The organism is Agrobacterium sp. NPDC090273, from assembly GCF_044772305.1.
In the GTDB taxonomy this organism is placed as follows: Bacteria; Pseudomonadota; Alphaproteobacteria; order Rhizobiales; family Rhizobiaceae; genus Agrobacterium.
This window is the reverse complement of sequence record NZ_JBIVYN010000008.1, coordinates 115,344-172,140: the sequence shown is the minus strand read 5'-3', so window position 1 is coordinate 172,140 and position 56,797 is coordinate 115,344. Positions and strand designations below refer to the sequence as shown.

Sequence of the window (56,797 nt, the reverse complement as noted above, 5' to 3'; positions counted from 1 at the left end):
ATCGCGCAATTACACGCCGAAACCTGATCGAGAGACGGGCGATCTTCTCTCGAGCGGATTTGGTGGCGCCGATGATTTCCTGCATTTCCTTGCAGAAGAGCTCAGACCTGCACTTTGCGAGCACTATCCGCTGGATCCAGCGCGGCACACGCTGTTCGGATTTTCCTACGGTGGGCTGTTCACCGTCCATACGCTCCTCCACTGTCCATTCTATTTCCAGCGTTATTGGGCAGCCAGCCCATCGCTCTGGTTCAGCGATGCAATGATGATGCGCCGTTTAAGGCAAGATGCAGGATCGTTGACAGCCGAGCGCGTGGTTCTCACCGTGGGCAAGGACGAGCAATATGCCACACATGCCTTGCCGGCGGGGCGGCAGGATCACCTGTCAAAACGGGCCATGGTCGACAATATTTCTGAGGCTGCCGAGCTGATCCGCAAGGCCAATCCCGCCTTGAAAGTTGAGTTCACCGTTGCTGCTGATCACGACCATTTCGACATGCTCTTGCACGGCGTCAGGCGCGTAAAGGCGATGGCATTCGGCGAAAGCGAGATCGACGGATAAAGTTTGGACATTGCAGCAAACGACCCGAAACCTTGGTTCCGGGTCGCTTTATTTGAGCTTCGCTTCTGATGAAATCAGAAGGTCGTGCCGATCTTGAAGACGAAGCTGCGCGGTTCACCGTAGAAGTTGAACACCGAGGTACCGCCGACGCGTTCGTAGTAGGTCTTGTTGAAGACGTTGTTGACCGTCAAGCTCGCCGTGACATGGTCGTTGAACTTGTATCCGGCCTGCAGATCAACCACGCCATAGCCCGGAGCATTGATGGTGGTTGCGCCACCTGCAGCAGTTCGCGACACGTTTTTGAATGACGAGAAGAGCTTCACACCACCGCCGACAAAGAAACCGTCTGTCCAGTTACCCGTGCCTTCAAATGTGTATTTGGTGAAGAGCTGTACCATGTGCTCAGGTGTATAATATTCAGAACCTGCTGCGCGTGTCGTGTTCTTGTATTCTGTATCCGTATAGGTGTAACCGGCCATCGCTTCCCAATTCGGAAGGATTTCGCCATTGACCTCGAATTCGATACCGCGCATGTGCGCTTTACCGAGGGCGAGGTAATAGTTGGTATTGTTCGGATCGGTGACGGCACGGTTTTCATCCGTCAGATCGAACCAGGCAAGCGAAGCATTCAGACCATCGGTCAGTTCTGCTTTCAAGCCGACTTCATACTGTTCGCCGGTACGGGGATCGATGATCGCACCGGAGGCGTCGACTGCCGACTGCGGCTGGAAGATCTGAGTATAGCTCGCATAGGCCGACAGACGGTCAGTCAGATCGTAGACAATACCGGCATAAGGCGTGAACTCGCCGTTGACCTTGACCTCGCTGCTACCAGACTGCGCGTCATACCAGCTAAAGCGACCGCCACCGATCAAAGTAAGCCTGTCGATTGGCTTGATACGCCATTGGCCGTAAATGCCGTACTGATCGCTCTCGGTTTCCGTCGCACTGCCGAACGTGACCGTCGGCTTGGCCAGATGGGTGTTCCAGTTATAAAGGTTTTGAGCGCCGGCAATCACCCCTGTCGCTGATCGCAGGCTGTCATCGCTGCCGCGATAGTCGACACCGGCAATGATGTTGTTTTCCAGACCAAAGACTTCGAATGGGCGGCTGATATGGGCGTCGAGCGAAACCGAATCCTGCTCATAATCGCGTGCCAGCCAGCGCGTGCCGGTGGTGACGACGCCAGATGAGTTTGCTGCACCGGCCGCATAGGCATAAAGGAAATCGACATCGACGTGGGAATAAAGGGCCGAAACCTTGGCATGGCCGCCATCTTCAAAGCGGTGTTCGATTTCAGCGATATACTGCGTGACGTTGTTTTCGAAGCTGTTCCAATCCGCTCCGGTATAAGTCGAACGCGGCAAATCGAGCAGTGTGCCATTCGCCAGCGTCGGCAATCCGTTAAACGGCGAGATGTCACGCTGCGTATGATTGATACTGAGCGTTGCTGTAGTATTTTCCGTCAGATCGGCCTGGATCGTGCCGTAGAGGACACCAACCTTGTTATCGACGCCATCGACAAAGCTGTCCTTGCCCGAGAGCACGCCGACGAGGCGACCGCGGACACGGCCGGACTTCGTCAGAGGTCCGGTGATGTCACCTTCGACGCGTTTGCCGTCCCATGAACTCATGATCGTATTGATGCTTGCCTTGTACTCGTCCGACGCCTGTTTCAGACGCATATTGACGGCACCGGCCGGTTCGCCTGCACCACCAAACAGACCCGAGGGGCCACGCAGGATCTCGATGTGATCAACAACCGCCATGTCGGGCTGCGTACCGTAGATCGAAGAAACCGGTGTCGACAGGCCGTTCATGTAGAGCGTGTCAAATTCGAAACCTCGCGAATAGAGGCTGGAACGGCCGTCATCGTTGGTCAGAACGACGACGCCGGGCGTTTTGCGCATAACGGTATCGAGCGAAGAGAAGTTTCCGTCATCCAGGCGCTCACGGGTGAGGACCGTTGTTGATTGCGGAACCTCGCGCAGCGTGCGCGTATCCTTGTCGCCGACGCTGATCTGTTTGGTCGTATAGCTGTTCGTGCCTTCAGTCTCGTACGTCGCACCCTCGAGTACAATCGGCGCAAGTTCGGTGGTGTCGCTCTGGCTGCTCGTGGCATCCTGCGCGCTCGCACCTGCCGCCATGCCCGTTAGCACGGTGGTTGCCATGAGAATGTGTGCCAGCCGCTTCATGGTTGGCCGTTGCACGTTGATCTTAGTTCCGTTCATTTCCATACCCCTGGACGACTGGCTATTTCCACACGATTGTCGCGCCTAGCGCGCCAAACAGGACCGGACGTCCCCCGTCGCGGCTATTCTTGAGTGTGTATTTCATGTATTCGTATAGGCGGTTTTGAAAGTGCCCGCTTTCGTTAACCGCGCATAAACTTATGCAGGAGACCTCTGTGAACAGAGCCATTGCCCCTCTTCCGCCCGTAGCAGCAGATCAAAACCCCATCCTGACGCGACGCGAATTGCGCAAAAACGGCGTACGCGTGCTTGATGGCGGCGACCAGGGTGACGCCGTTGTTGCCTGCGGCCTCGTCGGGAAGGTGCGGATGGACGGCATTCATGCCAATTTCGGGCGTCGTATGCAGGTCGATGACCTGGAGATGGAAGTCGCAGTTGATGCGCAGGTTTCGATCAAGATATTCCTCGAAGGCTTTGTCGAGGCATCGTTGAACGGTGTGCCTATGCCAATGCCGCAACGGACCGAACAGGGCCGGTGGCAGTCCTCTGCAATTATCGTTTCCCATGGAAATGGAGCGAGGCTGCGCCGGCGTGCTCGCAAGGGCCAATATCTTGACAAGATGGTCATCGGCATGTCGCGCGAATGGTTGCAGCGGTTTTCCGAAAGTGCTGAAACGCCGGAAAATTTCAGGGCGCTTCTGTGCGGAGAACCTGGCTTCTGGCAGTGGCAGCCGAACCGCAAGGTCGAGTTTCTTGCCCGGCAGATGTTCGATATTGCCGCACGCAAGCCGCCATTTTCATCCGTACTTCTGGAAAGCCATACGCTTGCCATTGTCTACGAGGCCTTGACGACCGCATTTGGCACAAGCCCGGAGGCAGTGATGCCACCGACCAATCTGACTGCTGCAGAGCAACAGCGGATCTATGCACTGGTGCGCTACATTGACCGCCATTTGGCACAGGAGCTTTCTGTAACAGACATGGCAAGCGAACTTGGCGCCAGTCAGGCAACATTGCAGCGGCTGGTGCGCAAAGCGCATAATTGCTCTCTCAACGAGTTCATCCGCAATCGTTGGCTTGATGAAGCGCGTCAGGCCCTACTCTTCAGCAGCCGCAGTATTTCCGACATCGCCTTCGAAGCCGGATATGTCCACCTTTCGAATTTCACCGCAGCCTTTCGCAAGCGCTTCGGCTATCCACCGTCGTCGCTTCGCCGGCACGCGGGTCCAGCCGAAGGCTGAGCCGCGCCATAGGATTTATCCTGCCGGTCGCACTCATATTTTTGTTGGCGAGCCTCTGTCAGCGATGCTAATGCTGCCGCCCGCACGGGCCAGGAGCAGACGGTAAAGCCCCTGCCCCTTTTACGCCGTCAGCGGAGAATTCAGCCATGGGCATTGCGAAATCAGGCCGTCTCGCAGCGAAATTCGTCACCGCGGCGATTGCATGCCTCCTGTTCTGCTCAGTTGCCACCGCCGCCGAAAGCTGGCCGCGCAGCTTTACCAATGTCGATGGCAGCACGACGGAAATTCCCGCAAAACCGCAGAAAATCCTCTCAACGTCTGTATCGCTGACCGGAACGCTTCTCGCGATCCATGCACCCGTCGCTGCCAGTGGTTCGGCAGCAAACGGCAAGTTCTTTGCGCAATGGGCAGACGTGGCCGGCGAACGCAAGGTCGAGAACGCATGGCCGGCCGGCAAGGTCGATCTCGAAGCCGTCTATGCGGCCCAACCCGATCTGATCGTCGTGACGGCAAGTGGTGCCGGTTCGGTCAAGGACCAGCTTGACGCATTCCGTCAGATCGCCCCGACCATACTCGTCGACGACGGTGCACTCTCCTGGCAGGATCTGGCGACCGAGCTCGGGCGCGCGACCGGCCTTGAAGAGGATGCGGCCGCATCAATCGCAGATTTCGACGCTTACGTCGCAGCGGCACGCGCAAAGATCAAAATCCCTGCCGGAAAGGCCAACATCATCAGCTTCAATGGTGCCGGCCAGAGCAACCCTATTGGCCGCGTGACAGGTCCGCACGCAGCCCTTCTTGCCTCGCTCGGCTTTGACATCGAAGACCCAAATCCGGCGTGGCATACGCAGGCAGAAAGCCGCGACGATTTTGTCTGGGCAAATTACGAACATCTGGTCGATCTCAAAGCCGAGACCACCTTCATCCTGCGTGTGGATGACGCCAAGGCCGCCGCCTTCCGCAATGATCCGGTTCTTGCCAACGTCCCCTCGGTAAAAAGCGGCCGCGTCTACGGACTTGGTGCCAATTCCTTCCGCATCGACTACTACAGCGGCAAGGAAATCGTCGATGGCGTTGTTGCCAATTTTGGACACTGACGCCGTTGCAGGACCAGGTGGACGCCAAAGTGACACTGAACCGCACAACCGGGCGTAACCGGTTGATCGGGCTTGGGGCGCTTTTCCTTTTGCTTGGTGCGGCCATCATTCTTGGCATCGCCGCCGGAGCGCGACCGATCCCTCTGCCGACCACATGGGATGCGATCACCAATTTCGATCCGTCAAACAGCGATCATCTCCTGGTGCGCCTGCTGCGCATCCCGCGCACACTGCTCGCCATCGTGGTCGGCGCGGCACTTGGCGTTTCCGGCACCATCATGCAGGCCCTGACGCGCAATCCGCTTTCCGATCCAGGGATCCTCGGCATCAATGCTGGAGCAGCGGTAGCAATCACCTGCTCTATCGCTCTTTTGGGGATTACGTCGGTCACGGCCTATATGGCGCTTGGCATGGCAGGTGCTGCTTTTGCCGGTGCGGCCGTTTACCTGCTTGGCAATCTTTCACGCGGCGGCAATCCGGTCCGCGTCGTGCTTGCCGGTGCAGCCCTTTCCGTCGTGTTGATGTCGCTGACGCAGATCGTGCTGGTGAACAGCGAGGAGCATGTCTTCGACCAGTTTCGCAACTGGTCGGTCGGTTCGCTGCAAGGTCGTGGCTACGGGGTATTGTTCCCGGTCCTTGCGCTCGCATCACTTGGCATTGCCATTGCGTTCACACTCACAAAGGCGCTCGATACGGCAGCCCTTGGAGCCGATCTGGCCAAGGCACTGGGTGGCAATCCACTTCGCATCTGGGGTCTATCGGCGCTCGCAGTGATCATCCTTTCGGGGGCCGCGACGGCAGGGGCTGGGCCGATCGGTTTCGTCGGATTGACAGCACCGCACATTGCCCGCCTGATAACCGGCCCCGGCCATCGCTGGCTGTTACCCTATGCGATGCTGATCGCGGCCCTTCTGACTGTAAGTGCCGATGCACTGGGGCGCATTATAGCACCGCCCGGTGAAGTCAGCGTCGGTATCATGCTGGCACTCATCGGTGGTCCGTTCTTCATAGCACTTGTTCGCCACCACCGGATATCAAAGCTGTGACCCGCCCTGCACGCCTTGCGTCCTCTCGTCCACGGCGCTTTGTCTGGCGCAGCCGGCGCATGTCGTTCGCACTTGAGACGCGTCCCATGGCGGTCTGCCTTCTCCTTCTCGTAGCAACGCTTGTCGCAGCCGTTTACGCGATGACCCTTGGACGTGTTCCAGTCCCCTTCGTGGACGTCATCAGTGCGGTGCTGGGAAATGGAGAAGGTGGTATGCGCCAGCAGATCGTCTTTAACCTGCGTCTGCCACGGGTACTCGTTGCTCTCTTTGCTGGAGCCTCGCTTGGTGTTTCAGGCGCAGTGTTCCAGTCTGTGTCGCGCAATGCGCTTGGTTCCCCCGACGTTATCGGTTTTACCACCGGCGCTGCGACGGGCGCGTTGGCACAGATCGTGATCTTCGGCGGTGGGCCGGTTGCGGTTGCTTTGTCTGCGATGCTCGGCGGACTGATAACGGCAACACTCGTCTACCTCCTTTCGTTCAAGCAGGGCGCCACGGGTGGTTATCGGCTGGTTCTGACCGGTATTGGTGCCGGAGCAACGCTCAACGCGCTCAACGGCCTGATGCTGGTCAAGGGTAGTCTCGACAACGCCATCTCCGCCAATCTCTGGCTTGCCGGTTCACTTGATGCACGCAGCTGGGATCACGCCTTGACCGTCATGGCTGGCGCATCATTCCTGATCCCGATTTCCGCTTTTGCAGCAAACAGACTCAGGATGATCGAGATGGGCGACGATATTGCCCGCCAGCTCGGTGTCCAGGTCGAACGGACGCGATTTGGGATGATTGCCTGTGCGGTGCTGCTTGCTGGTGTCGCGACCGGTGCGGCTGGCCCGATCGCCTTCCTGGCACTCGCCGCTCCGCAACTTGCAAGCCGACTGACATCAACCCGTGGCATACCGGTTTTGAGCTCGGCGATCATGGGCGCCTTCCTGCTGGTTTCAGCAGATCTGCTCACCCAGCTCTTTGCCAATGATCTGGTGCTACCGATTGGCCGGACGACGGGTCTCGTCGGCGGTCTCTATCTTCTCTGGTTATTGACCCGCTCGAAACAAAAATGATGCGGCTTCAAGCGGATGGAGCGGGATCGTCAAGCGGTACGACCATGGGATCGCCGGTCACCGGATCGTCAATCACGACGGCCGCAAGCCCGAAGACTGTCTGCACGAGATCAGCCGTCATCACACTGCGCGGATCTCCCTCGGTGATGATACGTCCATCGCGCATTGCAACGATATGATCGGCGTAGCGGCACGCCTGATTGAGGTCGTGCAGCACGGCAACAACGGTATTGCCCTGGCGCCGGTTGAGGTCTCTGAGCAGGTTAAGCAGCTCAATCTGATGCGCGATATCGAGAAATGTGGTTGGCTCATCGAGAAGGAGAAGCGGCGTTTCCTGTGCCAGGACCATCGCAATCCAGACACGTTGGCGCTGCCCGCCAGAAAGTTCGTCAACCGCCCGCGATGCGAGTTCTTCCACCCGAGCCGTTTTCATAGCCCAGGCGACGGCGTCTTCATCCGCCTGGCTCCAGCGCTGCAGGAACGACTGGTGTGGATAGCGACCGCGAGCAACCAGATCGGCTACGGTAATGCCGTCGGGTGCGACCGAACTTTGCGGAAGAAGGCCAAGTGTGCGCGCAACTTCGCGCGCCGGTACGCGCTCGATCTGCTTGCCATCGAGAACGACATGGCCGTTATCGGGCCGGATGATACGCGCAAGCGCCCTTAAAAGCGTGGATTTTCCGCAGGCATTGGGACCGACGATCACGGTGAAGAGGCCGTCGGGAACCTTGAAGGTCAGATCACGGGAAATCGTCCGTTCGCCGTAGACCAGCGTCACGTCCCGCGCCTCGAGCCGGGATTGCTCGCCTTGCGGCACTGATTTTGAAACAGGCGCGACCATGAAACCTCCAGCTTTGCATCGGCTCCTTTTGGCCGAGTGGCCGAAGCATCGTCAAGTACAAATGCCGGTTTCAGAAAAATCTGCCGGACGCAGCGAACGGCGACAGATGTCAAAAGGGCGAGGCTCTAGCCTCGCCCTTCGATTCAACGGAGACGTTGCGGGAGAGCGTCCGCCGGTATCAGCGGTATGTAACTCTCACCACCGAGCTGCTCCAGGTGTTCTTTCCTCGCGACAGCAATCAGCTCTGGGTCCGTCAGTGCCCTCACCGCGGATGCCGCAAGCACCTTTCCGGCCTGCAGCATGCCCTTGTGGGCATAACCCGATGTGCCCTGAGACACCATCTGCCAGGTGTGCGGCGGCGTTCCATAGGCCTCTGTTGCGACATAGACCTGACCGGTCGGAACGAGCCAGCTCACATCACCGACATCGGTGGATCCGTGCAAGAACGTCGGCACCTCTTCAAACGCATTCAGGTCTTCGGAGAGGATTTTGCCGCGCTTGGCGATCCTCGCCTGCACTTCACTTGAGAACGTTTTCTGAATACTTCCTGCGAAGTCCTTCTCGCTGTTGGAGAAATTGGCAACGCCGAACTTCTCGAACTCCTGGTGCATCATGCGAGCAAGGGTGACATTGGGAACGAGGTCGGCGGAAGCCGCATCGAAAGTAATTTCGAGTTCCGTCCCGGTCATCAGGGCCGCACCTCGGGCAATATCCTTCACCCGCTCGGTAATGTCACGAACCTGATCCATTCTTGGGGCTCGCACCTTGTAGAGCACCTGCGCCTGCGACTGGACGACATTGGGCGCACGACCACCGGTATCGGTGATCGCATAGTGGATGCGGCCATCCTGGATGATGTGCTCACGCAGGTAATTGCAGCCCACATTGGTCAGTTCGACGGCATCGAGTGCCGAGCGTCCAAGGTGCGGTTCAAACCCTGCATGGGCGCTTGTCCCCTTGAAGGTGAAATAGAGCTGGTTGGTAGCCAGCATCCGGGCATTATAGGCGAGGTTCTCATCCCAGGGGTGCCACGTGAAGGCAACGTCGACATCCGAAAACAGTCCTTCGCGGGCCATGTACGCTTTTCCGCCACCACCTTCTTCGGCCGGGCAGCCATAAAAACGGATCGTTCCGGCAAGACCGAGTTCATCCTTGCATGCCTTCAGCGCCAGAATGGCGGCAAGAGCACCTGTCCCAAGGAGGTTGTGGCCACAGCCATGGCCGTTACCACCAGCAACAATTGGATCGTGTTGGGTTACACCACTTTTCTGGCTCAACCCCGTCAGTGCATCGAATTCACCGAGGATTGCAACGACGGGCTGGCCTTCTCCGTAGCTTGCGACGAAGGCGGTTTCGATGTTGCCGGCATTGCGGGTGACATCAAAGCCGGCCTTTTCCAGTTCATCGGCCAGAAGGGCTGCAGACTGCGTTTCTTCATAGCGGATTTCGGCAAACGACCAGATTGCGTCGGAGACCGATTTCAGATTGTCGGATTGGGACGCGACTGTCCGTTCGATAATATCGAGATAGGTCATAATATTCCTTCAGGCGGTCTGTTCGACAGGCTTTTTGCCGTGGACGGCGGGAAAGGTTGTGGCGATGGCGCAGACAATGACAGCGCAGCCGACGATCACGGAAAACGCGATGCCGTAATTCTGGTTGGTTGCCGAAAGGACAGCACCGATCAGCATCGGAGATGCGAAAGAACCGAGCTGTGCAAGCGAGTTGATCAGGCCGGTCGCGGTTCCAACCGTATTTTGCGGGAAATGCTTCATGATGCTGACGAAGACGCTGATCGAGATCGCATTCAGGAAGACGTTTGAGACGGAGAGATAGGCGAAGGCGAGCGGAATGGATTCCTCATTGGCCATGAGGTAGATGAAAACAGCTGAGACAGCCGAGCCAATGCAGATGAGGTATTTTTCCTTCTGGTGGAAAAATCGGTCGAGCAACCAGCCGCAGGTCAGGAACGAAATGAAGCCAAGGGCCGGCGGGATCATCGAATAGGCTCCCATCTGCACCATGCTCATGCCCTTCACCTTCACCCAGTAAGATGGCAGCCAGGACTGAAGACCCCAGAAGACGATATTGGTGAAGAAGTAGACCAGCGTGATTTTCCAGGTCAGCGAATTCTTGAGCAGTGCGCCGATGCGCTTCTTTTCTGAGACCTTTTCGACCTTTTCCTTGACGACAGGCTGATCGTTCGTCGGTTTCATGACGTAGAAGAGAGCGACCGAGAGCAGCAGTCCTACTGCGCCGAGGACATAGAACATCATTTGCCAGCTATGAGCGGCGATCAGCGCGGTTATGACGATCGAGCCGACGGCAAATCCCACGGAGGCACCCGATTGCAGGACTGACTTGGCGCGGGCCATCTGCGATTTTTCGAAGTGCTCGGTAATGGCCACGGATCCACCGGCAGGAAAGACTGCCTCACCTGCACCAGTGACAGCACGTGCGGCTGCCAGCCCAACGGCATTGCTGACGGCGCCCGAGACGGCGGTCCCCAACGACCAGACGGCAACTGCAGAGCTCAGGACGCGCCGGGCACCAAAACGGTCTACCAGATAACCACCGATAAGCTGTGTCATCGAATAGGCGAGAAAGAAGGCGCTGATGATCATGCCCTGATGGTCGGGGCTAAGATCAAACTCTTCACTGATCGGGATGATTGCGATGTTGATTGCCGTCTTGTCGATAAAGCCGACGACCCAGCATATGAACAGCATTCCTATGATGACGTGGCGACGTTGTATGTTTGAAAACATGTCGGAAGTTCCCCTTGTTTAGACTTTCCTCTTTTGTCGCACCGCTTCCGAAGAATGATATGGTGATTGCCACATCTTTGATTGAATTTTTATATGCGTTGCCACATAGTTTCTAACATGAAGATTGATTTCGTTTCGAATCCTGCGTTTCGCGAGTTGGCCCAGTCTGGCATTGTCAGTTGGGAGGACCGGCAGATCGCACCAACGGGATCGACAGGCGAGATTGGCCACACGATCGTAAGCGATGATGACAGCCTGCAGCTTATCGTCGATCATTCGCATTTCACGGCTCACCACAGCGAATTCCGCATTCGGGGCGATGATCGGCAGAGCGTGGCTGATCTGGTGTTGCGATCGGTCGAGGCCTCGATCATCGCACTACAGTCCCGTACCATTACGAAACTTGGATCCGTCAACGCGGCCGTCATCAACTCTCTCGATGACAACGAGATCGTCCATAACGTTTTGCGCGAAGTCATGAACGTCCTACCGCATTCGGACGCTGGCGTGTTCAGACTTTTTGACGAGAAGACTGGCCTTCTGATCCCCGTCTCCTATGACGGACTGCCGGAAGATTATGCGCATTATCGGCTTCAACCGAACGAATCCGTATCAGGCGAGGTGTTTTCGACCGGTCAGCCTGCCATCCATAACGGACGGCAGAACATCATTGATGCTCACAGGGTCATGCGGCCCGAAAGCCAATCCTTTATGGAGCGGTCCAATATTGCCAATGCCCTGCTCTGTGTGCCCGTGATGGCAGAGGGACGGCGTCTTGGAACATTGACCACGCTGTCCTTTTCGCCTGACGGGGCCTTCTCGTTGTTCGATCAGACCATTCTCGAACTTCTGGCGAGCCAGGTGGCCGTCGCATACCAGCGATCACTGACCTATCAGAACACCCTTGCCGCATCCCGCCGGCTCGAGCAGATGCGCAGCGATCTTGCCGCCAAGAATAGAGAGCTAGATCGCGCAGTCGATCTACATGAGAGCCTGTTGCGCATCTTCTCGATCGGCAGCAACCAGAGCGAGCAGCTTGAGGCCGTATCCAGACTTTACCACGCCGAATTTATATTCGAGAACGTGCTCGGCCAGGATCATCGTTCATCCGGCTGGAATGAAGACGGTGATGTCGTGCGACAAGCCGTAGAGGTTGCAGAAGTCAGCGTCGGGCACTTCCGTTATGATGGCTCCGTCGACACCGCCTTCCGGCGCGCACTCTTTGGAACACTTGCCGCCTTTGTCGCCCTCGACTTTGTTCGCGACATGTCCCGGATCGATGCCATGAATGTCCGGAAAAAAGCCTATTTCGACACGCTTTCCTCAGCGGGAGACACCAGAGACCGCCGCGCCAATTATGGCTTCCGACCGGACAGGTTCAACCAGATCTTCGTCGCATTGACGCCTGGGGGTGAAGCAACTGCGAATGCCAGCCTTACCCGCCAGAAGACAATTCTTGATCTGCAGAAGGTGATGACACTCTCCAACGCCCTGATCTTCCACGAAGACGATGAGATCGTTGTCCTTGTTTCCGCTCCGACCTCTGCAGCACTCGAGCGCAATCGTCAGGTTATGGCAGAGGCCATATCGCGACTGGATATCCACGTCGGAGCAAGCAACCACTACGAAGAGGCGGCAAGCCATCAGCGGGCGCGAGCCAATGCAAAACAGGCTGCAGATGCGCTCCAGCGCCGTGGGAAGGCCGGCCTGCTTCAACATGCGCAGATGGGGCTCGACCTGCTTTTAGGCGGACAGGGTCGCGACGAGGTGCTTGATTTCGCGACGCAGGTCCTTCAACCGCTGCTTCAGAACCCGAAACATCTCGTTCTCTTCGAGACGTTCACACACTATATGCTCGCAGGAAAATCACCTGCGAAAACGGCTGACGCACTGAGTATCCACCCGAACACCCTCTATCAGCGTCTCGCAAAGGTGGAAAAGCTGACCGGCCGCGATCTTGACGATGCGGCCGATTACACGTTGCTCTGCGTCGCAAGCCAACTCTACCGTACCTATACGACTGGCAAGCCGGACGGCTAGAGAGGGCACTCACGCGTGGTGCGCGACAAGCGTCTGTTTCACACTCGCAATACCGCGGCGCAGGAACGGGTCTGTGTGAATGTAAAAATACTGCACCCCCTTCTCGAGCCAATAGGGCAGTTCGTCAGCCGTCACCAATGTGCCGGCAATTTTGCCTGCTGCACGTATTTTCTCCACGGCAACGGCCACCTTCTCCATCACTACGGCCGGGCGCGGTTCGCCGAACGGCGGCGCAGGCGGATAGCCCATATCCTGCGAGAGGTCACCAGGCCCGATGAAGAACACATCGATGCCTTCGACTTTCAGCATATCTTCCAGCCGGTCGATGGCATCAGCCGTCTCGATCATTGCAACAACAAGGCGTTTTTCGTAATCGGCCGGCAGCGCGTAACGCACCGCATCTACGACCGCCCGTGCCTGATCGGCATTGTCAATCATCGGCACCATGATGCCGTCGGCACCCGCGTTCAGATAACGAATGATCACCGGCCGTTCGTGAGAATGGGGGCGCACGATTGCAGCGCCGCCGACGGAGCGAACGATCTGACCGGTTTCCCGGACATCTTCAAAACTCCAGGTGCCATGTTCGCAATCGACGAAGACGCAGTCACCGCCAAGCTCGATCAGGCGCCCGGCGAGACCTGATGAAACATGATGCGTGTTGTACATGGTGACAGCCTCGCCAGCCAAAAGCCGAGCGCGTAGCTTCGTTCCGTTCATCACTTCCTCCTATGTTCCGGCAGATCCGGAGTATCAGCAGGCGCTCCCACCCAGCGTGCAATCTCGATGTCAGCGGACGTATCGCGCATGTAGGTCGGGCAGATATGGAGCTCCGGGATAACGGCGCTCTTGTTGAGGCTTGCGCAGAGCGCTATGGCACGTGCGACGTCAATCGGATCCATCATCACCGCACGCTCCTCCTCAAGTGGCGGGCGGGCACGATTATCCATGATGGGCGTGTTGGTTTCGCCAGGCAAAATGGTGGTCGCGCGAATGCCCTGATTGCGATAGGTGTTGTGCAGGAACGTCATGAAGTTCTTCACGCCTGCCTTGGCCGCCCCGTAAGCGGCTCCCCCTAAGAGATTGGGATTAACCGCGGCGAGTGACGACACGGTGATAACGGTGCCATCACCTCTGGCGATCATATCTGGAAGAACCGCCTGGGTCAGGTTGAACACGGCTGTCAGGTTGACATTGAGGGTAGAGTTCCACTCTTCCTCGCTGAGAAAACGGGCATTCAGTACCTTGCTGGCGCTCCCGGCATTGTTGACGAGGATGTCAACAGGACCAATACCGTCCTTGATCCACTTCACCGTTTCGATGATGTCATCGCGCTCTTCGATATTCAGAGCGCGGGCAAATGCCCGCCCTTTTGCCTTTTCGATCAGGCTTGCAACATCACGAAGCGGCTCCAGACGACGACCCGTCAGGACGACGGTCGCGCCGTCCTTGGCCAGAAGCAGTGCGGTCTCGCGGCCAATGCCCGAACCCGCGCCCGTGACCAATGCGATCTTTCCTTCAAGACGTCCCATGTCTCTCCCCTATTCCGCTGCAACTGCCGGTGATCCGGTATAGCCATAGATATCCTTGGCTGCCTTCGCCGTAACCAGATTTTCCGACAGATCGTGCGTTATGAGCTCTTGAGCGCGCTCGGACGCACGGCCCCAGCCGCCGCCGCCGGGCGTTTCGACTTCCAGCTTTTCACCGGTTTTCAGGACAACCTTGCCCTTGGGGAAATGCGGTTTGCCTTCCTTGAGAACCTTGCCGGCCGATCCACTCTGACCTTCGACGACACCGAAGCAGGGATGGCGAACACGTTCGGAGGCAAGGTAGATATTCATTGGGTTCTTGCCGAGATTGCGCAGGATGACCCGCTGGCCGAGGCCACCGCGATATTTGCCCGCACCGCCGGAATCGGCGATCAGTTCCTTGCATTCGGTGAGCGCCGGAACAGCAACTTCGAACATTTCGATCGCAGTAACCTTGCAGTTTGACGGGAAGCTCAACGTGTCGAGCCCGTCGAATTCCGCGCGTGCACCCTGCCCGCCGTGGAAATTCTGCACCGAACCATATTGAGAACCGTCGTTCCTCTGGCCGACGCAGTTTGCGGCCCAGATCGGAGCTCCACCGCTATCCCCCATCACCTTTTCAGGGACAACGCCCTCTAGCGCCTTGAAGATCAATGAGGGAATGACGTGACCGATCAGGTTGCGCGAATTGCCTGCCGTCCATTGTTGCGGATTGAGGATCGAGCCGAGTGGCGCTTCATCGGTAATCGGAATGATGCAGCCTTCATTATTGGGGGTCTCAGGATCAAGGAGGCACTTCAGCGCATAGACAGAATGCGCATAGCGATAGTTGGTGCGGCAATTGATCGAATGCAGAACCTGATCCGATGTCCCGGTATAATCCACATGGACCGAGTCATCCTTGACGATGACAGACGCCTTCAGGGTGACGTCGACATCGTAGCCATCAAGCAGAACCTCGGCGCTATAGGTACCATTTGGCCATTCACGGATCGCATTACGGGTCTGCGCTTCCGAACGAGAATGGATCGCCTCAGCCAGCCCTTCAACATCGTCCAAGCCGTATTCATCGAGGAATTTGACGAGCTCTCGCCCCATGACATTGTTGGCAGCAATCATCGATTCCAGATCGCCGCGAACTTCGGTTGGAAGTCGGACCGATGCTTCGATGATGTCGAAGACGTCTTCGTTCGGCACGCCCGCGTTCAACAATTTGACGATTGGGAAGCGGATACCTTCTGCGAAGATGTCGCTTGCTTCCGAATGCAGCGGCGCACCACCAATATCAGGCAGGTGGGCGATGGAGCCGGCATAGGCAACAACCTTGCCGTTCTTGAAGATCGGGGTGATCATTGTGACGTCTGGCAAGTGACCCGTGCCGATTTCCGGGTCGTTGGTCGCCAGGACATCGCCCTCCACCAGCTTTTCCGCCGGGAATTTCGGCAGAAAATACTTCTGGGCCGCAGCCGGAAGAGAGGTGATGAATACCGGTATGGACCAGGTGCACTGCGCGAGCGCTTGGCCCTTGGCATCCAGAAGCACCGTCACATAGTCGTGGTTTTCCCGAACGATCGGCGAAAAGGCGGTTTTTCCGAGAACGTTATCGGCCTGATCAGCGATGAAAATCAGGCGATTCCACATGACCTGCAGATTGATCGGGTCGTTGAAATCGGTAGCGGGTTTCGACATCGTAGAGCCCTCAGAGAATGTTGATGACGAGATTGCCATGGGCGTCCACATGGAAGACGCCACTTGGGCCGACCACTGCGGTCGATTCGCGCTGTTCGACGATTGCGGGGCCCTTCACAGCCTCGCCGACGGGAAGCTTGTAATGATCGTAGACCGACGTCTCCACGTAGCCACCGGCTTCCTGGAAAAACACCTGCCGGCTTCCTTTACGGGCATCGGCGACCTCGGTTTCATGCGGGCGCGTGACCTGATCCTTGTCGCCACTGGCGCGCAGGCGCCAAGTGATGACTTCAAGGGGCGCCGCAACCGTACGGCCGAAGAGCTCGCGGTAAAGCTTGAAAAAGGCATCACGCAGTTCCTGAAGGAACGTCTCCTTCGGCAAGGAGCGATCCGGCAGGACAACCGTGATTTCGTGGCCTTGACCGACATGGCGCATGTCAACGGTATAACGGTTGGTGATTGTGTCCTTCGGCACGCCTGCAGCAGACACAACCTCCGCACCCTGTGCGGCGAGGTCGTCGAGCAGGCGGTTCATGGCATCGATATCCCAGCTCTCAAGTCCCATCGGATGACTTGCGGAGAGATCGACTGCAACCGGCGCAATCAGCAGACCGATTGCCGAGCTGACGCCTGCGCCTGTCGGGCAGATGATGCGATTGATGCCGAGCTTGCGAGCGATGCCGTAGGCGTGAACCGGACCTGCTCCACCGAAGGCAACCATAGGCAGGGACCGCGGATCGACGCCAAGGTCGGTCGCATGCATGGCCGCAGCCTTGCTCATCGATTCATTGACGAGATCGTGGATACCCCAGGCGCATCGTTCGACAGAAACGTCGAGCGATGTCGCGAGTTTGGCCATGGCATCGCGTGCGGCATCCTTGGAGACCTTGAATGAACCGCCAACGAAGGAGCCCGTTCCCATGTAGCCGAGAAGGATATCCGCGTCGGTCACGGTCGGCTGGGTGCCGCCTCGCTGGTAAGCCGCAGGTCCTGGCATGGCACCGGCAGAATGTGGACCGACGTCCAGCAGACCAAGCGGGTTCTTGGCGGCAATGGAACCGCCGCCAGCACCGATCTCAATCATCTGGATTGACTGAATTTTCAGAGGGAAGCCGGAGCCTTTGCGGAAACGCTGGTAATGGGCGACCTCCAAGTCCGTCCCGACATTCGGCTCACCATTCGGGATCAGGCAAAGCTTGGCGGTTGTTCCACCCATATCGAACGAAAGAACACTGTTTTCACCGGCGGTCCGTCCAAATTCCGCAGCAGCGACCGCGCCGGCCGCAGGACCTGATTCAATCAGGCGCACCGGCAATTCAGCGGCGCGACGGCTAGGCACGAGACCACCCGACGAGGTCATCCACAGGACCTGGCGATCAATGCCCTTGGCCGAGAATTCGCGCTGCAGATGCGCCACGTGACCCGCCATTTGCGGGCGGGTATAGGCGTTTACCACAGTGGTCGACGCACGGTCGAACTCCCGCATTTCCGGGCACACTTCAGAAGACAGCGAAACGAAGACGTCGGGATATTCTTCGCGAAGCAACGCGGCAACGCGCTGTTCGTGCTGTGGGTACTTGTAGGCGTGCAAGAGGCACACGGCCACTGAGCGGATACCTTTTTCCTTCAATCGTCCGGCGATATCGCGAACTGTCTCTTCCTTGAGTTCGGTCATGACCGATCCGTCGGCGGCAATACGCTCTCTCGCACCATAGCTGTTGGCACGCGACACCAGGGGATCGGGGTATTTGATGTTGAGGTCGTAGAGGTCGTAACGGCCTTCGTTACGGATGCGCAGCATGTCCTGAAAGCCATCCGTGGTGACGAAACCGGTTTCCACACCCTTCCGCTCAAGGACTGCGTTGGTGACAACGGTGGTTGCACCAAGCACCTGGAGGTTTTCGATCGAAATGGTGTCCGCAAATTTTTCCAGCAGTTCGGAAACACCCTGTACAACGGCTTCGGCCGGATTTTTCGGGGTGCTCAAGACCTTGTGCAGGTGAAGATCGCCCTTGTCGTCCAGGAGCGCGAAATCGGTAAAGGTACCGCCGGTGTCGAAAGCAAGTTTTGCCATGTTTCCCTCAGTGCGACGTGACCAGCGGCTATCCCGCTGTGAAGGGGCCGATCTGTTGCGACCCTTTGTCTGTCATGAGGTTAGGCGACGGCTGGCTGCATTGGCCAACACAACTACGGTCTGCCGCCATATGGTTTGCTTATGACGAAGTCAGATTGAGCGTATGCCCGGATGATGGCTGCCAAGCAGTTTGCCGACGATTTCGACAAGGATGGAGCGCGCTGCCAGAGCGGGTTCTGAAAGCGGCAGATGATCCGAGACGCAGAGTGAAACAGTCGCGTCGATCACCGGCGTTGTCAGAGGCCGAACCTGCGCACCTGCAAAGCTGGAAGTTTCCGAGACCACAGAGGCCGGCAGGATCGTCGAGCCGAGGCCATCGAGCACCGCAGCACCAAGTGCCGGAATGGATTCGATTTCCGACAACACGTCTGGGACCGAGCGGGCCCGGTTCAGGGCATCGTCAATCAACCGGCGCAGAAAGTGGTTCTTGCTGGGCAGCAACAAGGGGTGGCCATTGAGCGCAGAGAGCGGAAGCGGCTGTCCGGCCTCACCTGGAAGCTCCATGTCGGCTGGAGACACCAGGAACATTTCTTCGCGGAACAGAGGCTGCAGCGTCACGCCCTTGATCGGGTTGGACGTATAGATCAGCGCCATGTCCATCTTGCCGGTCATCACGAGCTCGCTCAGGATATGACCGAAACTGTCGTTGATGTGGACGATGATCTGCGGGTACTTCGCACGGATTTCCTTGAGGATCGGCAGGGACAGAGCACTCGACGACGAATAGGTGGCAAGCCCGATCGATACGCGCCCTGCAACCGATTTGGCCGATTGTTCGATGTCGGTCTGTGCCTGGTCGATCTGACGCAGCATGATCTGTGCGTGACGATAAAGGATCATGCCTGCTTCTGTCGGCGTAATACCGACATTGCTACGGATCAGAAGCTGGTGGCGAAAATGGGCTTCAAGAGAGGCGATCTGTTGCGACAGAGCCGGTTGGGCAATACGCAACAGACTTGCCGCTCTCGATACGCTACCGGTATCGACGATCTTGACGAAGCTTTTCAGTTTTTTGAAATCGACGCTCATGGTTCCCAAGCCTTTGGCCGGAACCTAAGGCCAGCAGGACGCAAATTGCAAGGCCTCCTGCCGGCGTAGCAGCAACTACTGGAGTTGCGTCACAGCCCGCTCGATACGGCTGCAAGCCTCCTGAATAACCTCCATGGAGGTTGCAAATGACAGGCGGAAATGCGGAGAGAGCCCATAGGCTGCCCCTTGCAGTGCGGCAACGCCCACGCCATCGAGAAGGTAGAGGACGAAATCGAGATCGTTCTCGATCACCTTGCCATCCGGTGTCTTTTTCCCGATGACGCCGCTGCAGTTTGGATAGAGATAGAATGCTCCATCTGGCACGGCGCAGGAAAGTCCTGGAGTAGCGTTGAGCTTGGCGCAGGCATAATCGCGCCTTTCCTTGTAGACATCGATGCTGTCAGCAATAAACCGCTGGTCGTCGGACAAGGCATGAGCGGCTGCCGCCTGACTGATGGATGAGGGGCAAGATGACATTTGTGACTGAAGTTTGTTGATGGCAGCAACGAGTGCCGCCGGTCCTGCTGCGTAGCCGATACGCCAGCCCGTCATGGCGTAGGATTTGGAGACACCGTTCGCCAGAAGCACTCGGTCCTTGAGCGCAGGCACGGCCGCCACAAGTGTGGTCATCGGCTCATCCTTGAACCAGACCTGATCGTAGATGTCGTCGCAAAGCACAAAGACGTGGGGGTGGCGCAACAACACGGCACCGAGCGCCTCAAGTTCACGTCTGGTATAGGCAGCCCCCGTCGGATTGGAGGGTGCGTTGAGGATGAGCCAGAGCGTTTTCGGCGTAATTGCCATTTCGAGCGCTTCCGGCGTCAGCTTGAAACCCTTGTCCTGCGGGCACTCGACGATGACAGGCTTACCTTCATTGGCGATGACCATGTCAGGATAAGACACCCAGTAGGGCGCCGGGATGATGACTTCAGCATCGTTTTCGACACTCGCCATCAGGGCTAGAAACAGGATCTGCTTGGCACCTCCACCAACACAAATCTCGTTGTCGGCGTAGGTCACGCCAAGACGGCGCGCAAAATCACCGATGATTGCCTTGCGCAGCGCCGGCGTTCCGTTGACCGCGGTATATTTCGTCTCACCACGATCGATCGCGGCGTGCGCTGCGGCCTTGACGTTTTCCGGGGTGTCGAAGTCCGGCTCTCCAACCGTGAGATCAACGATATCTCGGCCAGCGGCCTTCAATTCCCGCGCGCGTGCTGCAGCCGCCGTACTAGGCGATACTTTGATCCTGGACACGCGTGATGCAGGCACGAATGTGCTCATTGGGACTTCCTCAGTCTTGTTGGTCAGAGATTTACGAAGCGTCAGTGGACAGCTTCGGTTTCACCGCGCATTTTTCCGGTCAGGAACAATTCGCCGAGTTCATCGTGGGTGATGTCTTTGGGAAGGCCATCCCAAATCACCTTGCCGAGGCGCAGAATGACAGCGCGTTCAGCGACTTCCATCGCCTTCTTCGTGTTCTGCTCGACCAAAAGGATCGTCATGCCATCCGCATGCAGCCGCAGCAATTCGTCAAAAACGATCCCGATTGCTGCCGGTGACAGGCCCACCGATGGCTCATCGACGAGCAGGACCTTCGGCCGCTGTAGAACGGCCATCGCCACTTCCAGAAGCTGCTGCTCGCCACCCGACATGTTGCCGGCAAGCGTGGAGCGACGGGTCTTCAGGATCGGGAAAAGATCATAGACGTAGTCACGATCCGCCTTCACCTTGGCATCACGGATCGTATAGGCCGCCATCTGCAGGTTTTCATCGACGGTCATCACCGGGAAATTACAACGTCCCTGGGGAACGAAGGAGATACCCTCCCCCAGGATGGCACGAGACTTTGCACCTGCGATATCCTTGCCGCGCCAGTCAATGCCGCCCCCCTTGACGGTCGTCATTCCATAGAGGGTTTTGAGAAGCGTCGATTTCCCGGCGCCATTCGGGCCCATCAAGGCAACGAACTGGCCTGCCGGAATATCGAGATCGACCCCGTTCAGAATATCGAGGTTGCCGTAGCCTGCACGCAAGTCACGGATGAGGAGATTGGAGTTAGCCACCAAGATAGGCCTCCCTGACACGCTGGTCCTGAATGATGTCGTGTGGTGCCCCCTCTACAAGCTTCGTGCCCTGATCGAGGACAATCACCCGCTGACAAATGCTCGTCACCACATCGATATTGTGTTCGATGACAAGGAAGCTGACGCCCAGCGACTTGTTGGCATAGAGGATCGTGTCGACGACGCGCTCGATAATCTTCGGATTGATGCCTGCCATCGGCTCGTCCAGCAGGATGAGTTTCGGCTCAGGCATCAACATCGACGCAAACTGGATGAGCTTCTGCTGACCGCCCGACAGATTGCCGGCCGGCTGGTGACGGACGTCCCAAAGGCCTGCCATCCTGATTAGTTCTCGTGCACGTTCCCGCAGTCCGTCGATACGGCTTTTCGACAGCTTGCCAAGCCCGAAGGTCGAAGCAAGAGTGGGAAACGTAAACATCTGGCCGGCGATGATCAGATTTTCTTCCACATCGAGCGACTTGAATGTCACAGTCTTCTGGAAGGAGCGCAACATGCGCCCCTCGCGGGCAATCCGGTTGAGCGACCAACCGGTGATATCCTGGCCATCGAGAATGACCGTACCGGAATCAGGCCGGGCAAGGCCCGAGCTGCAGTCGAAGAATGTCGATTTTCCCGAGCCGTTCGGTCCGATCAGACCGGCAATCTCACCCCGGTTGATATGGATAGAGACATCGTTGACCGCGCGGATGGCGCCATAGGATTTGGAGAGATTGCGGATTTCGAGGATCGGCAGGTGACTGGTCATTTTGCACCTCCGATCATGTTCCAGAAGCGGTTGATAAGCGGCGCACAGCCATTCTTGAACCAGAACACGAGAACCAGAAGGCAACCGCCATAGGCAATCATGCGCAACTCAGGGGTAATGCGAAGAGCCTCGGTCAATCCGACGAACAAGAGGCTGCCGAACACCGTACCTGAGATCATTCCGGCACCTCCACCGAGCACGATGATCAGCATGGTTGTGGAGTAGTACATCTGGAAGGTCAGCGGGCTGACGACCGTAAGGTAATAGGCATAGAGGCAACCGCCGACACCGGCAAATACAGCACTGATCATGAAGACGATCAGTTTGTAGCGCCAGGTCGGCACTCCGAGAGACTCGGCAAGCGTTTCGTTTTCACGGATCGCTACCATGTTGCGCCCCGCCGGAGAGCGGACAAGGGCCCAAGCAGCAAGCGTTGCCAGAACTCCGATTGCCAAAGCGAGGTAATAGAAGTTCGTCGTGCCGCTGACGGTGAACGACCATGGGCCGAGCTCAAAGTAGGGCTTCGGAATACCGGACAGACCCATGTCGCCACGCGTGAGCGATACCCAGTTCTTCGAAATTGCCTGACCGATGATGACAAATCCAAGCGTACACATGACGAAAGAGGTCGAGCGGAGGCGCAAAGCCGGGATGCCAAGCGGGAGAGCAAGGGCACCGGAGACGACACCTGCGGCAATCAGATTGACGTAGAACGGTGTTTCGAAATGGACAGCGAGCAAGCCTGCCGTGTAGGCCCCGATGCCGAAGAATGCCGCCTGAGCAAGCGAAAGAAGACCCGTATAGCCAACCAGCAGGTTAAGACCATGCGCGGGAAGCATGAAGATCAACGCGATAATAAGAGCGTGCGTGACGTATCGTGTTCCGATGAAGGGAAACACGAGGGCCAGAACGACCAGGAGAAGGGCAAGCGGGATACGAAGATCGCGCCGGCGCAGCTTGCCTGCTGTGTCTGTGAGTGACATGTCTAGTCCTCAAAGTTCGAGTACATGCGGCGGGCGCGGCTATCAGAAGCGCGCCTGCGTCGAGAAAAGACCGTGCGGACGCCACATCAGCATCAGGATCAGCGTTGCAAAACCAACGGTGTCTCTGAATTGCAGGCCGATATAGGTCGCGACAAGACTTTCGGCGATGCCGAGGATCATGGCGGCAAACAACGTGCCGCGAACGTTTCCAAGACCGCCCATGATGATGATCGGAAGCGTCTTGAAGGTGATGAGTTCGCCCATGCCACCGTAGACACTGACATTGACAGGTGCGGTCAGCACACCGGAAAGTGCTGCCAGTGCGGCACCGAGAATGAAGGTGCGCAAGACGACCTGCGGCACATCGATACCGACAACCCCGCAACATTCAACGTTCTGCGACACGGCCCGCATCGCCATTCCGAGACGGCTATAGGTCACCATGAGTTCGAGGCCGATGAAGACCATGATACAGACGATGAGAATGAGAATGCGTTGCTGGGCGAGGCTGAAACCGAGGATCGAGATTGGCTCGATGTAGCCGCCGGAGAAGAACTTGTAGCCGCCACCGAACACGAAGATGACCGTGTTCTGCAGGATCAGCGCGATGCCGAGGGTGGCAAGCACCCCCGATTCCGGAGGTGCGCCGACCATGCGCCGCATGACCAACTGGCCAACGACATAGGCAACGACGATCGTCGCAAGGACCCCAACGACGATCGACGCTTCGTAGGACAGACCAAGATAGTCGATCGCAAACCAAGCTCCGAACGTGCCGAGCATGTAATATTCGCCATGGGCGAAGTTGATGGCCCTCAGCACGCCAAAGATCATGGTCATGCCAACGGCAACGATCGCATAGACGGAACCGGTGACAATCCCGTTTACGACCTGCTCGAGAATGGTCGAGAGCATAGTTTCATTCCTCCCAGCGACTTAGTTGGCAGGATACTGGATGTCCGCCGAGTATGCGCCTTTGATACTCGGTACGCCATTTTCGATCTGCAGGAGGATCATCGGCAAGCGAGCCTGGTTGTGGTCGTCAAAGGTCACCTCGCCGACAGGGCTTTCGTATTTGATCTTGGAAAGCGCGTCGCGAACTGCAACCTTGTCGGCGCTTCCGGCCTGCTTGATCGCCTGGGACAGCAAATTGACGGTGTCCCAATGCACGTAAGCGTGGTTGTTCGGGGCTTCGCTATAGGTCGTTGTGAACTTTTCGACAAAGGCCTTGCTGGCGGCGGAGTCATATTGCGGAAGCCATGCAGCCGCCTCGACGGCACCTTCCATGGCCTTCGGCGCGGCCTTGATTGTCTTTTCCGTATTGAATTCGCCATTGCCGATCAGTGTGACCTTACCGGCCATCCCAAGCTCAAGCATCTGGCGGGCAATGATTGGCGTGGTGTCTGCAAGGCCGTACATGATGATGGCCTGCGCGCCATTGTCGCGGATCTTTGCGAGGACACTGCGGAAGTCGACTTCGCCTTCCTTGTAATAATCTTCGCTCAGGATCTCGCCCTTGTAGTCGGGCAGATATTTCTTGGTAAAGGTGATCGCGGAGCGACCGTAGTCGCTATCAACAGACAGGACAGCGAACTTGGTGAAACCACGCTGTTCTGCAGCATATTTGGTGATGACGAGGGCTCGGTTCTCATCTGTCGGGTAGTTGCGATAGGTCCATTTGAAGCCACCGACACCCGCCTGATAGGTGATCTTCGGGTTGGAAGAAGCAGCGTTCAGGAGGAGGACTTCCGCATCTTCCGCGACCGGTTGCATCGCAAGGGTAACAGAGCTCGATACGTCGCCGATGACAAAATCAACGCCGTCCTGATCGATCAGGCGACGGATCGCCGAAACGCCTTCTACAGGCGTCCCCTGGCTATCGGCATTGAACAGTTCGATCTGCATGCCATTGACGCCGCCGGCAGCATTGATGTCTTTCACAGCAAATTCGGCACCATGCATGGAAAACGCGCCATAGCGGGCGTTCGGGCCGCTCATCGGCGCAACAATTCCAAGCTTGATGGTGTCTGCAGCCTGAACCGGAGCTGTAAAAGCACCGGCGACAGATAGGATCGCGGTCGAGATGCAGAGCATCCTGCGAGTAAACTTGTATGTCATGTTCCCACTCCGTGTGTTCGGATGACGTCGTCCGGCTCCATGCCGTGCGCGAAATGCCGCTTTTGCGGTTCTTCTTAGCCAGTCTTCATCCCGGCTTATGTCACAGTAGGTTCATGCAGGCTTGCTTGGCCAACACAACTCCTTTCTGCCGCCATAGCGTTTCGTTATAGCGAATTGTCGTATCGGGAGTGTCCATAGGCCGACCTGCGTCAAAAGCATGCCTGCCGTGAAAGCAAATGCATTCATTTTCAGCATCGATAAGACTAAATAATGCGCATCACACAAACACATGGACAAGATGATGCGTATCGGCAGAAAACTGAAGACCTACCTGGAAAATCGTCGCGCTATCCGCGAACTGTCGGAACTTGACGACCGCGCACTGAGCGACCTCGGCGTTTCCCGCCACAACCTTCGCGCAGCCGTCGAAGGCCGCCGCTAAAGGCCAGATGAACGTTGCCGCACAAGACATGACGGCACGCTCACACACTACGGTTCTTAGAGAAATCTTCGAAACGAAAAATGGCAAGCGCCCTTCTGGAACGCTCACCATTAAGAGCCTGACGCAGCCTTACTATGAAACAGGCTGCGCCAATGGCTTCAAGAGATTATTGTCTCTTATCCTTTGACGCCCGAGGAAATCATAACAGCCTCGGTAACCTTCTTCTGAAAGATCAGATAAGCGATCGCGACCGGCATAGCGCCCAGAAGCGCGACCGACATCAGCCGTGCGTAAAAGACGCCGAAGGCATCATTCACCTGGGTAATCCCGACAGGAATGGTCATTTTGCTTTCGCTTGTCACGGCAAGGAAAGGCCAGAAGAACTGGTTCCACGCCATGATGAAGGTGATGATCGCGAGCGCCGTCGTGATACCCCAGTTCAGCGGCAGATAGACCTTGAAGAGCAGCGTGTAGTCGCCGCCACCATCCAGCACCACCGCCTCGCGCATCTCCTTCGGCACAGCATCGAAGAACTGTTTGTAGACGATGATGACGACAGGTACGATCAGCTGCGGCAGGATGATACCGGCCCAGGTGTTGATCAGCCCAAGATCATTGATGAGGATGAACTGCGTCACCACAAGCGCCTGTGACGGAACCATAAAGCTTGCAAGCACGACACCATAAAGAATGCGCCGGCCCGGAAAACGAAGCTGGGAAATTGCGTAGGCGCACATCATTCCTGAGACAATCACCGTGGCGGTGATGATTACGGCCGTACCGATCGAATTGATGTACCAGTTGACGATGTTGGTATTCCAGAGAATATCGACATAGGCCCCGAGATTGAATTCGTCCGGCATGACACCGGCGGCATCCGAGACAACCCGCTCTTCCGAACGGACAGACGTGATGAAAGCCCAGTAGAGCGGGAATATCCAGATCGCCGCGGCCAGGAACGTGCCGAGCGTCAGCACCCAGTTTTCAAAGAACCTTATGGATTTCATCGACGCCCTCCGGCACGCAGAAGCTGGAACTGCAACACTGAAAACACGGCGATCACGACAAACAGCACAAGCGCGATCGCAGAGGCGTATCCGCCGTGATTGAGCTGGAAGGCTTCACGATAGACCATCAGCAGCAGGACATAGGATGAATTGAATGGCCCACCGCTGCTGAGCAGGTAAACCTGGTCGAATATCTTCAGCTGCAGGATCAGTTGCAGTGTCAGAACGAGGCCCGTGACCGGCCATAATAGCGGCCAGGTCACCCTGGTAAATTTCTGTATCCGTGTCGCACCGTCGAGTGCGGCGGCCTCATAATAATCCTTGGAAATGTTTCTGAGCCCGGCAATGAACAGCAGCACATTAAAGCCGTTGGTCCACCAGATTGTCACGGCCGCAACAGTCGGCATTACCCAATAGGGGTTCTTGAAGACCGGGACGGGTTTGCCGTTGAAAAATGCGATGACCGGCTGGAGGACACCGAACTGGAAGTCGAGCATCCACATCCAGATCTGCGTTACGACCGAGACGGGCAGGATGTATGGCAGAAAGAATATCGCCAGTGCCAGTGCCTGCAACGAGCCCCGAAGGCGCGTGATCAGCAAGGCGATGCCGAGCGCAAGCGCCGTCGTCGGCACAACCGTCAAAAGCACGAAATATCCGTTGTTCTTCAAAGACGTCAGAAACAGCTTATCAGATAAAAGCCGCTTGAAATTATCGAGCCCCACCCATTCCCCCGGACCAATCAGGGGTGAGTTTGTCAGGCTCAGTTCAACGAGCCTTATCGTCGGGTAGAGAAACACCAGCGCGAAAGTCACGACGAACGGCGCCACGAGGGTCGCAGCCACGGCAACTTCCTTGCGCCGGTTTGTGAGCATTGCCACGTCACCAACCTCCCAGAAAAAAGACAGGCCGCGCTTAAACGCGCGGCCTTCGCATCGGCTTACTTCAGCTTGTCCTGCAGATCCTGCTTGATCTGTTCTGCTGCAGCCATCGGCTCGGCATAACCGTGAATGGCTGGCGAGATGATGTTGATGGCCGCGTCATAGGCGGGCGATGCCACACCTGCGATCGGTGAGCGAGGATCATAGGAGGCCGTATTGGCGAGCGCCGAATAGGTCGCATTCGGCTCCATCTTCTTGAATGCTTCGCCCTCCGCGACTTCCTTGTAGGCCGGAATATGGCCGGCCTCGGCCCATGAGAGCGAGTTCTTTTCCATCCAGCCGATCACCGTCATGACGGCCTTGCGTTTTTCTGGCGTCATCTTGTTGTTTGCCGGGATCGCAAAGGCATGGGAATCCGCCCATGTGGTTTGTGTTCCCATCAGGTTCGGCACCTGAACAGCGCCCCACTCGTATCCGAGCGATCCTTTTTTCGCGAGGTCGATCATGGTGGGCACTTCCCACACCCCGTTCAGCGAAAAAGCAGACTTGCCAGATGTAAAGAGAGCAACGGACGCTTCGTACTCCGCCTGCTCGGGCTGCCAGCCTTTGTCGGCCCAGGTCGTCATGACTTCAATCGCCTTGGCGGCCTTTTCCAGATTATCGCCTGCAAGGACCTCCTTGCCGGTAATCAACTCACCTCCCTGTTGGCGCAGCAGCGTATAGAACACACGGAAAGTGCCGCCATCGTCGCCGGTCGCATATGACACCGGCGCGGCGGCACCCTTCTCCTTGGCGAGCGCCAGAGCTTCCTCGAAATCCTTGAGATTATTGATGCCGGTCAACTTGCCATTGGCGTCGAGGAACTTCGAACCTTCCAGATAAGACTTGTTGTAATAGAGGACGATGGAGTGAATATCGAAAGGCATGGCGTGCAGTTTGCCATCGTCGGAGCTAGCCGCCTTGACAGACGCCGGGAAGAAACTTTCCTTCGTGACGCCTGCATTTTTCAGATCTTCGTCGGTGATCTCATCAAGCACGCCCTCTTGCAGACCAAGCGGGAGGCGGGAAAGATGATAGGTCATCACATCGGGCCCCTGCCCGACAGCCACGGATGTGCGAACCTTGGTGTAAAAGGGAATGCCCCACTCCAGTGTCGTGCCGGTGATCTTGATGTCTGGATGTTCTTCGTTAAAGCGCGTGATCAGCGCTTTCATCCGCACACCGTCACCACCACTCAGGAAATCCCACCATGTGACATTTTCCTGGGCCATTGCCGGTATCGCCATCAGCGCCATAGCCGTCGCTGCAAGCAGACTTCTGTATCGCATGCCCATTTCCTCCTCCTGAAAGCCACCCTTCTCCCGTCGGTGGCGGTTGAACCAATTCACTGCGACGCTCAGCGAAGCCGTTGCCCGTCCTCTGCGAAAACAAGGATGTCACCGGCTGCCACGCCAAGAGAGATTGTCTGCCCGTCGAGGCTATCGCGGCGCCCGCGCGTCTCGACGACAATTGGCCGTCCGTCTGCAAGCCGCGTATGCAGGTAGGAGACACCACCAAGGTCCTCCTCCATGTCGACGGTGACAGGAATACCGTTTTCCACCGTATGAAGGTGTTCCGGCCTAAGCCCGACCCTGACCCGGGTTCCATCACCGACATCGTTGGCGATCTCAGCTTTAAGCTCCCTGTCTGTTCCATCTATACCAATCCGCAAACTGCCGTTCGCACGGCCGAGCACCCTGCCGGACAGGAAGTTCATCGCGGGCGAGCCGATAAAACCGCCGACGAACTGGTTGTCGGGATTGTCGTAAAGCTGCAAGGGTTTGCCAGCCTGCTGGACCACCCCGCCTTTGAGGACGAATATCCGGTCCGCCAGGGTCATCGCTTCCACCTGGTCGTGCGTGACATAGATCATCGTCGCGCCGATCTGCTTGTGAAGCTTGGCCAATTCGAGCCGCATCTGCACGCGCAGCTCAGCATCAAGATTGGACAGCGGTTCATCGAACAGAAACACCTTCGGCTGGCGAACGATCGCCCGCCCGATCGCGACGCGCTGGCGCTGACCACCCGAAAGTTCGGATGGCCGTTTTTTGAGGTGATCTTCGAGGTGAAGGATGCGCGCTGCCTCGTTCACCATCTCATTCACCTTCGTCTTGGCCGTCTTCTTCAACCTCAGGGAAAAGGCCATGTTTTCGAAGACTGTCAGGTGCGGGTAGAGTGCGTAGGACTGGAACACCATCGCGACCTCGCGCTTGGCTGGCTCCACGTCCGTAACATCCCTGCCCTCGATGGTGATCTTGCCCGCCGTTGTGTCTTCCAGTCCTGCAATCATGCGCAAAAGCGTGGATTTGCCACAGCCGGAAGGTCCGACAAAGACTGCGAAGTCACCGGTGGGTATTTCCATGCTCACGTCATGAATGACATCCACCGCGCCGAAGCTCTTTTTGACATTGCTGAGTGTGATGCCCATACCAGGCCTCAATTCAGCTTAAGACGGAAGACGTGGTAGGAAAGCGGTGCGATTGCGCCCTTGAGCTTGCCGTCTTCCACACCAACACCCGAACCAGCCTTTGGAACCACATGATCCGGCCGGTCAGGACCGTTGGTTTCGTTCAGACCGTAACCTTCCATTGCATGGTGCTCTGCAAGAGAGAGATCGGAAAAGCCGGTCAACCCGACGTCAAGCTCGGCCTTCTCCGTCAGGTGACGGTTGACGACGAACAACGTCAACATGCCCTCGTCCCTGTTGTAGACGGCGGAAACATCGAGGTAGGAGACGTCGTCGGCAACGCTGCAATCGTAGGTCGGTGCATCAACGGCAACGTTCAAAGCCTGACCGCGGCCATAGATCGAAGCAAAGCGATAGGGATGGTAAATCGTCTGGCGCCACGCGGGGCCATTCTTTTCAGCACGGATTGGAGCAATGACGTTCACAAGCTGCGCGATGCAGGCAATACGAACACGGTCCGAGCGACGGATGAATTCATTGAGGAGACCCGCAACAAACAGCGCATCTTCGAAATTGTAGGTTTCCTCGAGAAGTGCCGGGGCTTCCGGCCAGTCCCAGGTGCGCCAGCGATGGCTGTCCTCGTCGCGAATGTGATACCAGACGTTCCACTCGTCAAAGCAGATATAGACGTCGTTCTTGGCGCGTTTCTTCGCCTTCACGTAGTCGATCGCACCGGCAATCGTCTGGATGTATCGGCCGGTTTCCTCGATCTTGCCGAAGTAGTTCAGCGTATCCTTGCTCTTGTTTCCGAAATATTTGTGCAGCGAGATGTAGTCGACGTTCTCGTAGCACTCCTCGAGAACCTCGCGTTCCCACTCGGGATAGGTCGCCATTCCGTCGTTGGAGCTGCCGCAGACGATCGCCTCAATGTCCTTGTCGAAGCCCTTGAAGGCCTTTGCGGTCTCATTGGCCAACCGGCCATATTCGGTTGCGACCTTGTGACCGATCTGCCAGGGACCATCCATCTCATTGCCAAGGCACCACATCTTGACATCATGGCCATTCGGCTTGCCATGCGAGTGACGCAGATCACTCCATGTCGTACCGCCCGGGAAGTTGACATATTCAAGGAAATTGCGGGCGTCTTCCAGTCCGCGCGAACCGAGATTGACCGCAAGCATCATTTCGATGCCTGCCATTTTGGACCAGTCGGCAAACTCGTTGATGCCAATCTGGTTGGTCTCCTTCGAACGCCAGGCAAGATCGAGACGAACAGGACGGTTCTCGCGCGGACCGATACCGTCTTCCCAGCGGTAGGCCGATACGAAATTACCACCGGGATAACGAATGGCGGGGATTTTCAGATCCTGCACGAATTTCAGAACATCCTTGCGGAAACCCTGGGCGTCAGCCTGCGGGTGGCCAGGCTCATAGATACCACCGTAGATCGCCCGTCCCATGTGTTCGATGAAGGCGGAATAGAGCCTTTCATCGATGTCGCTAATCTTGAAGTCGCGATGGACGGCTATACGAGCCTTCATGAATGTCTCCTCCATAACAATCAATTATTACGATATGCATCGTAATTTTCGATATACTTCGACAGAGGCGGACGCGTTGTCAATGGGGATATTGTGCTGCACTGCGAAGCGAGACCTGAAAGAGGGCTCGCTCCCGTTATTCGCTCAGAGTTTTCAGCCGAAGGAGAATGTCCTGATCGTAGTTGCCGAAGCCGCGACCAAAAATGTTGATGCCGCCTGGATGCTTGCTGTCTGCCTTGACTTCCACACGTAAGCGCACGGATCTGTGCTCGTTGAGCCCGAGATCGCTTGCCTTGATATCGGAAATCTTATGCCCATCGACAAAAGTGCCGCCAGGTCCGACGGACCAGGTCTTGAGCATGCCGTATTGGGACCCCTGGAGCTTCCACCATGCCGGGGTGTATGTGCCGCGCCGATCTCCGAAATCGCCCGGAGAGGTCCATACACCGATTTCAACACCGTTGATCGACAAGACGATGTCGGAAGGCCAGTTCGCAAGCGTCCCGGGCACCTCCGAACTGACCTCCATCACGACATCAACGGATTCGATCAACTCCCCGCGAAGCTTGGCATTATTGGGAAACTGGTATTCAACAAATCCGCTGGTGAACCACAACAGGCTGGTTTTCATGCGCTCCGGGTCCATGTAGGTTTCCGGAACGTCGAGGAGGCCGATTATCCCTTCCGTCGAACAAATGCCGCAAGGTGCGGTCACCGCGTTGCTGGTGTAAAGCCCAAGCGGCATTGAAACTTCGATGACATTGTCGCGGATTGCTTCGGGAGCAGGCTGTAGAGTCACGATCAATTCGTCATAGACCGCAAAACAGACCTTCTGATTTCCCTTTTTTGCCCGTCTCGATTCGGTACGAATAAGACCGGCCTCTTCCAGGATCTTGAGGTGGGATGAGACGGATGATTGCGGAAGCTCGGAAACTTCGGCAAGTTCATTGACGTTGATGCCGGGATGATTTGCGATTTCCTGCAAAAGCTGAATGCGTGGAAGAGCAAAAATCCCCTTCAATGCCCCCAGATCCTTGCGAGGATCAATCACCAAGAATTTCGAACTCATTATAGCTCCCAACATCAGAATATGGGATCTATATCAGTTTTCCCGATAAATATGTAGATGTCTTTTGTCGTAGAATTTCGCTGCGTCGGCAGGGAAGGCCGGAGAGACGTGCAGGACAGCCTCTCCGGGTAGGAGAACGTCGGGCGTTTAACCGCGCTGCTCGAAACGTTCCGGCCGGAAGGTGGCCAGCATCGGGTGTTCTTTACCGGTGGCGATTTCATAGGCCAGCAATTCACCAATGATCAGGCCAAGCGTCGCACCGCTGTGACTGAAGGCAACATAATAACCAGGGATACGTTTCAGCGCCCCAACGACCGGCTCACCGTCGCCCGGGATAGGCTTGCCACCAACACCGATGGACGCCACCTCGAGCTCCGGATTGCCTTCCAGCACCTTGGACGCTTCCTTGAGCAAGGCCTCGACGACCGAATGGTCGATCTCGTGACTTCCATCTGCCTTGACCTTCACGCCTTCATCGGCAGCCCAATCCGCATCAATCGAAAACGTCCCGCCTGGCGCTGGCCGCACGGCAACACGCGGCGTGTTCAACACCGCCGCAAGGGGGTGATCGAGCGGCTTTGTCTGTACCAGAAGGGCGACCGGGGTATCATCACCGATTGTCAGACCTGATTCCGCCGCCATTTTTGGCACGTCAGGCCCTGTCGCAAGAACAACCACATCCGCGCTGAACCGGCTGTCCGACGTTGTCACCACGCCAACGGCACGCCCTTCCTCGACTATGACGCTCGCCTTTCCCTGATCAGTGATGAGCACGCCGCCAAGAGCGGAAAATTCCTCCAGAAGATGACCGATCAGTCGCGGCAGATCGACCCAGCCTTCGCCAGGATTAAAGATCGCCCCCGGCGCCGTCACCGCCCGCGTATCAACACCTGGCGTCGAGTTTGCAACAGCCTGGGACGACAGGTGCCTGGCGTCATAGCCGATCGAGGTTTCATATGCGAAGGCGCGTTCTATGCCGTTGCCTTCGCCTTCTGCGTCCCAGGTGAGGCCGCCTTCGAAACGCAACCAGTCCGCATCCTGATGACGGGCAGCAAGCGTGCGATAGCGATCGATCCCTGCCATCCGCAAGAGATGATAGGGTTCGGAGCGCATTCTGGCGGAGTTCAACCAGGAGAGTGAACGGCCAGATGCACCGTTTGCCGGTGGCCCATCATTGACGATGGTGACTTTCACGCCGCGACGGGCGAGCTGCAAACCGGTGGAAACGCCAAAGATGCCGGCGCCGATGATGATGGCTGAAGTGATGATGGTGTCGCTCATTATCGTGTCTTTCGATGGTTGTTCGTCAAGATCGGTAAGAATGATCAGGGGCTTTCCCAGCGTCCGCTCGTCGTCGAACGCATCAGCGCGTCTATCGCCTTCATGTTGGCGACGGCGTCGTCGAGGCCGTCGGAAAGCGGCGTTCCTGTCAAAATGGCAGATGCGAAGGCATCGACCTGTTCGCGATACTGGTCGACGGGATCGATAATGATCTCCTCGCATCCGCCGCCGGAGAGATCACGCCCGTCATCAATCGCGATCACCGTCACCTCATCTGCCGGGGCGTTGAACGGCACCTTTATCTCGATACGGCCCCGGGTTCCGAGGATCGTTACTTTCTGGGTCAGCGCCAGTTGCGTCGCGCAGGTGAAGACAAGCTGGCGCGCTCCTGGAAACTCCATCAGCCCGCTTGTCAGTCTATCTGTGCCGAAGGCCGGATCACGTTCCATCAAGGCGATGGCGCGCAGCGGCTCGGCATCAAACAGAAAACGCGCTGTATTGATGGCGTAACAACCGACGTCGAATAGCCCACCGCCACCAATGGATGCCTGGTTTCGGACATTCGATGGATCATCGAGATAATAGGAAAAGATCGTCTGGATCGCCCTGAACTCTCCGATGCGCCCTTCCGCAATGAGAGCTTTCGCCCGTTTCCACTGCGGATGGTGACGCACCATAAACGCTTCAGCGACAGGAAGCTGCGCCTTAGCCTGCGCTTTTGCCAACACCGCGGCTTCTTCTGCATTGAGTGCAATCGGCTTTTCGCACAGCACTGGTTTGCCATGCTCCAGTGCCTTGAGGGTCATGGGCACGTGAAGGTGATTGGGAAGCGGATTATAAATGGCATCCACCTCTGGATCGGCGAGCAATGCCTCGTAGCTGCCATAGGGCTTGGCAATCCCGAAAGATGCCGCGGTTTCCTCGGCCTTGGTGAGATCACGCGACGCAATCGCTGTGACCCTGCCAAGACGACTGGATTGAATGGCCGGGATAACGGCCTTGACCGCAATCCCTGCACAGCCAAGCACACCCCATCTAATTGTCTTTGTCTTTGTCATTGTCTTCTCCTGCGCGCCGATCTCACAGCACTTCCGCAAGGAAGCGCTGAAGGCGCGGGCTTTGCGGATGATCAAAAATTGCTTCGGGCGTTCCTGCCTCGACAACACGCCCCTCATCCATGAACACAACCTGGTCCGCCACACGCCGGGCGAAGCCCATTTCATGGGTCACGACGATCATCGTCATGCCCTGTTTTCCAAGGTCGGCCATGAGGTTGAGGACACCCTTCACCAGTTCCGGATCGAGAGCACTTGTCACCTCATCGAACAGGATGACTTCCGGCTCCATCGCCAAGGCACGGGCAATTGCCACGCGTTGCTGTTGACCACCAGAAAGACCACCTGGCCGATGGTGCTGACGGCTCGCCAGACCGACATCGGCAAGGCGTGCCTTGGCGATACGCTCGGCCTCTGCCTTGGACATGCCCTTGATCTTCGTGAGCGACAACATGACGTTTTCAAGCGCTGTGTGATCGGGGAAGAGATTGAAATGCTGGAAAACCATACCGACGCGACGGCGCAATCGTTCCGGCTTCATCGCAAGAATGCTCTGCCCGTCAACGAGGATGTCGCCGCTTTTCGGCTCGACCAGCCGGTTAAGGCAGCGCAGCAGCGTCGACTTTCCAGAACCGGACGGTCCAATGATGCATGTGACACTTCCGGCTTTGACCTGTAGATCGACGCCTTTCAGGACATCGAGGTCACCATAGGCCATACCGAGCTGGCGAACATCCACACTACCGCCCGTGAACGACGATTGGGTGGAGCGGGAGGCGCTGTCGAGTTCACTGACCTCTTCAAGACCGCTGGTGATCGCTGTTGGGCGTTGTTTACCGACCCGAAGACGAAAGTCGATCGCGTTGACGACATGTGTCAGCGGAACAGTAACGACGAGATAAAAGATGCCCGCGAGCAAGAGTGGTGACAGGTTGCCGGTTACGACAGCCTGGTCCTGGCCAACACGGAAGATTTCCCGTTCCGACGCCAATAGCCCCAGAAAATAGACAAGGCTGGAATCTTTCACATTGCCGATAAACTGGTTGACCAGTGCCGGCAGCACTCGGCGCACACCCTGCGGCACCACGATCAGCCGCATCCCCTGCCCGTAGCTCATACTGAGCGCCCGGCAAGCCTCCATCTGCCCGCGCTCGACGCTCTGGATGCCAGACCGGAAAATCTCGCCAATGTAGGCGCCAGCAATCAGGCTGAGCGCAAGGATGCCAAGCGGGTAAGGCGATGGACCGAACAATTCACGCCCGAGGCGGGCAAATCCCTGACCGATCAATAGAATGGTAACAATGGCTGGAAGCCCGCGAAAGATATCCGTGTAGATACGGGCAGGTATACGCAGCCACGCAGAGCGCGATATGCCCATGATAGCGAGTATCATGCCGATCACGACACCGAGCACCGTCGATGCGGCAGCCAGGATCAGCGTATTCTTCAATCCAACCGTAATCATGGTCGGCAGGACTTCTGCCATAGCATTCCAGTCAAGGAAGCTGCGACGTAAGTTCTCGAGCCAGTTCATCTGATATTCCCCTGCATGAAGAAAAGCCGGTCCGACCCCGGGGAGCCGGACCGGGAGGTGGCATCACTGCTTGGGAAGATAAGCTTCTGGCATCGGCGTACCCGGGAACCACTTCTCGTGCAGCTTCTTCCAGGTGCCGTCCTGCATTGCGGCATGCAGTTCCTTGTTCAGCGCGTCGCGCAACGCATCGTTGCCCTTTCGAATGACGAAGCCGGCAGGCGCATCGAAGCTTGGAACATTGACAGCAATCTTGAGTGCCGGGTAACGGCCGGAGTAATCCTTCGCTGCCTCGTAATCGAGGAAGTGGGCGTCGATCGTGCCATTGTTGAGGGCCGACACGGCCGTGTTGTTATCGGGGAATTTTACGAGATCAGCATCTGCGAAGTTCTTCTGGGCATAGATTTCCTGCAGGGTCCCCTGCACGACACCAAGGCGCTTACCCTTGAGGCCGGCTGCATCCTTGATGCTTGCCTCCGGTGTCAGCACAGTGAGATAACCGGCGAGGTAACCATCAGAAAAGTCCACAGTCTCCTTGCGCTTGGCGGTCGTTCCGATTGCGGCAGCGGCAACATCAAAGCGGCTGTTTGCGACTGACGGCATGAGAGCGGCAAACTCCTGGCCGGTAAAGATGACCTGATCTTTCTTGAAACCGAGACGCTCGGCGATATTGAGGAAGAGCTCGATATCAAAACCGGTAAAACTGCCGTCTGCGGTGGTGAAGGCATAAGGCTTGGCGTCGCCCATCGTGCCAACGCTGATTGTACCTGCGTCGATCAGGCCATAGGGATTTTCTGCAGCATAGGCCGGGATGGCACTGACCGAGGCCGAAAGACCAACGGCAAGTCCCAGAATGGCTGCACGTACTCTGGTGAAAGGTGACGTTATTGCTTGTGAAAATGTCATTGGTTCATTCTCCTCTGGTGGTAACGTTTTGCGATTTTTGAAGCCACACGGGTCCCACCCGGACGAAGACATTGCAGCTCGCGTCCGGACCATGTGATCACATGCCGATTAATTAGAAACTTCATTATGAGACCGGTCTCTTTATTGATTGAGACCGGTCTCTTTGATTTAAGTCAATTGTTATCTTCGCATTTGCTACTCGTCAATATCTCTTGTAAGGCTTGTTTCATGGAACCGAATTTGACCCAAAACAGCTCCGTGACCGTCGCCGATGTCGCCCGCAAGGCAGGCGTCTCGAAAGCGACGGCGGCGCGCGTCCTGGGCGGATACGGAACCGTCAGCGAACGTGTTCGCGAGATCGTCACGGAAGCCGCCCGCGCGCTGGACTACCGTCCGAATGAACTTGCCCGCAGCATGACGACAGGACGCTCGGGCACGATCGGTGTTGTCGTCGGGGATATCGAGAACCCGTTCTTCAGCCTCGCCATGCGCGGCATCGCAGATGTCGCCCGCCAAGCCGGCTTCACGGTTATTCTCATCAATTCAGGAGAGGACGTCAGCGCGGAAAAGGAGGCGATCCGCACACTGCTCGCAAAGCGCGTCGATGGCCTGATTGTTTCACCCGCTAAGGAAAGCGACGTCGAGCACTTGCGGGAGGTTGCCCGTTCAGGACGCCCTCTCGCCTTGCTTGATCGGGGAATAGAGGCCTTCGAGGTCGATACTGTGATCGCCGATGATCGGCATGCTGCAGAAGGCGTCACACGCCAGCTGATCGCCCTTGGCCATCGGCGCATAGCCTATCTGACCGCCTGTGACACGCCTGACCATATATTCCGCTCCCCAGGCGACATCAACACCGGATCGGTCCGTCGCCGCGTTGAGGGTTACCTCGACATCTGTCACGAGGCAGGCTTCAGCAAAAGCGAAATGACTGTTCAGATGGGCGCATCGACGCCTGAACTTGCCAGCGAGATTGCAAGGGCGATGCTTGAAGCGAAGGATCGTCCGACTGCGATCATTGCATCGGACAGTGTTATTGGACTTGAAGTGTTCAAGACGGCAAGAGCAATAGGCCTTTCGATCCCCGACGATCTTTCTCTCATTTCCTTTCATGACGCCGATTGGACAGCGGTCACCTCTCCGCCTGTCACAGTGGTACGCCAACCCGTCTACCGGCTTGGCGAGATGGCGGCAAAGCTGCTCGTCGAACGCCTTAGCGGATTTGATGCCGCAGCCCGACGCGTGGTGCTGGAAACAGAGGTGATCCAGCGTGCCTCGATTGCGAGCCCCTTGGGAACATCCGTTTCTTCGTGAAGCCGCCCCGGCGATCGTGCCGGGGCCTGCTTCTTTGAGCAATCAGTTGAAAGGCGACAGGCATTGTGCGCGCACACCGGCATGCGGCACGTAGGAATTGTCCGCAGCGCGGTAACTCCTGTATCTTTTCGCGCACCATGCATAATGATCCGGGGAAAGCGCCCGCTCGTGCATATGCCTTGCTCCCGGCGGCGGCGGTGGAGGCGGATTTCCATTGTCTGGGGGCGGCGGCATTTCCTGCGCGTTACCGGCGACGGCTCCACCGACGATCGCGCCGGCCGCAAAGGCAGCCAAAGGATACCACCATCCGTCGGGCCCACGTCTGTAACCGTCACGTCCCTCACGGAGGCCGTGGTAACCGTTCCACTCCCCGGGCGCGTTTTGCGCGACCAGGATGTCAGTCCCATGCAGCAGGTCAAAAGGCGCAGCCATCGCAGGCGGCGTCATCACAAATGTCACGGTGACCATGGCGGCCAACGCAAGGCTGGCTTTCCTGCCAAATTGTTTCATTCCATTCTCCTTTTTTTCGGTCGGCTAAGAAGCGGAAGAAAACGAGGGCATTCGTGGCGGGAGAGTGGCGATTTCGGGCGGGAAACAACTTATAAAAAACCGGCAAGTTTCAGATACGGAAACTGCCGCCACGCAATTTTTGATATACAATACATTACCAAATCATCGTTGCCGTACTCGATTTCCGAAGCCTAGCGTGACGTCTTGATCTGTTAAATCGAGAATGCAATGTCGACCTTTGGTAGCCTTATAATCCTCGTTTTTCTGGCAATTGGTATTTTCGCCTTCTATCGGTGGGCATCATGCGACACCGGGAGGCAAGATTAGAACTGAGGTGACGATAATGAATGTTCCGAACCAAATTGAACCTGCAGACTACGACGTTGCGGCCCGCGTGACGCAGATCATCGTAGAGCAACTCGGGGTGGACGCCGACAAAGTCACCAACGAGGCGAGTTTTTCCGACGATCTGAATGCAGATTCCCTCGAAGTCGTACAGATCGTCATGGAAATCGAAGAGGCGTTCAATCTCGAAATCCCGGACAAGGCGGCAGACAAGATCATCACAGTCGGAGATGCCATCCGTTTCATAGAGACGGCCAAAGGCTGAACGGTAGACTGAAACTCACGATTTACGGCGTCAGATTGGCTCTAAAGCCGTGGCCGAGACCGCCATTTTCTGCTGCTCGGCCAGGCGCCAGGCTTGAGGCGACATACCAGTCTCGCGCCTGAAGAACCGATTGAAGTAGGCCGGATCGGCAAAACCCAGGCCCTCGCCAATCATCCGTACTGTCGAGGCTGTAAATATCAGTTCCTGCTTGGCGACTTCGAGTTGTCGCCTGGCGACAAGCCGTTGCAGGCTCAAGCCGCAGGCGTTTCTGACAAGCCGGTTGAGATACGTTTGAGAAAGGCCAAGCCTTTCCGCATAAAAGGCAGCCTGACGAGGCTCGCGTACATGCCGAGCGATCAATGAAAGCAGAAGGTCGAAGCGTTTTTCCGTGACACCGTCTCCCCTCTCCAGGCTGATAGGACGGGCAATCCTGGCAAGCCAGGTCGCAACGACAGCGAGCTGCCCTTCGATCATCGCGTCCCACCCCACCTCATGCGCGATGTACTCTCGTGAAATGGTTTGGAAGGCTGACTGAAGCAAATCAAGCTCCGGGATGTCTTTCAAAGCCATGAGCTTGGGGTTTGCGAAATTTCGGCGCAGCACGGCTTGCGTAGAGGTTGAAAGCGCTCCCGGTAAAACCGTAACGATCACGCCTTCGATCGTTCGCGAAAATCTGAAACCGTGCTCGAACCCCGGTGGGACAACAATCGCGACCGGCGGATTGATCGGCTCGACCCGCCCCTCGAATACGGCGTCGCCTTCACCGCCGGAAATAAAGAGTACCTGCAGAAACCCTGCATGCCGGTGCGAACCGATCTCGAACCGGTGCAGGCTGCTTCTCGAATAAAGCGTTTCGCAATGAAACCGAAACTCGCTGTCTGGTACCGGCTCCTCCCCGTAAAGTCGATCTCCCATCGCAGCACGCATTCAATTCGGCCTCCCCTCCGATGGTCGGATTGTGCAATTATTGCGCGGAAAAGTCCATTGAGAACCTGCTTTGGCAACGGCAATTTCTTGACCGGAGATAATTTCGGGAGGAAAGAATGCGCACGCAGGTCGTCATTATCGGCTCTGGCCCGTCGGGCCTTTTGCTCGGCCAGTTGCTGGCGAAGTCCGGCATCGACAACATTATTCTGGATCGCGTCAGCAAGGACTATATTCTTGGCCGCGTTCGCGCCGGCGTCCTGGAAGAGGGCACAGTCCACCTCCTCGAAAAGGTCGAGGCCGCGGGACGACTGCACCGGGAGGGCTTGCCGCATGACGGATTTTCTCTGGCTTTCGACGGCCGTGACCACCGCATCGACCTCTTCGATCTGACGGGCGGCAAACGCGTCATGGTCTATGGCCAGACAGAGGTCACACATGATCTCATGGATGCGCGCGAGAACGCCGGCGCGACCACAATCTACGATGCATCAAACGTCATCCCCCACGATTTCGATGGCGAAAGTCCCTATGTTACCTATGAAAAGGATGGCTTAACGCACCGCATTGATTGCGATTTCATCGCGGGTTGCGATGGCTTTCACGGTGTCAGCCGCAAGTCTGTTCCGCAAAAGGCCATCCAGGAATTCGAGCGTGTTTACCCGTTTGGCTGGCTCGGCATTCTAGCCGATGTGCCGCCAGTCAGTCATGAACTGATCTATGCCAACCATCCGCGCGGCTTTGCACTCTGTTCCATGCGCTCGCAAACACGCAGCCGATATTACATTCAGTGCTCGCTGGACGACAAGGTTGAGGACTGGAGCGATCAACGCTTCTGGGACGAGATACGCACCCGGCTTCCCGAGGAACATGCGCAAGGCATGACGACTGGCGCCTCCTTCGAAAAGTCGATCGCTCCTTTGCGATCCTTCGTTTCGGAGCCGATGCGCTTTGGCCGTCTCTTCATGGCAGGAGATGCCGCGCACATCGTGCCACCAACCGGGGCCAAGGGACTGAACCTCGCGGCAAGCGATGTTCACTACTTGAGTGAGGCATTGATCGAATTTTACAATGAACAGTCAGAAGCAGGCATCGACGCCTATTCGCAAAACGCACTCGCCCGCGTCTGGAAAGCGGTCCGCTTCTCCTGGTGGATGACAACAATGATGCACCGGTTCCCTGAAACCGGAGATTTCGGGCAACGCATTCAGGAAGCCGAACTCGACTATCTGACGCATTCGCGTGCTGCTTCCACGTCGCTCGCGGAGAATTACGTCGGCCTGCCGTTCTGACCGGTGGCTTCGGAAAGTAGGTCATTCGCCGTCTCGCGAATGGCCTGCATGAGCAATGCCAGCGGCAATGACGGTTGCGTATCTGCACGCACAGTCAGTCCAACGGGGCCGCTGGTATCGCCGGTATCCACGGGCAGGATCGCCAAAATCCCATCGGCGATATCCGCTGCGACAACGCCTTCGGAAATGATCCAGACGGCATCACTGGTTCTCAGATAGGCGCGTCCAAATGCATCGGAAACCGTTTCGATGCGGATGGGCAAGGCCGAAACGCCATTGGCGATCAGGAATTGCTCGACAACAGGACCAATCACCGATTGCCGCGTCGGCATGAGCACCGGAAACTCGTGCAGGCGCTCGAAAACGGAGACGCCTTCACCAAGAAGAGGATGGTCTGCACGGACGACGAAACGGACCTTTTCGGAGTAAAGGTGTTCGAAGGAAAAACCGGCCATTTTTTCCGGCGCAGCCAGACGACCGACAACGAGATCGAGATCCCCGACCCTTAGCTGTTCCAGAAGGACAGCGTTTTCCCCAGTGACGATCTTGACGGGACTTCCGGTTTTTTCTGCGAGAAAACCGTCCATCGCCTTTGGCATGATCCTGACCGAAACGGTTGGAAGAGCTCCTATCCTGACCGGGGGTCCTGCCCGTCCAGCTTCCTGCGAAACGGAATCGACAGCCTGCCTGAGCGCGGTCATCGTCGCACCTGCATGCCGCAGAAAGATCTCTCCGTAACGGCTTATTCTGATACCGCGCCCTTCGCGATCAAACAGCGATACACCGAGGATTTCTTCCAGTTCACGGATGGTTTTGGTAACCGCCGGCTGGCTCACATGAAGAATTTCCGACGCTCTGATGACGCTTTTCTGGCGCGCAACCTCCACGAAGGTCTGCAGGTGTCGGAACTTTATGCGCTGGTCGACCATCGATCCATAATCCATAGGTTATCATTTTCATCAATAAACTCATTTTACTTAACCGTATGGCACTTGCAATATCGCCGGCAGGAGGAGTCATCATGAATTTTCTGCGTTCTGGCGACAACGCGATCCACTTCCGCGCCACGGGACTTGGCAGCGGAAAGCCAGTCATCGCCTTTATCAATTCGCTTGGAACAGACTTTCGCATCTGGCAGCCCGTCATTGATGCGCTTGGCGAAAACTACGCTTTTGTGCTGCACGACAAGCGCGGACATGGTTTGTCCGATATTGGCGCTACGCCCTACTCTATCGACGATCACGTCGATGACCTGATCGCGTTGCTCGATCATCTCGGCGTCAAGAAGGCGATCATCTGGGGTCTATCGGTTGGTGGATTGGTTGCGCAGGGCCTTTTCGCCCGCCGCCCCGATTTGGCGCAGGCACTCGTGCTTAGCAACACGGCCCACAAAATCGGCACAGCCGACATGTGGAACGGCCGCATCGAAAAGATCTCCGCCGATGGCCTGTCATCTCTGATCGACCCGGTCATGGAGCGCTGGTTCACACCGGCATTCCGCGATCCGTCGAACGTGATTTACGCCGGCGCACGCAACATGTTGGCACGCCAGCCGGCAGAAGGCTACAGCGGCACCTGTGCAGCAATTCGCGACGCGGACTTTACCGAAGCCACTCGCCGCATCTCGGTCCCGACACTCTGCGTCGCGGGCGATGGCGACGGCTCGACGTCGCCTGAGCTGATAGAGACGCTCGCAAGCCTGATACCGGGTGCACGCTCCATCACCATTGAGCAATGCGGCCACATTCCCTGCCTTGAGCAACCGGCGGTTTATGCAAAAGCCGTCAGTGATTTTCTCAATACCTTGCCGGAGGCCTGATCGATGGCTGAAAATAAAGACAAATTTGAACGCGGCATGAAAACGCGTCGCTCGGTTCTGGGCGATGCCCATGTCGATCGCGCTGAAGCTGTGACCACCCCGTTCGACCAACCTTTCCAACAGCTTATTACAGAGTCCGCTTGGGGAACCGTGTGGTCTGGCAACCATTGGACAAAACGTGAGCGTTCGATGGTCACCATCGCTTTGCTTGCAGCGCTTGGACAGGATGAAGAACTTGCAATGCATGTGCGTGCAACCGTCAATACCGGCGCGACAGACGAAGACATTCGCGAGGCGTTGTTGCATGTTGCAATCTATGCCGGGGTTCCTGCTGCAAACCACGCCTTCAAGATCGCCAAGCTTGCGCTGGCCAGCATGCGCGCCGATAGTTCTCGTGAGGAGGAGACGAAATGAGCAACACACCGCCCGAAACTGGGCCGTTCTTCGCACGTGACCGGGACATCCATCCACCCGCTTTTGCACCGGGCTACAAGACCTCGATCCTGCGGTCACCACAGCGTGCGTTGATTTCGCTGGATGGCACAAAAAGCGAGATCACCGGGCCGGTTTTCGGCCATAACATGCTGAATGAACTGGATAACGACCTCATCCTCAACTATGCGCGGCCCGGCGAAATGCCGATCGGGCCCCGTATTCTTGTTCACGGCCGGGTTATCGATGAACGAGGCCGTGGCGTCGAAGGGGCGCTTGTCGAATTTTGGCAGGCCAACGCAGGTGGACGTTACCGTCACAAGAAGGAATCCTATCTTGCGGCGATCGATCCGAATTTCGGCGGTGTTGGCCGCACGATTACTGACGAGAATGGCTATTACTGGTTCAAGACGATCCAGCCCGGTGCCTATCCCTGGCCAAACGGTGTGAACGACTGGCGTCCGGCCCACATCCATTTCTCGGTCTTCGGCCACGGTTTTTCACAGCGCTTGATCACACAGATGTATTTCGAGGGCGATCCGATGATCTGGAATTGTCCCATCGTCAAAACCATTCCTGACGAAGACGCGATCAGGCGATTGATTGCACCGCTCGACATGAATTCCACCATCCCGATGGACATGCGTGCCTACAAATTCGATATCGTTCTGCGCGGTCGCCGTTCGACAGTATTCGAGAACCGCATGGAGGGTAACTGACCATGGTTCAGCCGCTCAACTACTTCAAAGAAACCTCCTCGCAGACGGCAGGGCCCTACGTACACATCGGTTGCACACCGAACTTCGTGGGTATCGAAGGCATATTCGAAAAAGATCTTGGCTCGGGCGCCCTCTATAACGACAATGCCCTTGGCCAACGCATCACCGTGCGCGGCACGGTCTACGATGGCGGCGGCAATGCGCTCAAGGATGCCTTGATCGAAATCTGGCAGGCGGATTCGAACGGGCTCTACAACAGCCCGAGCGAAACGCGTGGTGCCGCCGATCCCAACTTCATTGGCTGGGGGCGCTCGCCGGGCGACATGGACACCGGCGAGTTCGTGTTCGAAACCATCAAACCAGGCCCTGTCCCCTTCAAGGGCGGCCGCATGATGGCACCACACATCACGTTCTGGATCGTCGCGCGCGGCATCAATATCGGACTGCATACCCGCATGTATTTCCCGGAGGAGCAGGAAGCCAATGCCGCCGATCCGGTGCTTGCCCGCGTCGAGCATAAAAGCCGGCTTGCAACGCTGATCGCCACCAGGGAAGAAGGGAACACCTATCGTTTCGACATTCGCCTCCAGGGCGAAGGCGAGACCGTGTTCTTCGATATCTGACCAGCCATACCGGAACCAGACATGAGCCTTCTGCCTTTCGAACATCCGTTCTTATCCGGCCTTTTCGGAGACAGCGAAATTATCGAGCTGTTTTCTGCGAGATCCGATATCGACGCGATGTTGCGCTTCGAAGTCGCACTTGCTGAAGCAGAGGCGGAGGCCGGTCTCATTCCAGCAGATGCGGCGGCATCGATCGTCACTGGTTTGTCGGCATTCTCCGCAGACATGACAGCCCTTCGGGACGGCGTTGCGAAAGATGGCGTTGTCCTGCCCGAACTGGTTCGGCAGTTACGATCGGCAGTCGGTGGGCCAGCGGCAGAGAGAGTTCATTATGGTGCGACCAGCCAGGACGTGATCGACACCAGCCTGATGCTTCGGCTGAAAGCGGCGTCAGAAATTATCGTTTCACGGCTGGGGCGCCTTGCCGATGGCCTGGATGCCCTGTCATCGCGTGACGGCAAAGAGAGGCTGATGGGGTATACGCGAATGCAAGCGGCAATACCCATCACCGTCGCGGACCGCGTGCGGAGCTGGGCTGAACCACTGGAGCGTCATCTTTTCAGGCTGGAGAACTACGCGCAAAACGGTTTTGCGGTTCAGTTCGGTGGTGCTGCCGGCACGCTCGAAAAGCTCGGAGACAAGGCTGAGACCGTGCGCGCCATCCTAGCGACGCGGCTCGGCCTCACCGACAAGCCGCAATGGCATAGCCAGCGTGACGGGATTGCTGAATTCGGAAACCTGCTTGCACTGACAACCGGGAGCCTCGGTAAGATTGGACAGGACATCGCCCTTCTGGCCGAACTGGGTGGGGAAATTCGCCTGTCCGGTGGTGGCAGCTCCTCTGCCATGCCGCATAAACAAAATCCCGTTTCAGCTGAAACTCTTGTAACGCTCGCACGATATAACGCTGTGCAGCTTTCAGCGCTGCATCAGTCGCTCGTTCATGAGCAGGAACGATCCGGCGCGGGCTGGATGCTGGAATGGTTGGTCCTGCCGCAAATGGTCACAGCAACCGGAAACGCATTGCTTGTTGCCGAGCGGCTTGTTGCTCAGATCGATAAACTGGGCAGCACCGAAAGCTGAAGAAAATGCCCGCAAGCGTTTGACGAATGATACCTGCTAGCGCTTCTACAGCGCACCGAACGAAGCTCACCTCGCGCATCGAGAAACGGGCTGCCCGTTACGTCATTACGCATTGAAATAAAACATCTTTTACGGATCGCAATAAAACTGAAAAATCAAGGAAATCAGGATTTTTCACCAATCGAAATGCTTGACACAAAAATGAACTAACTGGTACAAACAAACTCAACAAGGCCGGAATGCGCGAGAGGAGACTGCGCTTCAGGCGAGACAAAATACCGGATGGAGGAGGCTTGGGACCGAAGGTTTCAAAGCGCGGCGGACGGAGCCCCCGGGCACTGGCTCGCACCAGACGGGTTGGAGGAAGAATGTCATACAGTCTCGATTTTACGGCGGTTTACGAACGCCTGCCTGAGTTGCTGGTCGCGTGTCTGGCGACAATCGGCCTTGCAATCGCCGGCATGTCCCTTGCCACCGTTATCGGCGTCCTCGGCGTCATCGCGCGCAGGTCTCGTTTCAAGATTTTACGTGGCATTGTCATCGGCTTTGTCGAAGCGATCCGCAACACCCCATTTCTCGTGCAGATCTTCTTCATCTTCTTCGCCCTCCCGCAGATTGGCATCAAGCTAAACCCGACTGTCACCGCGATCATCGCGCTCGCCCTGAACGGTGGAGCTTATGCCATCGAAATCATTCGCGGCGGCGTCGATTCCATACCGAAGGGTCAGGTGGAGGCCGGACTGGCACTTGGCCTGCACCGCTCGCAGATCTTCCGGCACATCATCCTCAAGCCGGCTTTGCGCGCCGTATACCCCTCGCTCACTAGCCAGTTCATCATGCTGACTTTGACGACATCGGTCTGTACGTCGATTGCGGCATACGAACTGACGTCCGTCGCGCAAAAGATAGAGGCTGACACCTTCCGCTCCTTTGAAGTCTATTTCTCGATCACTCTGCTTTATCTGGTGATTTCGTCGCTGATGATGGGTGTCTTCGGCCTCATCTCCCGCATTTCCTTCAGCTATCCGGTCAAGTGAGGCGACGACAATGGCATCCATCGGCCCCAACGAACTGTTTTTCCTGCTGCAAGGTCTTAAGTGGACGCTTGCGCTGACAATCATCGGCTTTATCGGCGGCGGTGTTTTCGGGCTGTGCGTAGCGCTTGCCCGCACGGCTGAAAGCCCCCTCGCCCAACGTGTCACGACGGGATACATCGCCGTTTTCCAGGGCACTCCGCTCTTGATGCAGCTCTTCGTCGTTTACTACGGCGTGGCGCTTGCCGGCCTCAATGTCGACGCCTGGATTGCAGTTGCCATTGCCTTCACCCTGCATGCCAGCGCGTTTCTTGGTGAAATCTGGCGTGGCGGCATTCAGGCCGTCCCGAAGGGACAGACCGAGGCCGCTAAGGCGCTTGGGCTGCACTACGGCTCCATCATGAAGGACATCGTTTTGCCGCAGGCTTTCAAAATCGCTCTGCCTGCCACGATCGGCTTCATGGTGCAGCTCATCAAGGGCACCTCGCTCGCAGCCATAGTCGGTTTCGTTGAGTTGTCACGCGCAGGCCAGATTGTCTCAAACCAGACATTCCGCCCGCTCACCGTCTTCGCGCTCGTCGGCGTGATCTATTTCCTGATCTGCTGGCCGCTTTCCCTTTGGGGCGCCGGCGTTGAAAGACGACTGCAGACTGCGTCGCGCTAACCACCTCTTTTATCCACGCATTTCCCTTCGGAAATGCACCATTCATCAGCTTTGTAAGGAGGAGCAAAAGATGAAAAACACCAGGACGACATTTTCACGCCGAACCCTGCTCGCGCTCGCCGCAGCAACGGTCGCCCTGCCATTCGTGGCACCGGTCGATGCGTTCGCGGGTACCGTTGAAGAAGCAAAGGCCAAGGGCAAGGTTGTCATCGGCATCCAGGGAGACAATTCGCCCTGGGGTTTCGTGAACTCAAGCGGCGTACAGGACGGTCTTGACGCTGATATTGGCAAGGCTTTCGCGGAATATCTCGGGGTCAAGGTCGAGTTCGTGCCGCTTGCGGTGGCAAACCGCATCCCGGCGCTTCTGACTGGCAAGGTCGATGTGCTTTTTGCGACGATGGGCATGACGGCAGAACGCGCCAAGACGATCCAATATTCGAAGCCCTACGCCGGCAACGTTCTCTCGGTATATGGCCCAAAAGACAAGAAAATCGCCGGCTATGACGATCTTACCGGCGTTGCAGTTGGCGTTCCGAAGTCGAGCGCCATGGATACGTCCATTACGGCCGGCGCAGGAAGCAAAGCCAACATCCTGCGCTTCGACGATGACGCAGCCAACATCCAGGCGCTTATTTCCGGTCAGGTCGAAGTTGTCGGCGGCAATCAGTTCTATGGCGACCGCCTGAATGCGGCGGCCAAAGACAAATACGAACCGAAGTTCGATTTGACGACGCTCTACAACGGTGCGGGTACACGTCCCGGTGAGAAAGACTGGAACGAGACCATCAATACTTTCCTCGACAAGATCAAGTCGGACGGACAGCTCGCCAAGATCTACGACAAGTGGATGAAGCGCGAAGTTCCGAGTTTCCCGGATTCTCTGCCCGACATCCCCTTCACCGTGAAGTAATCAGGAGGCTCCCATGCCGCAATCCGCCGCAACACAGGTTCCGCTTATAGCCCTTGAAGGGGTTGGCAAGTGGTATGGAGCCTATCATGCACTCAAGGACGTCAACCTCACGGTCCGCAAAGGCGAAAAAATTGTCCTTTGCGGCCCGTCGGGGTCGGGAAAGTCGACGCTGATCCGCTGCATCAACCATCTGGAGGAAATCCAGGAGGGAAAGATTACCGTCGAAGGCAACACCCTCTCGGATTCGAGCCGCGCCATCGACGCGGTCAGGCGCGAGGTCGGCATGGTGTTCCAGAACTTCAACCTTTTCCCGCACAAAACCATCATGGAGAACTGCACTCTCGCTCCGATGCGTGTGAAAGGCCTGCAGAAAAGCGAGGCAGAAGCAACCGCCCGCAAATACCTGGAAAGGGTTCGAATTCTCGATCAGGCACACAAGTTCCCCGCCCAGCTATCGGGCGGCCAACAGCAGCGTGCAGCAATTGCCCGCGCGCTGTGCATGGAGCCGAAAGCGATGCTCTTTGACGAACCAACATCTGCGCTTGACCCTGAGATGGTCAAGGAAGTGCTCGACACCATGATCGGGCTTGCGCGGGACGGAATGACGATGATCTGCGTCACCCACGAAATGGGCTTTGCCCGACAGGTTGCCGACCGCGTCGTTTTCATGGCGTCCGGTGAAATCATCGAAGAAGGCCCTCCGGACGAATTTTTCCGCGATCCCAAGCATCAGCGCACCCGCACATTCCTGGGCGAAATTCTCGCCCACCATTGAGTTCGCGAACCGAACGGGAGGCGGATTAATCCCGCCTTCTCTCCCACGCCGACGAGCGACACCGGATCATGACAGACCCAACTTCTTTCAAAGTCGGCCTGATAGGCGCCGACATTCAGCTTTCGAAAACCCCCGCACTCCACAGACGCGAAGGTGCAGCCCACGGGCTCGACTACGCCTACGAACTGATGGACATTCATGCCCTTGGTCTCTCTGAGAGTGCATTGCCAGACTTGCTCCGCGATGCGGAAGATCGGGGATTTGCGGGCGTCAATATCACCCACCCTTTCAAGCAGGCCGTTATACCGCATCTTGATGATCTGTCTGACGACGCCCGCATGTTGGGGGCTGTAAACACGGTTGTTTTTCAAAACGGCAAAAGAACCGGCCACAACACCGACTGGTATGGCTTTTATGAAAGCTTCATACGTGGCCTGCCGGATGCAAAGCGGGACCGCGCCCTGTTGATCGGAGCAGGCGGCGCAGGTGTCGCCGTGGCACATGCAGCGCTGAAGCTCGACATTACCCACCTCGATATATTCGATTGCGACAATAGCCGCGCCGAGCGCCTTGCAGGCGAACTTAACGCTCGTTTTGGTGAAGGCCGCGCTTTTGCCACACAAGATGCGGGCGTGTCATTGTCTTCTGCCGATGGTCTGATCCACGCAACGCCGATGGGTATGCCCGCTCATCCTGGCATGCCAATTTCTGCAAGCCTGATTGAGCCCCGTCACTGGATTGCTGACATCGTCTATATGCCACTTGTCACCGAACTCCTGGCAACAGCAGAAAAAAAAGGGTGTCGGACACTGTCGGGCGGCGGCATGGCGGTATTTCAGGCAGTTGGCGCCTTCCGGCTGTTTTGTGGCCGTGAACCTGATGCCTCCCGCATGAGCGCCCATTTCACAGAACTTTGCATGGCAGAGGGGGTCGCATGAGCCTTTTCACCGTTCTAAGCGGCCCGAACCTCAATCTTCTTGGACAGCGGCAGCCGGAAATCTACGGTTATGAAACGCTCGCCGACATCGAAAAAGCGTGCCGAACGATCGCGGATTCGGCTGGGCACGATCTCTTTTTTGCGCAGAGCAACCGGGAATATGAGTTAATCGACTGGATTCATGAGGCACGCGGGAAATCGGCTGGGATTGTCATCAATCCCGGCGCTTTTACACACACATCGGTCGCGATCCTCGATGCGTTGAATGCCTTCGAGGCACCGGTCATCGAGATTCACATTTCCAATATTCACAAACGCGAGGTTTTCCGCCACCACTCCTATGTGTCGACCAGAGCCGAGGGGGTCGTCGCCGGCCTTGGCATTGAAGGCTATGAAGTGGCTCTACGCCACCTCATCAGCCGCTCTTCCCGACAAGCGTGATATGGTCGGCGCTCAACACATAACGAAGAACCATCTCGGCTACGTGCTGCGACAGCGTATCCTGGCCGCCCGGCGTGAAGAGCTCGTCGCCAAAAATGTAAGAAAAGGTCGCAACGTTGGAGACATTGAAAAACGAAAGTGCACTGATCTGCCAGTGAAGTTCGAGTGCATCGATGCCTTCGCGGAAGACACCACTCTGTTGCCCCCTTGTCAGAACACTCTCAAGAGCTTCGATCGCGGGGCGATTGAGCTGCCGGATTTTTCCCGACATTTGCATGTGCCGGCCGTGATGAATGTTTTCGATCATGACCATCCGAATAAAAGCCGGATTGCGGCGGTGGTGATCGAAGGTGAAACGACAGAGCTTGTCGAGCGCTGCGGCCGGCTCAAGGTGATCCAGCTCCAGGTCGCTCTCGCCGCCACGAACCTTCGCATAGGCCTCTTCAAGAACGCGCTGGTAGAGGCCCTCCTTGTCGGCAAAGTAATAGTAGATCATGCGTTTCGACGTGCGGGTCCGAGCCGCTATTTCATCGATCCGCGCGCCCGACAGGCCGTTTTGCGAAAACTCTTCCATCGCAACGGCAAGAATATCGCGACGGACACCTTCCGGATCCCGTTTTGCCGGGCGGGTTTCCTTCGAGGTTGCCCTTGCTATCATAACTCATCCATCTGCGAAGCGGCCGCCATCGAAGCGCCCCATTATTAACCAATTAGTACATAGTGTTGAAAGGGAACGCAACATGATCAGCTATGACACGGGCAAACAAAACATGCCATTGCGCACATCGATCGCGACCGTTTCCATCAGCGGGGAGTTCCCAGAAAAGCTTGCCGCAATCGCCAAGGCAGGGTTCTCAGGCGTCGAGATTTTCGAAAACGATTTCCTGACCTATGACGCATCGCCACGCGATGTGAAGCGGATGGCGAGTGATTTCGGATTGGACATCACGCTTTTCCAGCCATTTCGCGACTTCGAGGGCATGCCGGAGCCGCATCGCACCCGCGCGCTTGAGCGAGCGGAGCGGAAATTCGACATCATGGGCGAACTCGGCACCGACCTTATGTTGATCTGCTCGAACGTATCGCCAATTTCGCTTGGCGGCATTGACCGAGCTGCTGCCGACTTTCACGAACTGGGCGAGCGTGCTGCCAGACACGGTGTCCGGGTTGGCTATGAGGCGCTGGCCTGGGGTCGCCACATCAACGATCATCGCGACGCCTGGGAGGTAGTTCGTCGCGCCGATCACGCCAATGTCGGCATTATCCTCGACAGTTTCCACACCCTGTCCCGCAAGATTGATCCGAATTCGATCCGCTCCATTCCCGGCGACAAGATCTTTATCGTGCAACTCGCCGATGCGCCGTTGATTGACATGGATCTCCTTTACTGGAGCCGTCATTTCCGCAACATGCCGGGCGAAGGCGATCTCCCCGTGGTCGATTTCATGCGCGCTGTCGCCGCCACAGGTTATGCAGGCCCGCTGTCGCTTGAAATCTTCAATGACCAGTTTCGCGGTGGATCGGCCCGCCTGCTTGCCGAAGATGGTCATCGCTCGCTCGTCTACCTCATGGACCAAGTGCAACGGCTGGAACCCGACATCCGCATCAAGGCACCAGATATGCCGGAGCGGATCATCACGCAGGGCGTGGAATTTGTCGAATTCACCACAGGAACCCAGGAAAAAGAAAATCTCGAAACGCTGCTTGCTGCGCTTGGTTTCAGCCGATCGGCTAGACATCGTAACCGCGATGTCGATCTTTACACACAAGGTGACATCCGCATCGTCATCAACACTGACAATGCAGGCGACAGCTTTGCCGGTGCATCCTACTCTGTACATGGCACCAATGCCTACGCGTTCGGCCTCAAGGTGGACGACGCCGAGGCGGCATTGAAACGCGCAGCCGGTCTCGGCGCACCGACCTTTGCAGAACCCCGTCAGCCAGATGAAGTTCCTATTCCGGCCATCCAGGGGGTCGGAAACGGTGTCATCTATTTCCTCGACGCTTCGCCGAAATTATCGTCGATTTGGGAGCAGGAATTCACTCCCTTCAAGACTGGCGTCGTTCAAACGGGTGCTGGACTTTCCCGTATAGATCATCTCGCGCAAACAACGCATTACGATGAAATGCTCACATGGCTTCTTTTCTACACCTCGATTTTCTCGACCCGACGGACTCCGATGGTCGACGTGGTCGACCCCGGCGGCCTTGTCCGCAGCCAGGCGATAGAGAGCGCACCGGATCCACGTTTTCGCCTGACCATGAATGGCGCAGACAGCCGCAAGACCTTCGCAGGAAAATTCCTGGCTGAAGGTTTCGGTACAAGCATCCAGCATATTGCATTTGCAACAAGCGACATATTTGCGACCGCGGATAGACTGCACGCCCTCGGTTTTCAGGCTCTACCGATCTCGCGCAATTACTACGATGATCTGGAGGCGAGGTTTGGTCTTGAACCAGCTTTCTCAGACGCGTTGCGCGCGGCCAGCATCCTCTACGATCGTGATGACAGTGGAGAGTATTTCCAGATTTACAGCCGTACGTTTGGCGAGGGGTTCTTTTTTGAAATCGTCGAGCGTCGCGGGAATTATGCTGGCTACGGCGCCATGAACGCTCCATTCCGAATTGCCGCACAGCGAAGACTTGATCGCCCGGAGGGAATGCCGAAACAATAATCGAAACCGGAACCCACGACAAAAGCCACAAAAGTTGAGAAATGATAACTCCACGGTTATCATTGATCATTTCTTTTTCATTTTACTTTCCACGCTGCAAACAGCAATTTCGTGCAATCGATCAGTGCGGAGGAACCGCTGGTCACGTGGGAGGAAATCATGAAGTTATTGCTCACCGCTGCTTTTGCAGCCATTTGTCTCGGCTCTGTGGCCCATGCTGAAACCATCAAGGTTGGTGTCGTCGGCCCGTTCTCCGGTCCCTTTGCTCTTCAGGGTAAAAACTTCAAGGCGGGGATCGATGCCTGGTTTGCGCTGAACTCTAACAAGGTCGGCAACGATACAATCGAGGTTATCTATCGCGACGTGCCGCAGGCCGATCCGGCCCAGTCGAAGGCGCTGGCTCAGGAACTGGTGGTCAAGGAAGGCGTGCAGTATCTCGCTGGCTTCTACTTCACCCCGGATGCCATGGCGGTCACGCCGCTGTTGAAGCAGGGCAACGTGCCGATGGTGGTCATGAACGCTGCAACTTCAGCCATCGTGACCAAAAGCCCTTATGTCGTGCGCACATCCTTTACCACCTGGCAAACCTCGACCCCGATCGCCAAGGTCGCCTTTGATGGTGGCGTCAAGAAAGTCATTTCGCTCGTGAGCGATTACGGCCCGGGCGTTGACGCGGAAAATGCCTTCAAGGCCGCATTCACGGCGGCGGGAGGCGAAGTCGTTGAAAGCATCCGCATGCCACTTTCCACCAACGATTTCAGCCCGATCATGCAACGTGTAAAGGATTCGGGTGCGCAAGGCGTTTTCGCGTTTCTGCCATCAGGTCCGACAACGCTCGGCTTCGTCAAGGCATTCAATGACAACGGCCTGAAATCCAGTGGCATCAAGCTGTTTGCCCCGGGCGATCTGACACAGGAATCCGACCTGCCGGCACTCGGTGAAGCGGCGCTCGGCATGCAGACCACGTTCCACTACGCCGTCTCGCACGACTCGGCGGAAAACAAGGCATTTGTTGAGGCCGCGTCCAAGGCCATCGGCAATCCCAAAGAACTTTCCTTCCCGGCGGTCGGCGCTTTTGATGGCATGTATGTCATCAGCAAGATGATCGAGGCGACCGGCGGCAAGCAGGACGCTGAAAAAGCTGTCGACGCCGTCAAAGGTCTGTCTTGGACAAGCCCGCGCGGCCCCGTGACGATTGATGGCGAAAGCCGTCACATCACGCAGAACATCTACCTGCGTGAAGTCGCCAAGGCTGACGATGGCACCTACTACAACAAGGAAGTCCAGACCTTTGAAAAGCAGGGTGATCCCGGCTTGGCAGCAGCGAAGTAACAACAAGCCGCAGCAAGACTTGAGCCGCCCTTCGGGGCGGTTCGCATAGATAAGGCCGAAATCGGCCGGAGGAGCTTTTCCACATGCAGACGGTTTTCAGCATCCTCGTCGATGCGCTCGCCTATGGCATGGTCCTTTTCATCATTTCCATCGGACTTTCGGTAACGATGGGATTGATGCGGGTCGTCAACCTGGCGCACGGCGCCTTTGCCATGATCGGCGGCTATCTAGCATCATACGCAGCACATGGCCTCGGTCTCGGATATGCGGCTGCCATTCTGATTGCGATCGTTGGAACCATCATCATTGCGATACCTCTCGAGCGCTTTCTCTACAGGCGCATTTACGGTTCGCCGGAACTGACGCAGGTCCTGATGACGATCGGCATCACCTTCTGCATTATCGGGATCGCCAACTATGTCTTCGGCCCAACCCTGAAAACAATCCCGCTCCCGCAACAGCTTTCGGGCGCAGCCGATCTTGGTTTCCGGACGATTGCTACACATCGTATTTTTGCAATCATCTGCGGCCTCCTGGTTGCAGGCGCGCTTTGGTTCACATTTGAGCGCACCGCCTTTGGTATCAAGTTGCGTGCTGCCGTCGACAACGCCGCCATGGCTGCGGCTCTCGGGGTCAGGACCGAAGTGATCTACGCCATCAGCTTTGCGATCGCCGTTGGCCTGGCGGCCATGGGCGGAGTTATTGGAGCTGAATTGCTTCCTGTCGAGCCATACTACGCGCTGCGTTACATGGTGACGTTCCTTGTGGTCGTCTCAGTGGGTGGTGCAGGTTCTATCCCCGGCGCGCTGGTCGCTTGTCTGTTGCTCGGCGCTATCGACACCACCGGCCGCTACCTGGCCCCCGAATATGGAGAATTCTTTTTCTACCTCGCGGTCATCGTAATCATCACGATTTTCCCGCGCGGCCTGATGGGAAGGCTCAAGTGAAATGGCGGTTCTCATGAATGATGTAACAGCACCTGAAAAGACCGCGGCCAACCGATCCACCCTGCGTGCACTGGCCGGTCCGGTTCTCATCATCGCAGCCGCGATCGCCGGGTACTTTTTGTTTCCGGACAACCTGGCACTTCTGACTCGGATCATCGCAATTGCGCTCCTCGTCCTGTCCATCGACCTTGTCACGGGTTATTGCGGGGTCGCGACGCTTGGGCATGCGGCGCTGTTCGGCGCTGGCGCATACGCGGCAGGCATTGCCGCGGCCCATTTTGAAATCACGGACCCGTTTGCCATGACGCTCATCGGAGCTGCGGCAGGTGGCGTCGCTGGCCTCCTCTCGGGCACAATCCTACTGAGGGCCCACGGCCTGCCGCAACTTGTGCTATCGATCGCCGTCATCCACCTGTTCCACGAAGCGGCGAACAA

Annotated in this window: 54 protein-coding genes (2 of these 54 only partly in view); 25 read left to right on the top strand and 29 right to left on the bottom strand. The window is 56.9% G+C overall.

Annotated features, from left to right (window positions below; genetic code table 11):
• Positions 1-562 carry the 3' portion of an alpha/beta hydrolase gene (locus ACIQT8_RS20850; RefSeq protein ID WP_400969148.1) on the top strand. It extends 293 nt beyond the left edge of the window, so only the last 562 of its 855 coding nucleotides appear in the window; its start codon lies off the left edge, out of view; its stop codon occupies positions 560-562.
• A 74-nt stretch (positions 563-636) separates the two neighbouring features.
• Here ACIQT8_RS20850 and ACIQT8_RS20845 read toward each other — a convergent pair whose 3' ends face one another.
• Complete coding sequence (locus tag ACIQT8_RS20845; protein WP_262526586.1) at positions 637-2,793, bottom strand: TonB-dependent siderophore receptor; 2,157 nt, start codon at positions 2,791-2,793, stop codon at positions 637-639.
• Positions 2,794-2,969: 176 nt separating this feature from the next.
• On the opposite strand from ACIQT8_RS20845, the gene ACIQT8_RS20840 reads away from it, so the two are divergent.
• The 4 genes from ACIQT8_RS20840 to ACIQT8_RS20825 all read left to right on the top strand — a co-directional run bounded on the left by ACIQT8_RS20840 (position 2,970) and on the right by ACIQT8_RS20825 (position 7,196).
• The gene (locus ACIQT8_RS20840) at positions 2,970-3,995 is read left to right on the top strand and encodes a helix-turn-helix transcriptional regulator (protein ID WP_400969145.1); all 1,026 of its coding nucleotides are present in this window, start codon (positions 2,970-2,972) and stop codon (positions 3,993-3,995) included.
• Between the two features lie 146 nt (positions 3,996-4,141).
• On the top strand, positions 4,142-5,092 hold the full coding sequence (gene fepB, locus ACIQT8_RS20835; RefSeq protein WP_400969142.1) for a Fe2+-enterobactin ABC transporter substrate-binding protein: 951 nt from the start codon (positions 4,142-4,144) through the stop codon (positions 5,090-5,092).
• 29 nt (positions 5,093-5,121) lie between these two features.
• Complete coding sequence (locus ACIQT8_RS20830) at positions 5,122-6,138, top strand: FecCD family ABC transporter permease (RefSeq protein ID WP_400969139.1); 1,017 nt, start codon at positions 5,122-5,124, stop codon at positions 6,136-6,138.
• 59 nt (positions 6,139-6,197) lie between these two features.
• Complete coding sequence (locus tag ACIQT8_RS20825; protein WP_400969136.1) at positions 6,198-7,196, top strand: FecCD family ABC transporter permease; 999 nt, start codon at positions 6,198-6,200, stop codon at positions 7,194-7,196.
• Between the two features lie 7 nt (positions 7,197-7,203).
• Here the strand turns inward: ACIQT8_RS20825 and ACIQT8_RS20820 are convergent, their stop codons facing one another.
• From ACIQT8_RS20820 to ACIQT8_RS20810, 3 genes are all read right to left on the bottom strand, one after another.
• Positions 7,204-8,037, bottom strand: a complete 834-nt coding sequence (locus tag ACIQT8_RS20820) for an ABC transporter ATP-binding protein (RefSeq protein ID WP_400969133.1) — start codon at positions 8,035-8,037, stop codon at positions 7,204-7,206.
• A 143-nt stretch (positions 8,038-8,180) separates the two neighbouring features.
• Complete coding sequence (locus ACIQT8_RS20815; RefSeq protein ID WP_400969130.1) at positions 8,181-9,572, bottom strand: amidohydrolase; 1,392 nt, start codon at positions 9,570-9,572, stop codon at positions 8,181-8,183.
• A gap of 9 nt (positions 9,573-9,581) precedes the next feature.
• Complete coding sequence (locus ACIQT8_RS20810) at positions 9,582-10,805, bottom strand: MFS transporter (protein ID WP_400969127.1); 1,224 nt, start codon at positions 10,803-10,805, stop codon at positions 9,582-9,584.
• Positions 10,806-10,922: 117 nt separating this feature from the next.
• On the opposite strand from ACIQT8_RS20810, the gene ACIQT8_RS20805 reads away from it, so the two are divergent.
• Positions 10,923-12,845 (top strand): GAF domain-containing protein, encoded by a 1,923-nt coding sequence (locus tag ACIQT8_RS20805; protein ID WP_400969124.1) that lies wholly within the window; start codon positions 10,923-10,925, stop codon positions 12,843-12,845.
• A 9-nt stretch (positions 12,846-12,854) separates the two neighbouring features.
• Here the strand turns inward: ACIQT8_RS20805 and ACIQT8_RS20800 are convergent, their stop codons facing one another.
• From ACIQT8_RS20800 to ACIQT8_RS20750, 11 genes are all read right to left on the bottom strand, one after another.
• The gene (locus tag ACIQT8_RS20800; RefSeq protein WP_138792777.1) at positions 12,855-13,565 is read right to left on the bottom strand and encodes an HpcH/HpaI aldolase/citrate lyase family protein; all 711 of its coding nucleotides are present in this window, start codon (positions 13,563-13,565) and stop codon (positions 12,855-12,857) included.
• Positions 13,565-14,377: an SDR family NAD(P)-dependent oxidoreductase gene (locus ACIQT8_RS20795; protein ID WP_400969120.1), complete on the bottom strand. Its 813-nt coding sequence runs from the start codon at positions 14,375-14,377 to the stop codon at positions 13,565-13,567. The genes ACIQT8_RS20800 and ACIQT8_RS20795 overlap by 1 nt, the downstream gene beginning before the upstream one ends.
• Positions 14,378-14,386: 9 nt before the next feature.
• A complete protein-coding gene (locus ACIQT8_RS20790) occupies positions 14,387-16,063 on the bottom strand; it encodes a hydantoinase B/oxoprolinase family protein (protein WP_400969117.1) in 1,677 nt (558 codons plus the stop codon).
• 10 nt (positions 16,064-16,073) lie between these two features.
• Positions 16,074-18,137, bottom strand: coding sequence for a hydantoinase/oxoprolinase family protein (locus ACIQT8_RS20785; RefSeq protein WP_400969115.1), 2,064 nt, complete (start codon positions 18,135-18,137; stop codon positions 16,074-16,076).
• A 150-nt stretch (positions 18,138-18,287) separates the two neighbouring features.
• Positions 18,288-19,226, bottom strand: coding sequence for a nitrogen assimilation transcriptional regulator NAC (nac, locus tag ACIQT8_RS20780; protein WP_138792781.1), 939 nt, complete (start codon positions 19,224-19,226; stop codon positions 18,288-18,290).
• A 75-nt stretch (positions 19,227-19,301) separates the two neighbouring features.
• Entirely contained in the window at positions 19,302-20,510 is a 1,209-nt protein-coding gene (locus ACIQT8_RS20775; protein WP_400969112.1) for an aspartate transaminase, read from the bottom strand.
• Positions 20,511-20,551: 41 nt separating this feature from the next.
• On the bottom strand, positions 20,552-21,295 hold the full coding sequence (locus tag ACIQT8_RS20770) for an ABC transporter ATP-binding protein (RefSeq protein WP_400969109.1): 744 nt from the start codon (positions 21,293-21,295) through the stop codon (positions 20,552-20,554).
• A complete protein-coding gene (locus ACIQT8_RS20765) occupies positions 21,285-22,058 on the bottom strand; it encodes an ABC transporter ATP-binding protein (RefSeq protein WP_400969106.1) in 774 nt (257 codons plus the stop codon). Before ACIQT8_RS20765 ends, ACIQT8_RS20770 begins: the two co-directional genes overlap by 11 nt.
• Positions 22,055-23,041, bottom strand: a complete 987-nt coding sequence (locus tag ACIQT8_RS20760; RefSeq protein ID WP_262526614.1) for a branched-chain amino acid ABC transporter permease — start codon at positions 23,039-23,041, stop codon at positions 22,055-22,057. Before ACIQT8_RS20760 ends, ACIQT8_RS20765 begins: the two co-directional genes overlap by 4 nt.
• 42 nt (positions 23,042-23,083) lie before the next feature.
• Positions 23,084-23,956, bottom strand: a complete 873-nt coding sequence (locus ACIQT8_RS20755) for a branched-chain amino acid ABC transporter permease (protein ID WP_138792786.1) — start codon at positions 23,954-23,956, stop codon at positions 23,084-23,086.
• Between the two features lie 21 nt (positions 23,957-23,977).
• Positions 23,978-25,159 (bottom strand): ABC transporter substrate-binding protein, encoded by a 1,182-nt coding sequence (locus ACIQT8_RS20750; RefSeq protein ID WP_400969101.1) that lies wholly within the window; start codon positions 25,157-25,159, stop codon positions 23,978-23,980.
• 289 nt (positions 25,160-25,448) lie between these two features.
• Here ACIQT8_RS20750 and ACIQT8_RS20745 point away from each other — a divergent pair, with 289 nt between their 5' ends.
• The gene (locus ACIQT8_RS20745; RefSeq protein WP_400969098.1) at positions 25,449-25,601 is read left to right on the top strand and encodes a DUF1127 domain-containing protein; all 153 of its coding nucleotides are present in this window, start codon (positions 25,449-25,451) and stop codon (positions 25,599-25,601) included.
• Between the two features lie 176 nt (positions 25,602-25,777).
• Here ACIQT8_RS20745 and ACIQT8_RS20740 read toward each other — a convergent pair whose 3' ends face one another.
• From ACIQT8_RS20740 to ACIQT8_RS20695, 10 genes are all read right to left on the bottom strand, one after another.
• Positions 25,778-26,608, bottom strand: a complete 831-nt coding sequence (locus ACIQT8_RS20740; RefSeq protein ID WP_400969095.1) for a carbohydrate ABC transporter permease — start codon at positions 26,606-26,608, stop codon at positions 25,778-25,780.
• Positions 26,605-27,483: a carbohydrate ABC transporter permease gene (locus ACIQT8_RS20735; RefSeq protein ID WP_262528489.1), complete on the bottom strand. Its 879-nt coding sequence runs from the start codon at positions 27,481-27,483 to the stop codon at positions 26,605-26,607. Before ACIQT8_RS20735 ends, ACIQT8_RS20740 begins: the two co-directional genes overlap by 4 nt.
• Before the next feature lie 65 nt (positions 27,484-27,548).
• Positions 27,549-28,817, bottom strand: a complete 1,269-nt coding sequence (locus ACIQT8_RS20730) for an extracellular solute-binding protein (RefSeq protein WP_400969092.1) — start codon at positions 28,815-28,817, stop codon at positions 27,549-27,551.
• 68 nt (positions 28,818-28,885) lie between these two features.
• A complete protein-coding gene (locus ACIQT8_RS20725) occupies positions 28,886-29,956 on the bottom strand; it encodes an ABC transporter ATP-binding protein (protein WP_400969089.1) in 1,071 nt (356 codons plus the stop codon).
• An 8-nt stretch (positions 29,957-29,964) separates the two neighbouring features.
• Entirely contained in the window at positions 29,965-31,476 is a 1,512-nt protein-coding gene (locus tag ACIQT8_RS20720; protein WP_138792792.1) for an alpha-N-arabinofuranosidase, read from the bottom strand.
• 136 nt (positions 31,477-31,612) lie between these two features.
• Positions 31,613-32,545 carry a transcriptional regulator gene (locus ACIQT8_RS20715; RefSeq protein ID WP_138792793.1) on the bottom strand — a complete coding sequence of 311 codons (933 nt, stop codon included), beginning with the start codon at positions 32,543-32,545 and terminating at the stop codon, positions 31,613-31,615.
• 147 nt (positions 32,546-32,692) lie between these two features.
• Positions 32,693-33,826, bottom strand: coding sequence for an NAD(P)/FAD-dependent oxidoreductase (locus tag ACIQT8_RS20710; RefSeq protein ID WP_400969085.1), 1,134 nt, complete (start codon positions 33,824-33,826; stop codon positions 32,693-32,695).
• A 44-nt stretch (positions 33,827-33,870) separates the two neighbouring features.
• A complete protein-coding gene (locus tag ACIQT8_RS20705) occupies positions 33,871-34,884 on the bottom strand; it encodes a Gfo/Idh/MocA family protein (protein WP_400969082.1) in 1,014 nt (337 codons plus the stop codon).
• A gap of 22 nt (positions 34,885-34,906) precedes the next feature.
• Complete coding sequence (locus ACIQT8_RS20700) at positions 34,907-36,415, bottom strand: amino acid ABC transporter permease/ATP-binding protein (RefSeq protein ID WP_400969079.1); 1,509 nt, start codon at positions 36,413-36,415, stop codon at positions 34,907-34,909.
• Between the two features lie 63 nt (positions 36,416-36,478).
• The gene (locus ACIQT8_RS20695; protein ID WP_262526628.1) at positions 36,479-37,318 is read right to left on the bottom strand and encodes an ABC transporter substrate-binding protein; all 840 of its coding nucleotides are present in this window, start codon (positions 37,316-37,318) and stop codon (positions 36,479-36,481) included.
• A 228-nt stretch (positions 37,319-37,546) separates the two neighbouring features.
• Here ACIQT8_RS20695 and ACIQT8_RS20690 point away from each other — a divergent pair, with 228 nt between their 5' ends.
• Positions 37,547-38,632: a LacI family DNA-binding transcriptional regulator gene (locus ACIQT8_RS20690; protein WP_400969075.1), complete on the top strand. Its 1,086-nt coding sequence runs from the start codon at positions 37,547-37,549 to the stop codon at positions 38,630-38,632.
• Between the two features lie 42 nt (positions 38,633-38,674).
• Here the strand turns inward: ACIQT8_RS20690 and ACIQT8_RS20685 are convergent, their stop codons facing one another.
• Positions 38,675-39,142 carry a BA14K family protein gene (locus ACIQT8_RS20685; protein WP_400969072.1) on the bottom strand — a complete coding sequence of 156 codons (468 nt, stop codon included), beginning with the start codon at positions 39,140-39,142 and terminating at the stop codon, positions 38,675-38,677.
• 343 nt (positions 39,143-39,485) lie between these two features.
• On the opposite strand from ACIQT8_RS20685, the gene ACIQT8_RS20680 reads away from it, so the two are divergent.
• The gene (locus tag ACIQT8_RS20680) at positions 39,486-39,752 is read left to right on the top strand and encodes an acyl carrier protein (protein WP_400969069.1); all 267 of its coding nucleotides are present in this window, start codon (positions 39,486-39,488) and stop codon (positions 39,750-39,752) included.
• A 30-nt stretch (positions 39,753-39,782) separates the two neighbouring features.
• Here the strand turns inward: ACIQT8_RS20680 and ACIQT8_RS20675 are convergent, their stop codons facing one another.
• On the bottom strand, positions 39,783-40,679 hold the full coding sequence (locus tag ACIQT8_RS20675) for a helix-turn-helix domain-containing protein (protein ID WP_400969066.1): 897 nt from the start codon (positions 40,677-40,679) through the stop codon (positions 39,783-39,785).
• 116 nt (positions 40,680-40,795) lie between these two features.
• Here ACIQT8_RS20675 and pobA point away from each other — a divergent pair, with 116 nt between their 5' ends.
• Entirely contained in the window at positions 40,796-41,968 is a 1,173-nt protein-coding gene (gene pobA / locus ACIQT8_RS20670; protein ID WP_400969063.1) for a 4-hydroxybenzoate 3-monooxygenase, read from the top strand.
• Here the strand turns inward: pobA and pcaQ are convergent.
• Positions 41,947-42,897 carry a pca operon transcription factor PcaQ gene (gene pcaQ, locus ACIQT8_RS20665; RefSeq protein WP_400969230.1) on the bottom strand — a complete coding sequence of 317 codons (951 nt, stop codon included), beginning with the start codon at positions 42,895-42,897 and terminating at the stop codon, positions 41,947-41,949. The two genes, pobA and pcaQ, sit on opposite strands and share 22 nt — an antisense overlap.
• Before the next feature lie 92 nt (positions 42,898-42,989).
• Here pcaQ and pcaD point away from each other — a divergent pair, with 92 nt between their 5' ends.
• The 11 genes from pcaD to aroQ all read left to right on the top strand — a co-directional run bounded on the left by pcaD (position 42,990) and on the right by aroQ (position 51,405).
• A complete protein-coding gene (gene pcaD / locus ACIQT8_RS20660; protein ID WP_400969060.1) occupies positions 42,990-43,787 on the top strand; it encodes a 3-oxoadipate enol-lactonase in 798 nt (265 codons plus the stop codon).
• A 3-nt stretch (positions 43,788-43,790) separates the two neighbouring features.
• Positions 43,791-44,201, top strand: a complete 411-nt coding sequence (gene pcaC, locus ACIQT8_RS20655; protein ID WP_400969057.1) for a 4-carboxymuconolactone decarboxylase — start codon at positions 43,791-43,793, stop codon at positions 44,199-44,201.
• Entirely contained in the window at positions 44,198-44,938 is a 741-nt protein-coding gene (gene pcaH, locus ACIQT8_RS20650; protein WP_138792806.1) for a protocatechuate 3,4-dioxygenase subunit beta, read from the top strand. The genes pcaC and pcaH overlap by 4 nt, the downstream gene beginning before the upstream one ends.
• A 2-nt stretch (positions 44,939-44,940) precedes the next feature.
• Complete coding sequence (pcaG, locus tag ACIQT8_RS20645) at positions 44,941-45,561, top strand: protocatechuate 3,4-dioxygenase subunit alpha (RefSeq protein WP_400969054.1); 621 nt, start codon at positions 44,941-44,943, stop codon at positions 45,559-45,561.
• A 21-nt stretch (positions 45,562-45,582) separates the two neighbouring features.
• Positions 45,583-46,644: a 3-carboxy-cis,cis-muconate cycloisomerase gene (locus tag ACIQT8_RS20640; protein WP_400969051.1), complete on the top strand. Its 1,062-nt coding sequence runs from the start codon at positions 45,583-45,585 to the stop codon at positions 46,642-46,644.
• Between the two features lie 368 nt (positions 46,645-47,012).
• Positions 47,013-47,681: an amino acid ABC transporter permease gene (locus ACIQT8_RS20635; RefSeq protein ID WP_400969048.1), complete on the top strand. Its 669-nt coding sequence runs from the start codon at positions 47,013-47,015 to the stop codon at positions 47,679-47,681.
• Between the two features lie 10 nt (positions 47,682-47,691).
• Entirely contained in the window at positions 47,692-48,342 is a 651-nt protein-coding gene (locus ACIQT8_RS20630; protein ID WP_138792810.1) for an amino acid ABC transporter permease, read from the top strand.
• Between the two features lie 70 nt (positions 48,343-48,412).
• Positions 48,413-49,252, top strand: a complete 840-nt coding sequence (locus ACIQT8_RS20625) for a transporter substrate-binding domain-containing protein (RefSeq protein WP_138792811.1) — start codon at positions 48,413-48,415, stop codon at positions 49,250-49,252.
• A gap of 13 nt (positions 49,253-49,265) precedes the next feature.
• Positions 49,266-50,027, top strand: coding sequence for an amino acid ABC transporter ATP-binding protein (locus ACIQT8_RS20620; protein WP_262526646.1), 762 nt, complete (start codon positions 49,266-49,268; stop codon positions 50,025-50,027).
• 68 nt (positions 50,028-50,095) lie between these two features.
• Positions 50,096-50,965, top strand: coding sequence for a shikimate dehydrogenase (locus tag ACIQT8_RS20615; RefSeq protein ID WP_400969043.1), 870 nt, complete (start codon positions 50,096-50,098; stop codon positions 50,963-50,965).
• On the top strand, positions 50,962-51,405 hold the full coding sequence (gene aroQ, locus ACIQT8_RS20610) for a type II 3-dehydroquinate dehydratase (RefSeq protein ID WP_400969041.1): 444 nt from the start codon (positions 50,962-50,964) through the stop codon (positions 51,403-51,405). The genes ACIQT8_RS20615 and aroQ overlap by 4 nt, the downstream gene beginning before the upstream one ends.
• Here aroQ and ACIQT8_RS20605 read toward each other — a convergent pair.
• Positions 51,380-52,063, bottom strand: a complete 684-nt coding sequence (locus ACIQT8_RS20605) for a TetR/AcrR family transcriptional regulator (RefSeq protein ID WP_400969038.1) — start codon at positions 52,061-52,063, stop codon at positions 51,380-51,382. The two genes, aroQ and ACIQT8_RS20605, sit on opposite strands and share 26 nt — an antisense overlap.
• A gap of 82 nt (positions 52,064-52,145) precedes the next feature.
• Between ACIQT8_RS20605 and ACIQT8_RS20600 the strand changes: the two genes are divergently transcribed.
• The 4 genes from ACIQT8_RS20600 to ACIQT8_RS20585 form a co-directional block, all read left to right on the top strand.
• Positions 52,146-54,083 carry a bifunctional sugar phosphate isomerase/epimerase/4-hydroxyphenylpyruvate dioxygenase family protein gene (locus ACIQT8_RS20600; RefSeq protein ID WP_400969035.1) on the top strand — a complete coding sequence of 646 codons (1,938 nt, stop codon included), beginning with the start codon at positions 52,146-52,148 and terminating at the stop codon, positions 54,081-54,083.
• Between the two features lie 159 nt (positions 54,084-54,242).
• The gene (locus tag ACIQT8_RS20595; RefSeq protein ID WP_400969032.1) at positions 54,243-55,415 is read left to right on the top strand and encodes an ABC transporter substrate-binding protein; all 1,173 of its coding nucleotides are present in this window, start codon (positions 54,243-54,245) and stop codon (positions 55,413-55,415) included.
• Between the two features lie 83 nt (positions 55,416-55,498).
• Entirely contained in the window at positions 55,499-56,362 is an 864-nt protein-coding gene (locus tag ACIQT8_RS20590) for a branched-chain amino acid ABC transporter permease (protein WP_138792817.1), read from the top strand.
• A 1-nt stretch (position 56,363) separates the two neighbouring features.
• Positions 56,364-56,797 carry the beginning of a branched-chain amino acid ABC transporter permease gene (locus ACIQT8_RS20585; protein WP_400969028.1) on the top strand. Its footprint extends 574 nt past the window's final position, so only the first 434 of its 1,008 coding nucleotides appear in the window; its start codon is at positions 56,364-56,366; its stop codon lies beyond the right edge, outside the window.

What these genes read in the sequence shown, in the direction of transcription:
- ACIQT8_RS20795 (WP_400969120.1), bottom strand. Translation starts at nt 14,377, where the DNA reads ATGGGACGTCTTGAAGGAAAGATCGCATTGGTCACGGGCGCGGGTTCG.
- ACIQT8_RS20710 (WP_400969085.1), bottom strand. Translation starts at nt 33,826, where the DNA reads ATGAGCGACACCATCATCACTTCAGCCATCATCATCGGCGCCGGCATC.
- ACIQT8_RS20715 (WP_138792793.1), bottom strand. Translation starts at nt 32,545, where the DNA reads ATGAGTTCGAAATTCTTGGTGATTGATCCTCGCAAGGATCTGGGGGCA.
- ACIQT8_RS20810 (WP_400969127.1), bottom strand. Translation starts at nt 10,805, where the DNA reads ATGTTTTCAAACATACAACGTCGCCACGTCATCATAGGAATGCTGTTC.
- ACIQT8_RS20820 (WP_400969133.1), bottom strand. Translation starts at nt 8,037, where the DNA reads ATGGTCGCGCCTGTTTCAAAATCAGTGCCGCAAGGCGAGCAATCCCGG.
- ACIQT8_RS20595 (WP_400969032.1), top strand. Translation starts at nt 54,243, where the DNA reads ATGAAGTTATTGCTCACCGCTGCTTTTGCAGCCATTTGTCTCGGCTCT.
- ACIQT8_RS20790 (WP_400969117.1), bottom strand. Translation starts at nt 16,063, where the DNA reads ATGTCGAAACCCGCTACCGATTTCAACGACCCGATCAATCTGCAGGTC.
- ACIQT8_RS20720 (WP_138792792.1), bottom strand. Translation starts at nt 31,476, where the DNA reads ATGAAGGCTCGTATAGCCGTCCATCGCGACTTCAAGATTAGCGACATC.
- ACIQT8_RS20825 (WP_400969136.1), top strand. Translation starts at nt 6,198, where the DNA reads ATGTCGTTCGCACTTGAGACGCGTCCCATGGCGGTCTGCCTTCTCCTT.
- ACIQT8_RS20735 (WP_262528489.1), bottom strand. Translation starts at nt 27,483, where the DNA reads ATGCTCACAAACCGGCGCAAGGAAGTTGCCGTGGCTGCGACCCTCGTG.
- ACIQT8_RS20785 (WP_400969115.1), bottom strand. Translation starts at nt 18,137, where the DNA reads ATGGCAAAACTTGCTTTCGACACCGGCGGTACCTTTACCGATTTCGCG.
- ACIQT8_RS20600 (WP_400969035.1), top strand. Translation starts at nt 52,146, where the DNA reads ATGATCAGCTATGACACGGGCAAACAAAACATGCCATTGCGCACATCG.
- pcaH (WP_138792806.1), top strand. Translation starts at nt 44,198, where the DNA reads ATGAGCAACACACCGCCCGAAACTGGGCCGTTCTTCGCACGTGACCGG.
- fepB (WP_400969142.1), top strand. Translation starts at nt 4,142, where the DNA reads ATGGGCATTGCGAAATCAGGCCGTCTCGCAGCGAAATTCGTCACCGCG.
- ACIQT8_RS20845 (WP_262526586.1), bottom strand. Translation starts at nt 2,793, where the DNA reads ATGAACGGAACTAAGATCAACGTGCAACGGCCAACCATGAAGCGGCTG.
- pobA (WP_400969063.1), top strand. Translation starts at nt 40,796, where the DNA reads ATGCGCACGCAGGTCGTCATTATCGGCTCTGGCCCGTCGGGCCTTTTG.
- ACIQT8_RS20700 (WP_400969079.1), bottom strand. Translation starts at nt 36,415, where the DNA reads ATGAACTGGCTCGAGAACTTACGTCGCAGCTTCCTTGACTGGAATGCT.
- ACIQT8_RS20615 (WP_400969043.1), top strand. Translation starts at nt 50,096, where the DNA reads ATGACAGACCCAACTTCTTTCAAAGTCGGCCTGATAGGCGCCGACATT.
- ACIQT8_RS20695 (WP_262526628.1), bottom strand. Translation starts at nt 37,318, where the DNA reads ATGACATTTTCACAAGCAATAACGTCACCTTTCACCAGAGTACGTGCA.
- ACIQT8_RS20620 (WP_262526646.1), top strand. Translation starts at nt 49,266, where the DNA reads ATGCCGCAATCCGCCGCAACACAGGTTCCGCTTATAGCCCTTGAAGGG.
- ACIQT8_RS20640 (WP_400969051.1), top strand. Translation starts at nt 45,583, where the DNA reads ATGAGCCTTCTGCCTTTCGAACATCCGTTCTTATCCGGCCTTTTCGGA.
- ACIQT8_RS20690 (WP_400969075.1), top strand. Translation starts at nt 37,547, where the DNA reads ATGGAACCGAATTTGACCCAAAACAGCTCCGTGACCGTCGCCGATGTC.
- ACIQT8_RS20705 (WP_400969082.1), bottom strand. Translation starts at nt 34,884, where the DNA reads ATGACAAAGACAAAGACAATTAGATGGGGTGTGCTTGGCTGTGCAGGG.
- ACIQT8_RS20805 (WP_400969124.1), top strand. Translation starts at nt 10,923, where the DNA reads ATGAAGATTGATTTCGTTTCGAATCCTGCGTTTCGCGAGTTGGCCCAG.
- ACIQT8_RS20630 (WP_138792810.1), top strand. Translation starts at nt 47,692, where the DNA reads ATGGCATCCATCGGCCCCAACGAACTGTTTTTCCTGCTGCAAGGTCTT.
- ACIQT8_RS20675 (WP_400969066.1), bottom strand. Translation starts at nt 40,679, where the DNA reads ATGCGTGCTGCGATGGGAGATCGACTTTACGGGGAGGAGCCGGTACCA.
- ACIQT8_RS20625 (WP_138792811.1), top strand. Translation starts at nt 48,413, where the DNA reads ATGAAAAACACCAGGACGACATTTTCACGCCGAACCCTGCTCGCGCTC.
- ACIQT8_RS20760 (WP_262526614.1), bottom strand. Translation starts at nt 23,041, where the DNA reads ATGTCACTCACAGACACAGCAGGCAAGCTGCGCCGGCGCGATCTTCGT.
- ACIQT8_RS20605 (WP_400969038.1), bottom strand. Translation starts at nt 52,063, where the DNA reads ATGATAGCAAGGGCAACCTCGAAGGAAACCCGCCCGGCAAAACGGGAT.
- ACIQT8_RS20745 (WP_400969098.1), top strand. Translation starts at nt 25,449, where the DNA reads ATGGACAAGATGATGCGTATCGGCAGAAAACTGAAGACCTACCTGGAA.
- ACIQT8_RS20635 (WP_400969048.1), top strand. Translation starts at nt 47,013, where the DNA reads ATGTCATACAGTCTCGATTTTACGGCGGTTTACGAACGCCTGCCTGAG.
- ACIQT8_RS20740 (WP_400969095.1), bottom strand. Translation starts at nt 26,608, where the DNA reads ATGAAATCCATAAGGTTCTTTGAAAACTGGGTGCTGACGCTCGGCACG.
- ACIQT8_RS20730 (WP_400969092.1), bottom strand. Translation starts at nt 28,817, where the DNA reads ATGCGATACAGAAGTCTGCTTGCAGCGACGGCTATGGCGCTGATGGCG.
- pcaG (WP_400969054.1), top strand. Translation starts at nt 44,941, where the DNA reads ATGGTTCAGCCGCTCAACTACTTCAAAGAAACCTCCTCGCAGACGGCA.
- ACIQT8_RS20755 (WP_138792786.1), bottom strand. Translation starts at nt 23,956, where the DNA reads ATGCTCTCGACCATTCTCGAGCAGGTCGTAAACGGGATTGTCACCGGT.
- ACIQT8_RS20590 (WP_138792817.1), top strand. Translation starts at nt 55,499, where the DNA reads ATGCAGACGGTTTTCAGCATCCTCGTCGATGCGCTCGCCTATGGCATG.
- ACIQT8_RS20685 (WP_400969072.1), bottom strand. Translation starts at nt 39,142, where the DNA reads ATGAAACAATTTGGCAGGAAAGCCAGCCTTGCGTTGGCCGCCATGGTC.
- ACIQT8_RS20765 (WP_400969106.1), bottom strand. Translation starts at nt 22,058, where the DNA reads ATGACCAGTCACCTGCCGATCCTCGAAATCCGCAATCTCTCCAAATCC.
- pcaQ (WP_400969230.1), bottom strand. Translation starts at nt 42,897, where the DNA reads ATGGTCGACCAGCGCATAAAGTTCCGACACCTGCAGACCTTCGTGGAG.
- nac (WP_138792781.1), bottom strand. Translation starts at nt 19,226, where the DNA reads ATGAGCGTCGATTTCAAAAAACTGAAAAGCTTCGTCAAGATCGTCGAT.
- ACIQT8_RS20725 (WP_400969089.1), bottom strand. Translation starts at nt 29,956, where the DNA reads ATGGGCATCACACTCAGCAATGTCAAAAAGAGCTTCGGCGCGGTGGAT.
- ACIQT8_RS20815 (WP_400969130.1), bottom strand. Translation starts at nt 9,572, where the DNA reads ATGACCTATCTCGATATTATCGAACGGACAGTCGCGTCCCAATCCGAC.
- ACIQT8_RS20680 (WP_400969069.1), top strand. Translation starts at nt 39,486, where the DNA reads ATGAATGTTCCGAACCAAATTGAACCTGCAGACTACGACGTTGCGGCC.
- ACIQT8_RS20775 (WP_400969112.1), bottom strand. Translation starts at nt 20,510, where the DNA reads ATGAGCACATTCGTGCCTGCATCACGCGTGTCCAGGATCAAAGTATCG.
- pcaC (WP_400969057.1), top strand. Translation starts at nt 43,791, where the DNA reads ATGGCTGAAAATAAAGACAAATTTGAACGCGGCATGAAAACGCGTCGC.
- aroQ (WP_400969041.1), top strand. Translation starts at nt 50,962, where the DNA reads ATGAGCCTTTTCACCGTTCTAAGCGGCCCGAACCTCAATCTTCTTGGA.
- ACIQT8_RS20800 (WP_138792777.1), bottom strand. Translation starts at nt 13,565, where the DNA reads ATGAACGGAACGAAGCTACGCGCTCGGCTTTTGGCTGGCGAGGCTGTC.
- ACIQT8_RS20750 (WP_400969101.1), bottom strand. Translation starts at nt 25,159, where the DNA reads ATGACATACAAGTTTACTCGCAGGATGCTCTGCATCTCGACCGCGATC.
- pcaD (WP_400969060.1), top strand. Translation starts at nt 42,990, where the DNA reads ATGAATTTTCTGCGTTCTGGCGACAACGCGATCCACTTCCGCGCCACG.